This window comes from Actinoplanes sp. NPDC026619, assembly GCF_040638295.1.
Taxonomy (GTDB): domain Bacteria; phylum Actinomycetota; class Actinomycetes; order Mycobacteriales; family Micromonosporaceae; genus Actinoplanes.
The window spans coordinates 71,275-128,600 of the sequence record NZ_JBEZYA010000021.1; the positions used below are offsets into that span (position 1 = coordinate 71,275).

Below are 57,326 nucleotides of genomic sequence, written 5' to 3' on the forward strand. Positions count from 1 at the left end.
TTTGCGGCCTGGGGTTTGCGGCCTGGGGTTTGCGGCCTGGGGTTTGCGGCCTGGGGTTTGCGGCCTGGGGTTTGCGGCCTGGGGTTTGCGGCCTGGGGTTTGCGGCCTGGCGTCCGCAGCCGGCGACGGTTTCCCCGACGTTTGGCCGCCACTAGCAGTCGTGCAGGGTGGCGTTGGTCTGCGCCGGTGGGCTGGACTGACCGGCGATGGCGCCCGCGCCTATGCAGGTTGGCCGGCCTGGAAGGGCATGGTGGCGCCGGCGGTTGTGGTGGTCGCGGCAGTGCTTGCCGGTCGTTGATCGTCGCGCGGTTCTGAATGTCCGAGCAGGTCATGGCCGGCCGGGACTGGGTTGATCGTCGAGCGGAGCGTGGGTGTTCGGCGCGGTAGCCGGGTGTCAGCTAGGCGCTTGGCGACCGGGCGGTCAGGCCGGTGGTTTGTAGTTCGAAGAGGAACGGGGCGTCGGCCTTCAAGGTCTGGCCCTGCTTTGCGGCCGCGTGCTTCACGTAGTGGTCGCCTGCCAGGCGGTGCAGGCGGAGTGTCGTGGAGAGGTCGCGGAAGTTGGGTTCGATCAGCAGGTACCACTCGATGCCGGCGGCGGCGTACAGGTGGGGCTTGAAAGAACGGTCTGCCAGGACCGAGTCGGGTGTGGTGACCTCGCCGATCAGGTGGACGTCGGCGGCGGGCGTCACCTCGGCGAACCGGTTGGTTCGGGTGGCGATGACGAAGTCCGGGTTGGTGATGGTGTCGTGGGCCAGGCGCACGTTGATCTGGCCGGCGGCGTCGAGGCCGGCGTCGTTGGCGCCGGGCTCCAGGGCCTTGACGACCCGGTGGAGCACCGTCTGGTGGATGACGCTGCTGGGGGACGGGCTCACCCATAGGGCGCCGCGGACCAACTCGACCAGGCTGGTGGTTTCGCCGAGGGCGAGGTATTCCTCTTCGGTCCAAGGGGCGATGTGGTGGAAAGTCACCCTTCCATTGTCGGGTGACCAGTTGTCGTCTGTCAACGTGGCACGGACAAAGCGGGAGAACGCGCGGCCGCGGCCAGCCGGGCGGCCACCGCGGCGTGGTCGGTGGTGATCAGGCCGACCGTCAGGCGCAGGTGGGGTGGGCCGCCCGACGGGAGGAAGGCCGAACCCGCCGCCGCGGCTATGCCGGAGCTGGCCAGGGTGATCAGGGCGGACTGCTCGTCAGCCACCGGGAGCCAGATGTTCAGGCCGTCGCCGGGTGGGAGGTCGATGCCGGCTTCGTGCAATCCCGCCACGATCAGGGCGCGCCGGCGGGCGTACTCCGTGCGGGCGCGGCCGACTGCGGCGATCGAGGCCGGGTCGGTCAGCAGGGTCAGCAGGAGATGTTGCAGCAGGCGGCTGGTCCAGCCCTGGCCGAGGAGGCGGCGTTCGAGGATCGGATCCAGCACCGCGGACGGGCCGCCGACGGCGGCCAGGCGCAGGTCGGGGCCGTGGGACTTGCTGAAGCTCCGCACGTGGACCGTTTGTCTCGGCAGGTGCGATCCGAGGGACTCGAGTGGGCGGGACGACACGTCTGCGGCTGAGTCGTCTTCCACCGCGTACATCTGCGGATGAAGCGCAAGCACCGCGGCCAGATCGCGGACCCGCTTGCCGGACCACGACGCACCGGTCGGGTTCAGGGCTCTGGGCTGCAGAAAGATGGCGGCGGGGCGCTTGGCAAGCGCCTCGCCGAGCAAGCCCGGGAGCATGCCTTCGTCGTCGGTGTCGACGCCGATCGGCTCCACGCCCAGGGTTTCGAGGAGGTCGAGCAGCGGTGGGAAGCACGGATTTTCCACGATCGCGCGATCACCCAGCCGTAACAAACCCGAGGCAATCTGATCTATCGCGTCCATCGCGCCGTCGAAGATTGCCAGCCGTTCCGGAGGGAACGGCCAGCTGTCCCGCAGGATCTCGGCCAAGGATGGGAGGACGGGCTCGTCCAGGTAACTGGTCGGGGCGGGCGAGAGGCCGGCCAACGCCGGCAAAGGCGGCAGAAGAAGCGGATCCGGTACGCCGGTGGAGAGGTCGAGCGTGAAACCGGAGCGCCGGCTCAACGCTGCCCGATAACGCCCGGGGCCGGCGGTGCGTGACGCGGCGACGATCGTGCCCCGGCGGCCGTCGGTCTGGATGGTGCCGGAGCGGCGCAGCAGTTGCCAGGCGGCGCTGACCGTGGTGGGGGAGAGGTGCAGCTCGGCCGCGACCGCACGCACCGGGGGGAGCTTGGCGCCCGGGGCCAGCGCGCCGTCGCCGACGGCCCGGCCCACCGCCTCGGCCAGCCCTCGGGCGGTCAGATCGGTGAGGTGGGATCGGACGGCCTCGATGCCGGTAGGGGAAGGCATTTTGTGACAGTACGTATTTAGCATTGTTCGGTCTAGAGCTGGTACGTAATCTCGGCCTCATGATTCGTATCGCGCACTGGATCGGCGGCGCAGAGCACGCCGGCACCTCGGGCCGGGTCGGCCCCGTCTTCAACCCCGCCACCGGCGAGCAGACCGGCGAGGTCGACCTGGCCTCGGCGGCCGAGGTCAGCGCCGCCGTCGCGGTCGCGAAGGAGGCCGGCGTCGCCTGGCGCTCCGCCTCGCTGTCGAAGCGGTCCGCGGTGCTGTTCGCCTTTCGTGAATTGCTGGCCGCGAAGTCCGGCGAGCTGGCCGCCGTCATCACCAGCGAGCACGGCAAGGTGCTGTCCGACGCGGCCGGCGAGGTCGCCCGCGGCCTGGAGAACGCCGAGTTCGCCACCGGCATCCCGCACCTGATGAAGGGCTCCTACTCGGAGCAGGCCTCGACCGGCGTGGACGTGTACTCGATCCGCCAGCCGCTCGGCGTCGTCGCCGGCATCACGCCGTTCAACTTCCCGGCCATGGTGCCGCTGTGGATGTGCACGACGGCGATCGCGGCCGGCAACGCCTTCGTGCTCAAGCCCAGCGAGAAGGACCCGTCGTCGGCGCTGTTCCTGGCCCAGCTGTGGAAAGAGGCCGGCCTGCCCGAGGGCGTCTTCACCGTCATCAACGGCGACGTCGAGGCGGTCAACGCGATCCTCACCCACCCGGACATCGCGGCGGTCAGCTTCGTCGGGTCGACCCCGGTCGCGAAGTACATCTACGAGACCGGCACCGCGCACGGCAAGCGGGTGCAGGCCCTCGGCGGCGCCAAGAACCACATGGTCGTGCTGCCGGACGCCGAGCTGGACGCGGCCGCCGACGCCGCGGTGAGCGCCGCCTACGGCTCGGCCGGCGAGCGGTGCATGGCGGTCTCGGTCGTGGTCGCGGTGGGCGAGATCGCCGACCCTCTCGTCGAGGCGATCGCCGCCCGGCTGCCGAAGCTGAAGATCGGCGCGGGCACCGACCCGAACTCGGAGATGGGCCCGCTGATCAGCGCGGCGCACAAGGAGAAGGTGGCGAGCTACATCTCCGCAGGCGAGGGTGCCGGGGCGACCGTGGTGGCCGACGGCCGCTCCTCGGACTTGCCGGCTGAGGGCTACTTCCTCGGCGTCACGCTGCTCGACAACGTCAAGCCGGATATGTCCGTATATACAGACGAAATCTTCGGGCCGGTGCTGGGCGTGGTGCGCGTCGGCACCTATGCCGAGGCGCTGGCCCTGGTCAACGACAACGAGTACGGCAACGGCACCGCCATCTTCACTCGCGACGGCGGCGCGGCCCGGCAGTTCCAGTTCGACGTGAACGCGGGCATGGTCGGCGTGAACGTGCCGATCCCGGTGCCGGTGGCCTACTACTCGTTCGGCGGCTGGAAGGCGTCGCTCTTCGGCGACACCCATATGTACGGCCCGGACGGCATCCACTTCTTCACCCGTACGAAGGTCGTTACGTCGCGCTGGCCCGACCCGGGCACGTCGTCTGTCGACCTTGGCTTTCCGCAGACTCGATAAAGGCAAAGCAATGACCTCCACCGAAGCGAACGTACGGGCTGACGACCGCGCCCATGTCTTCCACTCCTGGTCGGCTCAGAGCCTGATCAATCCGCTGCCGATCGCCGGGGCCTCCGGCTCCTACTTCTGGGACTACGACGGCAAGCGCTACCTCGACTTCTCGTCCCAGCTCGTGAACATCAACATCGGGCACCAGCACCCCCGGCTCGTCGCGGCCATCCAGGAGCAGGCGGCCAAGCTGTGCACGATCCAGCCGGCCTTCGCCAACGACAAGCGCGGCGAGGCGGCCCGGCTGATCGCCGAGCTGGCGCCCGGGTCGCTGAACAAGGTGTTCTTCACCAACGGCGGCGCCGAGGCCACCGAGAACGCGATCCGGCTCGCCCGCGGCCACACCGGCCGGCACAAGGTGCTGTCCACCTACCGCAGCTACCACGGGTCGACCGCGGCCGCGATCACCGCGACCGGCGACCCGCGCCGTTGGGCGAACGAGCCGGCCGCGGTCGGTGTCGTGCACTTCTGGGGCCCGTACCCGTACCGGTCGCCATTTTTCAGCGAAAGCCCGGAGCAGGAGTCGCAGCGTGCGCTGCAGCACCTGCGGGACACCATCGCGTTCGAGGGGCCCGGCACCATCGCGGCCCTGCTGATCGAGACGGTGGTCGGCACCAACGGCATCCTGGTGCCGCCGCCCGGCTACCTGGCCGGCGTGCGCGCGATCTGCGACGAGTTCGGCATCGTGTTCATCGCCGACGAGGTGATGGCCGGCTTCGGGCGCTGCGGCGAGTGGTTCGCGGTCGACCGCTGGGGCGTCACGCCCGACCTGATCACCTTCGCCAAGGGCGTCAACTCCGGCTACCTGCCGCTGGGCGGCGTGATCATCTCCGACGAGATCGCCGCCACCTTCGCCGAGCGGCCGTTCCCGGGTGGCCTCACCTACTCCGGCCACCCGCTCGCCACCGCCTCGGCAGTCGCCTCCATCGAGATCTTCAAGGAGGAGGGGATCATCGAGCACGCCCGCGCGCTGGGCGACGACGTGATCGCCCCCGGCCTGGCTGCGCTCGCGGAGAAGCACCCGAGCATCGGCGAGGTGCGCGGGCTCGGCGTGTTCTGGGCCATCGAGCTGGTGCGCGACCGCGCGACCAAGGAGCCGTTGGTTCCGTTCAATGCCTCGGGCGCGGCCGCCGGGCCGATGAACGAGCTTGCCGCGGCCTGCAAGGAACGCAATCTCTGGCCGTTCACGCACTTCAACCGGGTGCACGTGGTTCCGCCCTGCACGGCGACCGCCGAAGAGGTACGTGAAGGCCTGTCTATCCTCGACGAGGCACTCGAGGTCGCGGACCGCTATTACGTGGGCTGACACCGGATTGCGTAGCTGCGAGGGGCGCTCTACGCCTGATTCCGTTTCAGTTTTGGAAATTACTTCGGATTCCCTTGTCTAGAGCCGTTCGCATGTGACAAGGTCCCTCACGTCGATCTGTGGGGGCTGTCACAAGCCCTCAACCAGGAGGTCTACTACGTGAGCAACGCCCTGCCCGAGCTGCGGAACTTCGTCGGTGGCGGTTACACCGGCACCGTGGACGGGGCGACGTCCGAGGTCGTCGACCCGAGCACCGGGGAGGCCTACGCTCTGGCGCCGATCTCCTCGGCTCACGACGTCGACGCGGCGATGACCTCGGCCGAGGCGGGCTTCGAGGCCTGGCGCGACTCCACCCCGGCCGAACGCCAGCGGGCGCTCCTGCGGATCGCCGACGCGGTCGAGGCGCGCACCGGCGAGATCGTCGACGCCGAGTGCCGCAACACCGGCAAGCCGGTCGAGGCCACCCGGCGCGAGGAGATCGGGCCGATGCTCGACGAGCTGCGTTTCTTCGCGGGCGCGGCGCGGATCCTCGAGGGCAAGAGCGCGGGCGAATATCTGCGCGACCACACGTCGTACGTCCGGCGCGAGCCGATCGGCGTGTGCGCGCAGATCACCCCGTGGAACTACCCGATGGTGATGGCCGTCTGGAAGTTCGCGCCGGCCATCGCGGCCGGCAACTCGGTGGTGCTCAAGCCTTCCGACACCACCCCGGTGAGCACGCTGCTGCTCGCCGAGATCGCCGCCGAGTTCCTGCCGGCCGGCGTTCTCAACGTGGTCTGCGGCGACCGCGACACCGGCCGTGCCGTTGTCGCTCACCCGGCGCCGCAGCTCGTCTCGATCACCGGCTCCACGCGGGCCGGGATGGAGGTCGCCGTGGCGGCGGCGGCCGACCTGAAAAAGGCCCACCTCGAGCTGGGCGGCAAGGCGCCGGTGATCGTCTTCGACGACGTCGACATTGCGGCGACCGCGGAGGCGATCGCCGGCGCCGGCTACTTCAACGCCGGGCAGGACTGCACGGCCGCGACCCGGGTGCTGGTGCACGCGAACATCGCGGCCGAGTTCACCGCGGCACTGGCGGCAGCGGCCCGCAACACCCGGGTCGGGGCGCCGGCCGACACCGAGGCCTTCTTCGGCCCGGTCAACAACGCCGGCCAGCTGTCCCGGGTGCAGGGCTTCCTGTCCCGGGCGCCGGAACACGCCGAGATCGTGGCCGGCGGCAAGCGGATCGGCGACCGGGGTTATTTCCTTGAACCTACGGTCGTAGCAGGGCTGAAACAGAACGACGAGATGATCCAGGACGAGGTTTTCGGCCCGGTCATCACCGTGCAGGAATTCGACACCGAGGAAAAGGCGGTGCGCTGGGCCAACGACGTTCGCTTCGGCCTGTCCGCCAGTGTCTGGACGCAGAACCACGGCGTCGCGATGCGGGTCTCCCGGCGCCTCGACTTCGGCGCTGTGTGGATCAATACGCACCTGCCGTTCGTGTCGGAAATGCCGCACGGCGGTTACGGTCACTCCGGGTACGGCAAGGACCTATCGATGTACGGGTTCGAGGAGTACACCCGGATCAAGCACGTGATGAGTTACCTGGGCTGAAGCCCCTTCGTTCGTCCCCCCGCGCAAAGAGGTAGACATGACCACCCCCCAGCACGCCGCCGTCACTGGCCAGCCACCGGGCGTGGCGGCCACCGGACAACCGGCCATCAGGTTCGCCGGAGTCCACAAGAACTACCTGTCGCACGGCGAGTCGGTCCCCGCGGTCAAGCGGATGGACCTGGCGATCGCGCAGGGTGAGTTCTTCTCGCTGCTCGGGCCCTCCGGCTGCGGCAAGACCACCACCATGCGCATGATCGCCGGGTTCGAGGAGCCGTCCGGCGGCAAGGTCTACCTCGACGGCCAGGACGTCACCGGGGTCGTGCCGAACAAGCGCGACGTCAACATGGTGTTCCAGTCGTACGCCCTGTTCCCGCACCTCAACACGTACCAGAACGTGGCGTTCGGGCTCGAGCGCAAGAAGGTGTCGAAGTCCGAGATCAAGCGGCGCGTCGGCGAGATGCTCGAGATCGTGTCGCTGACCGGCATGGAGAAGCGCCAGCCCAAGGAGATGTCCGGCGGCCAGCAGCAGCGCGTCGCGCTGGCCCGGGCCCTGGTCAACCACCCGCGGGCGCTGCTGCTCGACGAACCGCTCGGCGCGCTCGACCTCAAGCTGCGCCAGCAGATGCAGATCGAGCTCAAGCGGATCCAGCGCGAGGTCGGCATCACCTTCGTCTACGTCACCCACGACCAGGGCGAGGCGCTCACCATGAGCGACCGGATCGCGGTCATGAACGCCGGCGTGATCGAGCAGCTCGGCTCGCCGCGGGACATCTACGAGCGGCCGGCGACCCGTTTCGTGGCCGGCTTCATCGGCACCTCGAACCTCGTCGAAGGGCACGTGGACCGCTGCGAGAACGGCCTGGCGGTGGTCAGCTACACCGCGCAGGACCGGGTCGTGGTGCCGGTCGGCAGCGCGGTGCGCCCGGGCGACAAGATCGAGGTCTCGGTCCGCCCGGAGAAGATCGACATGCACCGCGGGGTGCCGCCGGTGAGCGCAACCGGGGGAAGCGTGCTCTCCGGCCTCGTCAACGAGGTCGTCTACCACGGCACCTCGACGAACTACACCGTGGCGACGGCGGCCGGCGCCGAGTTCACCGTCTTCGATCAAAATGCTTCGAACGCCGAGGACCTTGCGGACCGCGGCGATCGAGTCTTCCTGACCTGGGCCCCCCAGCATTCGTACATGATCGGAGTCTGAAAATGGCTGCCTCAAATATTGACCCGTCCGTTCTTCGCGGCATGACGCAGAGCCGCTTCGGCCGCCGCGACGCGCTTCGCCTCTCCGGTCTCGCGGGCATGGGCGCGTTCCTGGCCGCCTGCGGTGTGCAGGGCCAGGGCACCAAGGCAGGCCCGTCGGCGGCGCCGGACGCGGTGGCGAAGTTCTGGGCCGGCAAGGCCAAGACCGGCAAGGTCGACTTCGCCAACTGGCCGCTGTACATGGACCCGAAGAAGCCGGAGCTCAAGAAGTTCACGGCCGACACCGGCATCACGGTGAACTACCAGGAAGTCATCCAGGAGATGGGCCCCTGGTTCGCCAAGGTGCAGCCGCAGCTGGCCGCCGGGCAGTCGATCGGGTACGACCTGATGGTCATCACCAACTCGTACCAGTTCACCCAGTTCCGCGACTCCGGCTTCCTCGCCCCGCTGGACCACTCGAAGCTGCCGAACTTCGCGAAGAACGCCGGCCCGGCGTACGCCAAGGAAGCCTTCGACCCGGGCAACGTCTACAGCATTCCGTGGGCGTCCGGCATGACCGGCATCGCGTACGACCCGTCGAAGCTCGGCGGTCGCAAGATCACCAAGCTGGCGGATCTGTGGGACCCGGCGTTCAAGGGCAAGGTCGGCATGTTCTCCGACACCCAGGAGCTGGGCAACTTCGGCCTCCTGGCGCTGGGCATCGACCCGGCCAAGTCGACCGCCGACGACTGGAAGAAGGCGGCCGACCACCTCAAGGAGCAGCAGAAGGCGGGCATCGTCCGCAAGTACTACGACCAGAGCTACGTCGACGCGCTCGGCAAGGGCGAGGTCTGGATCACCCAGGCCTGGTCCGGTGACATCTTCCAGAAGAACGTCTCCGAGGGCAGCAAATTCGAGTTCATCATCCCCGCCGAGGGCGGCACGATCTGGACCGACAACATGGCGATCCCGATCACCGCGAAGGCCCCGATCGACGCGATCACCCTGATGGACTTCTTCTACCAGGTGGACGTGGCGGCGACGCTGGCCGAGTACATCAACTACGTCAGCCCGGTGCCGACCGCGCAGGCCCAGATCAAGACCGACGCGGCCAAGCTGACCGGCGACGACAAGGCCTCGATGCTCGACATCGCGAGTTCCGAGCTGGTCTTCCCGTCCCAGGCGACGTACGACAAGCTGCACTACTACGTCGACTTCGCGACGGCGGCGGAGCAGCAGGAGTACCAGAAGGCCTTCGAACCGATCGTGCTGGGCTGATACATGCAACGAGTCAAACGTCAGCTCGCGCCGTACCTCCTCGTCCTGCCGGGCGGGTTGTGGCTGCTGCTGTTCTTCGCCATCCCGATGATCGCGATGCTGTCGCTGTCGCTGCAACAGGGTGACGTCGTCAACGGCTACCGCTTCACGTTCCACTGGCAGAACTACACCGACGCGATCGAGGGTTACCACACCCAGCTCGTGCGGTCGCTGATCTACGGCGCGATCGCCACCATCGCCATGATCATCCTGGCGTTCCCGGTCGCCTACTGGATCGCGTTCTACGGCGGCAAGCGCAAACCCACGTACCTCTTCCTTCTTCTTCTGCCGTTCTTCGTGTCGTTCGTGCTGCGGACGATCTCGTGGCGGCAGATCCTGACGGACGAGGGGCCGGTGCTGAGACCGCTGAAAGACCTCGGTCTGTTAGCCGACTCGTACCACATTCTCGGCACCCCGACCGCGGTCATCGGCGGGCTGGTCTACAACTTCCTGCCGTTCATGGTGCTGCCGATCTACGTGGCCCTCGAGCGGATCGACCCGCGGGTGGTGGAGGCGTCGCGTGACCTGTACGCGAACCCGACCCTCACCTTCCGCAAGGTGGTGCTCCCGCTCGCCCTGCCCGGCGTGTTCGCCGGCGTGCTGATGTCGTTCGTGCCGGCCAGCTCGGACTACGTCAACTCGGAAGTGCTGGGCAGCTCGTCGACCACCATGATCGGCCAGGTGATCCAGGCGAAGTACCTGGTCAACACCGATTATCCGGCGGCTGCGGCGCTCTCGTTCATCCTGATGGCGGTGCTGCTGATCGGCATCTTCATCTACGCGCGGGCACTGGGCACGGAGGACGTGATGAAGGTGGCGGCCCGATGAGCGCTCCGACCCTTTCCCCACCCGCCTCGTCTTCGCCGGAGGCCGCGCACGTGGCGAAGCCGCCCCGCCGCCGCCTCGGTGGCCAGTCGGTGCTCTTCATCTACACCTGGCTGGTGATCATCTGGCTGATCATCCCGATCGTGGTGATGATCGCGTTCGGCTTCAACGACACCAAGGGCCGTTACAACCAGTCGTGGGAGGGCTTCACCTTCAAGTGGTACCACCCGGCGAAGCTCTTCGAGATCGGCGAGCTGACCAACGCCCTGTGGACCTCACTGGTCATCGCGGTCATCTCCAGCGTGCTCGCCGCGGCGCTGGGCACCGGCATCGGGTACGCCCTCGGCCGCTACCGCTTCCACGGCTCCGGCACGCTGAACCTGATCATGTTCAGCACCATCTCGTCGCCCGAGCTGATCATGGGCGCGTCCCTGCTCAGCTTCTTCGTGTCGGCCGGCCTCGGCCTGGGCGCCGTGACGATCACGATCGCGCACGTGATGTTCTCGCTGTCCTTCGTCGCGATCATCGTTCGGGCCCGCGTCATCACCCTGGACCGCTCCATCGAGGAGGCCGCCGCCGACCTGGGCGCCTCCGCCTGGGTCACGTTCTGGAAGGTGACGTTCCCGATCATCCTGCCGGCCGTCTTCTCCGGCCTGCTGCTGGCGTTCGCGCTGTCGATCGACGACTTCGTGGTCACCAACTTCACCGCCGGCAGCGAGGTCACGTTCCCGCTCTGGATCTGGGGCTCCACCCGCGTCGGCCTGCCCCCGCAGGTCAACGTGATGGGCACCCTGATCTTCGGCGTCGGCGTACTGATCGCGATCGCCTCCAACATCCGCTCCCGCAAGGCCAACAAGAGCTGATCGACCAGCTGAATGAGGCGAGGGCCGCGCGGGCCCTCGCCTCATTTGCTTGCCCGTTACAGGGCCAGGCCGGTCAGGACCAGGACGCGGGGCTCGGTGTAGTCGTCCATGGCGCTGGCTATGCCCTCGCGGCCGGAGCCGCTGCCCTTCACGCCGCCGTACGGCATCTGGTCGGCGCGGAAGGTCGGGACGTCGCCGATGATGACGCCGCCGACGTGCAGGCGGCGGTGGGACTCGAAGGCCAGGTCCAGGTGGCGGGTGAAGATGCCGGCCTGCAGGCCGTAGGCCGAGTCGTCGATGGCGGTCAGGCCGGCCTCGTCGTCGTCGACCACGGTCAGGACCAGGACCGGGCCGAAGATCTCCTCGGCGCAGACCTTCGCGTCCGGTGGGACGTCGGTCAGGACGGTGGGGGAGATCGTGGTTCCGGAGCGGGTGCCGCCGGTCAGGACGCGGCCGCCCTTGGTCACGGCCTCGGCGATCCACTCCTCGATGCGGTCGGCGGCGCGCGAGTCGACCACCGGGCCGACGTCGGTCGCCTCGTCGCGTGGGTCGCCGGAGCGCAGCGCCTCGACCGCGGCGACCAGTTTCGGGGTGAAGGCTTCGGCGTGGTCGCGGTGGACGAAGACCCGCTGGACGGCGATGCAGCTCTGGCCGGCCTGGTAGTTCGAGAACGTGGCGATCCGCTGGGCGGCGTGGTCGAGGTCGGTCCAGTCCTGGGCGATCAGGGCCGCGGCGTTGCCGCCCAGCTCCAGCGTGACGTGCTTGTGCGGGACCGCGGCGCGGATCTGCGCGCCCACCGGGCCGGAGCCGGTGAACGAGACGACCGGCAGGCGCGGGTCGGCGACGAGGGCCGCCGCGCGGTCGTTCGGCACCGGCAGGACCGAGAACAGGCCGGCCGGCAGATCCAGCTGGGACATGATCTCGCCCAGCAGCAACGCGGTCAGCGGGGTTGCCGGGGCCGGCTTCAGGACGATCGGGGCGCCCACCGCCAGGGCCGGCGCGACCTTGTGGGCGACCAGGTTCAGCGGGAAGTTGAACGGCGCGATGCCCAGCACCGGGCCGCGCGGGAAGCGGCGGACCAGCGCGATCCGGCCGGCCGCGGCCGGGTCGGTGTCCAGGCGCTGCAGCTCGCCGGAGAAGCGCCGCGCCTCCTCGGCCGCCCACCGGAACGTGCTCACCGCCCGGGCGACCTCGGCGCGCGCCCACTTCAGCGGCTTGCCGTTCTCGGCGGTGATCAGCTGGGCGAATTCCTCGGCACGGCGCTTGATGCGGGCGCTGATCTCGTCGAGCGCGCCGGCCCGGTCGGCGGCGGACAGGGCGGCGGCCGGTCCGGCTGCGGCAAAAGCGGCGGCAACCGCCTCTTCGACCTGTTCCGCCGTGGCGTACGAGGTCTCACCGACCACGGACGTGTCGTAGGGGTGACGGACCGTGAGCGGCTCGGAACCGGTGGCCGGTCGGCCGGCTACGTAGAAGGGGATCACGGCCGCAGCGTAACTGACGTGTTGGCGCGGAAATAGTTGTCCTGGGTCTTGCAAACGACGGAATCGGTGAAATGATCGGGGCTCAAAGCTTGAAGGAGTTGAGCACCCGCCGTGAATACAACACAGCCGTCGTCCGACGAACTGCAGCGGCGCCGGAGCGCGGTCGTGGCGCGCGGGGTGAGCAGCATGATCCCGGCCTACGTGAGCAGCGCGGGCGGCGGCACGATGACCGATGTGGACGGCCGCGAGTGGATCGACTTCGCGGCCGGCATCGCGGTGACGAGCGTCGGCAACAGCTCGCCCAAGGTCGTCGCGGCGGTCAAGGAACAGGTCGAGCGGTTCACCCACACCTGCTTCATGATCGCGCCCTACGAGCAGTACGTGGCGGTCTGCGAGGAGCTGGGTGCGCTCACGCCCGGTGACTTCGAGAAGCGGTCGGCGCTGTTCAACTCCGGCGCCGAAGCGGTGGAAAATGCCGTGAAGATCGCGCGGCACGCCACCGGCCGGCAGGCGATCGTGGTGTTCGACCACGCTTACCACGGCCGCACCAACCTGACAATGGCGCTGACCGCGAAGGTCATGCCGTACAAACAAGGCTTCGGACCTTTTGCCCCGGAGATCTACCGGGTGCCGATGTCCTACCCGTTCCGCGACGGCGGTCGCAGCGGTGCGGAGGCCGCGGCGTACGCCATCGGGCAGATCGAGAAGCACGTCGGCGCGAGCAACGTCGCGGCCGTGCTGATCGAGCCGATCCAGGGCGAGGGCGGTTTCATCGTGCCCGCCGCCGGGTTCCTGCCGGCGATCGCGGCCTGGACCAAGCAGGCCGGCGCGGTGTTCATCGCCGACGAGATCCAAACCGGCTTCTGCCGGACCGGATCATGGTTCGCCAGCGAGGACGAGGGCATCGAGCCCGACCTGATCACCACGGCCAAGGGCATCGCCGGCGGGCTGCCGCTCGCCGCCGTGACCGGCCGCGCCGAGATCATGGACGCGGTGCACCCGGGTGGGCTCGGCGGCACCTACGGCGGCAACCCGATCGCCTGCGCGGCCGCCCTCGCCACCATCGAGACGATGCGCGAGCTCGACCTGGCCGGCGCGGCCCGGCACATCGAGTCGGTGGCCCGGCCCCGCCTCGAGGCCCTGGCCGCCAAGCACCCGTTGATCGGCGAGATCCGGGGTCGCGGCGCGATGCTGGCCGTCGAGCTGGTCGTCCCCGGCACCACCGACCCCGACGCGGCTGCCACCGCCGCCGTCGCGAAGGCCGCCCACGAGTCCGGGTTGCTGCTGCTGACCTGCGGCACCTACGGCAACGTGATCCGGCTGCTGCCCCCGCTGGTGATCGACGACGACGAGCTCGACCGCGGGCTCACCCTGCTCGAACAAGCTTTCAGCACCCTCTGAGGAGTTACACCTTGAGCGACCTTCAGTCCCCGGACTACGAGAAGCTGTCCGGCGCCGCCCGCGACCACCTCTGGATGCACTTCACCCGGCTGTCGTCGTACCAGAAGAACGACATCCCGATGATCGTGCGTGGCGACGGCTGCTACATCTGGGACAGCACTGGCCGCAAATACCTCGACGGCCTGTCCGCCCTGTTCGTCGTGCAGACCGGCCACGGCCGGCAGGAGCTGGCCGAGGCGGCCGCCAAGCAGGCCGGCGAGCTGGCCTATTTCCCGATCTGGTCGTACGCGCACCCGAAGGCGGTCGAGCTCGCCGACCGGCTGGCCGACCTCACCCCGGGCGACCTGAACCGGGTCTTCTTCACCACCGGCGGTTCGGAGGCGGTCGAGTCGGCGTGGAAGCTGGCCCGCTCCTACTTCAAGCACACCGGCAAGCCGCTGAAGACCAAGGTGCTGTCCCGCTCGATCGCCTACCACGGCACCTCGATGGGCGCCCTGTCGATCACCGGCATCCCGGCGCTCAAGCAGGACTTCGAGCCGCTCGTGCCGTCCACCTTCCGGGTGCCGAACACCAACTTCTACCGGCGGCCCGACCAGAGCCAGTCGCTCGAGGAGTTCGGCATCTGGGCCGCCGACCGCATCGCCGAGGCCATCGAGTTCGAGGGCCCCGACACGGTCGCCGCGGTCTTCCTCGAGCCGGTGCAGAACGCCGGCGGCTGCTTCCCGCCGCCGCCCGGCTACTTCCAGCGGGTCCGCGAGATCTGCGACAAGTACGACGTGCTCATGGTCTCCGACGACGTGATCAGCGGCTTCGGCCGGCTCGGCGAATACTTCGGCGGCCAGCGCTACGGCTACACCCCCGACATCATCACCGTGGCCAAGGGCCTGACCAGCGGTTACGTTCCGCTCGGCGCGATGATCGCCTCGGAGCGCCTGGCCGAGCCGTTCCTGCACGGCACCAACTGGTTCGCGCACGGCATCACCTACGGCGGCCACCCGGTCGGCTCGGCGGTGGCCCTGGCCAACCTCGACATCATGGAACGCGAAAACCTCAACGGCCACGTACGCGACAACAGCGACCTGTTCCGTTCCTACCTCGACCGGCTGAGCGACCTGCCGATCGTCGGCGACGTGCGCGGCGACGGCTACTTCTTCGGCATCGAGCTGGTGAAGGACAAGGCCACCAAGGAAACCTTCAACGAGGAGGAGTCGGAGCGCCTGCTGCGCGGCTTCCTCTCGTCGGCCCTGTTCGAGGCCGGCCTGTACTGCCGCGCCGACGACCGCGGCGACCCGGTGATCCAGCTGGCGCCGCCGCTGATCGCGGGCGAGGAGCAGTTCATCGAGATCGAGCAGATCCTCCGCACGGTCCTGACCGAGGCTTCAAACCGGCTTTAGTACGCGGTGAAAACGGCCCCGGCGGATGATCGCCGGGGCCGTTCGCCTGTTCGGGTGGTGTTGCGCTCCCGTCCGCCGTCGACAATGGTTCGGCCAGGTCGACGCCGACGGAGGTCACGATGGCACGCACCATGAAGGACCTGCTGTCGTATGCGGACGTGGCACGAAGAACACGCGAAGTTGTCAACGATTTCACCCGGCACGGGCTCAGCGCCGGGGACAACGAGGAGATCGTTGCAGCGTTGTCGATCGAGCACGACAAGATCCGCGAGGCCCTGGCTCAGAACACCGAGCAGTACCGGAAGGCGCTGGCATCGCATCGATCGCTGCGCGATCAGATCTGGCTCGCGTTTCTCTCGGCCATCATTGGTGGCGGTGTCGTGTTCCTCCTGTTCCGCGGCGGATTCCTTCCTGGTTCGCAGGACCTTTCCTGGCTGGCCGTGCCCAGTGCGGTGGCCTATTTCGTGGCCCTACTGGTGGCGGGCCAACTGCGTCAGCGCAAGGCGGCCACACTTCCTCGCGAAGTCTTCGAGAACGCCGTCACCCGTGAGATCCGCCTGCGCGTCAATCTGGCAGCCACTCGACTCGAAGCCCCTGAGAAGCGCTGGTCGAACACCTTCGCCCTGATCAAAGCGCCGTCTCTGGTCGAGCTGAACGTCACCGACGCCGCCCCGTCCTCGACCCTCGAGACGATCAAGTCGTTCGTGGAGGAACACGACGCCACCGCGATCGGTATTGCCGGGCCGCGCGGCGCCGGCAAGTCGACGCTGGTCCGCCAGGTGCGCGACGCCGCCGAAGTCGGCGTGGAAGTCTCGGTTCCGATCGGGTACGAGGTCAACGAATTGACCAGGATGATCCATCGGCAACTGGCGCGGCGGATCGGCGGCCGGAGCCTGGCCCAGGTCAGTACGCGTCGGCGCCACGCCTTCGCGCGTTTTTTGCCGGTCATCGCCGGGATCATGGTGGCCGCCGGCGCGCTTGCGGCATTCGTGGCCGATCGCGCGACCGTCACCGGTAAGAACAGCAAGATCCTGGATCGGGTCAATCCCTACGACGACGAGTTCGATCCCACGGGGCTGTTCGGTGTCCGGCTAGGGTGGATGGGCATCGCTGCCCTCGTCCTCTTCGGTATCGCGGCCGGCTACCTCCTGCTACGCACTTTCCAAGCCGCGCAGAATTTTCAGGCGGGCGCTCGCCTCACCGATGACGCCGTCGACCTTCCGAGCCTCGGCACCAATGCGCTGACCTTCCTCGACTGGACCACGACCGTGGAGCGCACGGCGAAGGGGACGGCCGCGGCCGGCAAGAACCTGACCGTGGAAGGCACCGACAAACTGGCCCGGGCGCAGCGGGAGTTGACGCACGCTGAATCCGTACAGGAGCTGCGCCTCTTTCTTGAAAAGCTCGTCACGCTGCTCAAGCGCCAGCCCGCGAAAGCCGAACTCCCAGGCCGGGTCGTGGTGTGCATCGATGAGCTGGACAAGGTCGACAAGCCCGAGACGGCGATCAACATGATCAACGGGCTCAAGGACCTGTTTCATGTGGACGGGGTGCATTTCCTGGTCTCGGTGTCGACTGACGCGCTGGCCCGGTTCGCTGCTCGGGGCGTACCGGTGCGGGATGCCTTTGACTCGTCCTTCGACACCATCGTGCGGATGACGCCGCTGACGGCGGAGGAGTCCCGGACGCTGATCTTCCGGCGGGCGTTGCGGTTCCGGTCGTCGGCTGCGCTGTTCTGCCTGGCCTGGTCGGGTGGCAACGCCCGGGATCTCATTCGGACCGCTCGTGCCTGCGTCGTGGGGCGTGGCAACGGCGAGACCGATCGGGCCCTCGGTGATCTCGCGTCCGGGGTGATCCGCGATCAGCTCACGGAGATCATCGACGCGATGACCAGCGACGCGCTGAAGGATGTCGACGAAGCGGCGCTCACCGCGCTGCTGGATCTTCGAGACCGGCTAGGCGATCGCGGCACCACCATTGAGGAGGCGCGGCTGGCGCACGATCCCGGTGGCGGACTCACCTTCCGGGAGACTGACTGGTCGTCGGAGATCGTGCCGGCCGCCGCGTTCACGTTCCTGCTCGAGGTGGCTGCGCTGACCGAGGCGCTGTTCGCGGTGGAGCGCACGCCGGAGCAGTGGAGCGGCCGGCCGATGGAGAACGCCGCGACCGCTCTGGCGCGGGCGCGGGCCTCGCTCGGGCGGCATCCGGTGGAGGTTCGACGGTTGATCGGCGCGGCGCGGGCGGCCTGTGACGCCGCACCGCGGACGGTGCTGGCCGCGACTCCGTAACTGGGCTATTTAGTCCAAACGTGGCACGGTGGTCGGCGTGGATGCGGGGAGATGCGGCATCATGCGCGGGTCAGTGACATGCGCTGGGCAGGGCAGCGGATCGACGCGCTCGCGCCCGGCACGCTGCCGGGGCTCGGGCGGCTCAACAACCTGGTTCGCAGTGTGCGCACGCCGGAGTTCGAGGGCGTCACGTTCCACGAGGTGCTGACCCGCAGCGCGCTCAACCACGTGCCGGCCACCAGCGCGATGCTTCCCGGCGAGTGGACGATCAACCCCTGTCGGGGATGCACGCACGCCTGCGCCTACTGTGTCGCCCGGCCGACCCACGAGCACCTCGGGCTGGACATGGGCGCCGACTTCGACAATCAGGTGATCGTCCAGGTCAACGTCGGTGACGTGCTGCGGCGGGAGCTGGCCGCTCGCCGACGCGGGCGCGGCCGCCGTCCTGCTCACCTCGCTGTATCTGATGCGCGGCGTCAAGGAGCTCTTCTTCGCCTGGCTGCGCCGCGAACACCCCGAACTGCTTCCGGTGTACGCCGACGGTTCGCGCGCGCCACGCCCCTACCGTGAGGAGGTGCGGGCCCGGGTGCGCGGCGCTCTTCGCCGGCACGGCCTGCCGGTTCCGGACTACACGACGTCCGACAAGTTCGCGCTGTTCGGCAAGCGCCGCCCGCCCACGCAGCCCACGCTTTTCTGGTCGGCCTTTTGCTGGTCGGCGAGGTACGACCGGATGTGGTCCAGCGCCATGTCCAGCGCGACCTCCATCGGGCCGACCTCATGCGCGGCGTTCGCCAGCAGGTAGCCGCCCTGCAACGCGGCCATCAGGCCGATCGCCAATCGGCCGGGGTCGGCGTCGGCGCGCATCTCGCCGCTCGCCTGCATCCGGCGCAGGCCGTCGGCGAGCAGCCGCTCCCAGGCCGCGAAGGTCTCGGACAGCGTGGTACCAGCTCCTGCTTGTCGGCGAAGTGCTGGTAGAGCTGCGATTTGCTGGTCCGGCTGGCCGCGCGCACGTCGTCGAGGGTCGTCGCGTTGACGCCGCACTCATACATGAGGTCGTTCGCCGCGGCGAGGATGCGCGTGCGGGTCGACTGGCCGCGGGCGCTGATCCGCTTGGCCGCCACCTCGTCGCTCATCGGCCCAGAATAGGCGGGCCGAAAACCCGTCGATCGGGGTCGTGCCCACAACGTGAAACGGCCCGTGCCACCTTCGAGTGGGGCTACGCCGTACCCTATTTCCTGTGCTAGGTTTGCGCCGTTGCAGTTTTGATTTCCTAAGACGTTCTTGACGCCTGACGGGCATCTCGGCCCGCGGGCGTTTTTTGTTTCGTCAGCAACGTTCAGGCAATCAAAGGCGGCAGCGCGAGGATCCCGCACGGTGTGGGGTCCTGATAGCCAGCAAGGAGCGGTAATGGCTACCGGCACTGTCAAGTGGTTCAACTCGGACAAGGGCTTCGGCTTCATCACGCAGGACGGCGGGGGCGGCGACGTCTTCGCGCACTTCTCAGCTATCGCCACGTCGGGCTTCCGCAGCCTCGAGGAGAACCAGCGAGTCGAGTTCGACGTCGCGCAGGGCGCCAAGGGCCTGCAGGCAGAGAACATTCGTCCGCTCTGACAGCTGCCCGGTGACCCCGATTCGGGGCCACCGGGTGTAGTGACGGCCGGTCATCCATGGTCGAGATCCGCCACATCGGCGTGATCTCCCGGGGTAACCGGCCGTCTCTTTATTCATTTACCGCTGATATTCCTGCTCAATGTGCAATTACCGGAGCGGCATCCGGATCCACTTCCAGTGGGCCGCTGCGGAAAGTGACCGCCGAGACGATCGCGCAGAGGACGAAGAACGCAACCGACCACCAGAAGACCGTGTGGTAGCTGTGAATCTGGGCCAATGCCGCGGTCTGCGCGTCCGGCGTCCGGCCGGTCAGATAATTGGTTGCGGCCGACGCGGCGAACGAGCTGAGCAGGGCGGTGCCGATCGAGCCGCCGATCTGCTGGGCGGTGTTGAGCATCGCCGAGGCCACGCCGGCGTCATGGTGCTGCACGCCGGAGGTGGCGGCGTTCTGGGTGGGCGCGAAGATCAGGCCCATGCCGAAGCCGATCACGATCAGGGCGGGCAGCACACCGGTGACGTAGGACGAGTCCAGGTCGAGCCGGGTCATATAGGCCAGGCCGCCCGCCGCCACCAGGGAACCGATCGTCGCGAGCGGGCGCGGGCCGACGCGCGGGGTCAGCAGTGAGCCGAGCGTGGTCGCGGAGATCATCACGCCGCCGAGCATGGGCAGGAACGCCAGGCCGGACTGGATCGGGCTGAACCCGAGAATGCCGGTCAGGTAGTAGGTGAGGAACAGGAACACCCCGAACAGGCCCGCGCCGGCGATCGCGATCGACAGGTAGGAACCGCCGCGGTTACGGTTCAGCACGACGCGCAGCGGCAGCAGCGGGTGCTTCGCACGCCGCTCGACGGCGACGAAGACGGCCAGGATGATCAGGCCGGCGACGATGAAGCCGTACGTCTTCGGATCGCTCCAGCCGTCCGTCTCGGCGTTGCCGAGCCCGTAGACCAGGGCCACCAGTCCGGTGATCGAGGTGACGACGCCCGGCCAGTCCATCCGGTCGCGGTTCGCGGCCGGTTCGTCGTGCAGCTTGGTCAGGGCGCCGACCACGCCGGCCACGGCGAACACCAGGTTGACGTAGAGGCACCAGCGCCACGACGCGTACTCGGTCAGGACGCCGCCGAGCAGCAGGCCGACCGCGCCGCCGGCGCCGGAGATGGCGCCGTAGATGCCGAACGCCTTGCCCCGCTCGGCCGGATCGGAGAACGTGATCGACAGCAGCGACAGGGCGGCCGGGGCGAGCGCGGCGCCGAACATGCCCTGCAGGACGCGGGCGATGATCAGCATCTCGATGCCGTTGGCCGCGCCACCGAGCGCGGAGGCGGCGGCGAAGCCGATCAGGCCGATGAGGAACATCTTCTTGCGGCCGATCAGGTCGGACAGCCGCCCGCCGAGCAGCAACAGGCTGCCGAAGGCGAGGGCATAACCGGTGATCACCCACTGCCGGCCGGAGTCGGAGAAGCCGAGGTCGGCCTGGGCGGTGGGCAGCGCGATGTTCACGACCGTGCCGTCGAGCACCACCATGAGCTGGGCCATCGCCAGCACCACGAGTGCCCACCACCGCCCGGCCCGGTGATCGGTGGCCTTCTCCGCAAGTGTCGTCATGATCGTCTCTCCCAAGTTGAGGCACACCCTCCGCTTCGAAACGGTAACGGCTAAGTTGAGGGCATTGCTCCGCTTTGTTGGCCTGGTCACAGAAGTTGAGGTCTAAGCTCCGCTTGTTAACCTTGGGGTGTGACGGACAAGCCTCTTCGCCGGGATGCCGAGCTCAACCGGCAGCGCATCATCGAGGCCGCCCGCGAGGTCTATGCCGCGCGCGGCCTGGCCGCCACCTTCGACGACATCGCCCAGCACGCCGGCGTCGGCATCGGCACCGTCTACCGGCGTTTCCCCACCAAGGAGGCGCTGCTCGAGGTCGCCCTGGAGGAGCGCCTCGAGGACCACGTGCGGGTCGCCGAGGAGGCCCTCGGCGCAGCCGACGGGTGGGCAGGCCTCACCACGTTCCTGCGCCGGGCCGCCGAGATGCATGCCGCCGACCGCGGGCTTCGCGACGTCGCACTCGGCGCCGACTTCGACGTCCGCCACGTCGAGAAGATGCGCGAGCGGGTCGAGCCGCTGATCCGCCGGCTCGTCGAGCGCGCCCGGGCCGACGGCTCGGTGCGCGCCGACCTGGTGGTGGAAGACCTGCCGCTGCTGCTGATGATGGTCAGCGAACTGGCCTACCACAGCCACGCCGTCCGCCCCGACCTCTACACCCGCTACCTGCAACTGCTCATCGACGGCCTGCGCCCGGCCCCGGAGGCAGGCGACCTGGGCCGACCGCCCTCAGCCGACGACCTCGAGACCCTGGCCCGGCACTGGCTGCCGAGCGCCCGCCGATGAGCAAGCGACAGGATCCGATCAAAATCATGCCGTACGACCCGGGTTGGCCCGACGCGTTCGAAGCGCAGCGTGCCGCCGTGGCGGAAGCGCTCGGGCCGTGGATCGCCGGCCCGGTCGAGCACATCGGCAGCACGTCCGTGCCGGGCCTCGCCGCCAAGCCGATCATCGACATGATGGTGTGCATCGGCGCCTACGACGACGGCCACAGCGCCACCGCCGCGCTGAGCCGGATCGGCTGGCTGCACGCCCCGGAACCGGGCGACGAGGCCGGCCGGAAGTGGTCGTTCTGCTTCCCGAGCATCGAACTGCGCACCCACCACCTGCACGTCTACGAGTCGGGGAACCCGCTGGCGCGACAGTTGCTCGCCTTCCGCGACCATCTGCGCAGCCACCCCGTCGACGCGGCCGAATACGCCCGGCTCAAATCCGAGCTGGCCGCCGCCGACCGCCACGACCGCCCGCGCTACCGCTCCGGCAAGGCCCCGTTCATCCAGGACGTGCTGCGGCGCGCCGGCCGACCGTAGGCGCTCCGCGGCTCGCGGCTCGCGAGCTGATCGCGCGCTGCACTTCCGCCTGGGCAACCAGATACCTTTCGCGGTCAAGGTGACGCCGGTTTCCTGGAATCCTGGAAGTTGGGGTCTCGGAGCGTCGCCGAGGCCCCGGTTTCAAGGATCTGGGTGGGCAGCTCCGCAGCCGCCGGACCCGGACGGCGACCTCGGAACAGGCCTCAGGCGGCGGCCGGGTGGGTGCCGGCCAGGCCGTGCCAGATGCGGTCGCGCAGGGCGTTGGCGCGGGCGCCCGGGAGGGTGGCGTGGGGGTCGCGGAGGATTACGCGGAGTAGGACGTTCACCTCGTCGTCGCGGATGGCCAGCCGTTGGCGGGACGCGGTGGGCAGGTCGGCTGCCGGTGTGGTGGAGCGGATCGTGACCTCCTCGACCAGGTCGGCATCCGGGCCGAGTAGCTCGCGGATGCGGTCGCCGAGATCCTCGGCGGTCACGCCGGCCGGCATGGCGAGCGACAGATCGCGGCGGGCCGCAGGTTGCGACGGCACCGGGCGGTACGGGTCCAGCGATGTCATCTGGCCGGCCACCCGCGGGTCGGCCGAGCGCAGCAGCCGGATGTCGCCGATGCCCTTGCGCAGCATCAGCAACCGGTCGAGGCCGAGACCGAGCGCGAGGCCGTGCAACCCTCCTTCGACCGCATCCGGCGCGGCGGCCCGCAGCACATGTGCCGCCGCAACGCCGCATTCGCCGACCTCCACCCACGCCTCGCCCGACCAGGCCTCGATCTCCAGGCCATCGGTGGTGTAGGGGTGAGTGGCCGGCCGGGTCCGCCACGGTCTGCCCGGCAACGCCGCGCCCAGCGCGACAGCGACGAGCTCGATCAGGCCCGCACGCCCGGCCGACCGCGAGACCGGTCCGCGGGTGGAGTCGTCAGCGACGGCCGGGTGGCGGGTGGAGGTGACGGCCGGGCGGTGGGTGGAGGTGACGGCCGGGTCGTGGGTCGAGTTCTCCCGGGTGGGCGGGCTGGTATCAAGGCGGTCGACGGGCCGGTCGGTGGCTATGCGCCAGAGGTCGAGTTGGTGGGGGGTTCCGGTGTGGAGGCGGTCGATGGAGTCGCGGCGGTAGACGATGCCGGGGCAGGCGATCAGGGCTTCGGGTGTGGTCAGGGTTCGAAGTGCGCCTGGGATCAGGGCGGACGTCTGGGAGCGCAGCATTCGGGTGGCGGAGACGTAGCGGGTGTAGCGGGCGTCGCGGGCTGCGGCGTCGGGGGAGTAGCCGAGGTGGTCGTAGTTGTCGGCTACGTCGACTATTCGTTCGCCGCGGTGGACGATCAGTGGGACGGCGGGCCGGTGGGCGGTGGTGGCAGCCAGGATCGCGTCGACGAGGAGCTGGATGGCGTGCGGGCCCTGCGCCGGGTCGGTCAGGTCGCGGATCGCCAGGTCGGCGGTGCGGGTCGGGTAGGACATCGGAACCTCCGTGGTGTGCGTGCCACGCGGGAGGCCGGGAACGAGAAAGGCCGCCCGTGGGGCGGCCAATGAGTCAAACGCGCAGAAGTCAGCCGGCCACCGAAAGGGGGCGGGCAAAAGAGGCGGCGCGGGACGTCATGTCACCAGGATGGCACCGCGGCGCCGAACCGTCACTCGGTTTTCCGGCCGACCGCGGCCCAGCCGCTGACCTCGCGGGCCAGTTCGGCGCCGGGGGCCGGCCGCCAGCGGTGGATCTGCTCGACGCCTGGCTCGACCAACGCCAGGCCGTCGAAGAAGCGGGTGGTCTCGGCGCGGGTGCGCCGGGTCTGCTTGGTGGCGACCTTGCTGTTGTAGCGCTGCTGGCCGGCGGCGGCCTGTTCGGCGTTGATGTCGCTGGCCGGCTGGGTGACGGCCAGGTAGCTGCCGGGCGGGACGGCGGCCATCAGCTGCGCGATGATCGCGGCCGGGTTCTCCTCGTCGGAGATCAGGTGCAGCACGCCGATCAGCAGGACCGCGATCGGTTTGCCGAAGTCGAGCGTTTCGCGTGCGGTGGCCAGGATCGGCTGCGGCTCGCGCAGGTCGCCGTCGACATAGGCGGTCGCGCCGTTGAGCAGGGCGCGGGCGTGCACCAGGACGATCGGGTCGTTGTCCACGTAGACGATGCGGGCCGCCGGGTCGACCTCCTGCGCCACCTGGTGGGTGTTGCCGGCGGCGGGGATGCCGGTGCCGATGTCGAGGAACTGGCGGACGCCGGCCTCGGCCGCCAGCCAGCGCACGGCCCGGCCGAGGAACTGCCGGTTGGCGCGGATGTCGTACAGGATGCTGGGGCGGACGGCGATGACCTCCTCGGCGGCCTTGCGGTCGGCCTCGAAGTTGTCCTTGCCGCCCAGCCAGTAGTCGTACACCCGGGCGGGGTGGGCCACGCTGGTGTCGAAATCGTACTGACGGTCACCCATGCCCGGCGACTTTAGTCCACTGACGACACTCGCGCGGGCCGCTCCAGCGCATCGCGCAGATTGGTGGCGTGCAGCGCGGCGTTGATGCCGATCCAGCGGATCGGTTCCGGCTCCCACTGCCGGGAGCGATGACCCACCCACGGCAGGGCGGTCCGGTCACTCTCGGTGCCGGAGATCAAATCCGCGAGTGTACGGCCGGCCAGGTTCGCAGCCGCGACACCGTCGCCCACGTATCCGCCCGCCCAGGCCATCCCGTCGGCCAGGCCGACCGAGGGCATCCAGTCGCGGGGGATGCCGAGCGGTCCACCCCAGCGGTAGGCGATCTCCGGCGTGATCCCGAACATCTCGGTGAGCGTGGCCGCCAGGCTGTCGAAGACGGCCGGGACCCGGTCGTACGACGGGTCGACGCGCGACCCGAAATGGTACGGCGCGCCCCGCCCGCCGAACGCGAGCCGGTCGTCGGCGGTCCGCTGGCCGTAGATGATCATGTGGCGCTCGTCGGCGAAGGTCTCCCGGCGCTTCAGGCCGATCCGCTCCCAGTCCGATTCCGGCAGCGGCTCCGTGGCGATCATCAGCGAGTAGACCGGCGCGAGCGCGCGGCGGTGCCCGGCGAGCCGGGCCGTGTAGCCCTCGAGCGCCCGCACGACCGTGCCGGCCCTGATCGACCCGCGATCGGTGGCGACGAGGCCGCGCGCGATCCGCTGCACCCGGGTGCCCTCGTAGATCCGGGCGCCGCGCGCCTCGACGGCGGCGGCGAGGCCGCGCACCAGCTTGGCCGGGTGCAGGGCGGCGCAGTGGGGGCTGTAGACGCCGCCGAGCACCCCGGTCGCGCCGCAGATCTCGGAAGCGGCGGCGGCGTCGAGAAATCCGGTCGTCCCACGCTGGCGGCGCAGCTGCGCCGGCGTACGCGCAAGGGTTATGGTTCCGCCCTTTGCGTAGTCGCAGTCGATGCCCTCGGCCGCCGCGGCTCGCCCGACCTCGTCGACCGCGTCCGCCAATGCCTCATGCATCGACGCGGCGCGCGAAGCGCTGAAGCGGCGGGTGAGCTTGGCCTCGGACACCGGGAAGAGGCCGGACGCCCAGCCGCCGTTGCGCCCGGAGGCGCCGAACCCGCAATATTCCGCCTCGACGATCGCGACCGACAGCTCGGGCGCGACCTGCGACAGGTAGTACGCCGTCCACAGCCCGGTGTACCCACCGCCGGCGATCGCCACGTCCACCGTCAGGTCGCCGTCGAGCGGCGGACGCGGCGTGATCTCGCCGAGGGTGTGCAACCAGTAGGACGGAGCGGTCATCGGGTTCCCCACGCGTAGGTCTGTTTCGCCAGCTTCAGGTACATGAACGTCTCGCAGGAGGTGACGCCCTTGATCGGGCGGACCTTCTCGTTGAGCAGGTCGAGCAGGTGCTCGTCGTCGGTGCAGACCAGCTCGACCAGCAGGTCGAAACCGCCGGCGCAGATCACCACGTAGTCGACCTCGGGGATGGCGGCGATCTCGTCGGCGATGGCGCGCAGATCGCCGTTGACCTTGAGGCCGACCATGGCCTGCCGGGCGAAACCGAGGGTGAGCGGGTCGGTGACCGCCACGATCTGCATGAGCCCGCCGTCGAGCAGCCGCTGCACGCGCTGGCGCACGGCCGCCTCGGAGAGGCCGATCTCCTTGGCGAGCGTCGCGTACGACATGCGGCCGTCGCGCTGCAGGTGCTCGATGATCTGCTTGTTGATCTGATCCAAAGCCAGGTCCGCGGTCACGCCGCGATTCTTCCCCGGGTGCGGGTGTACGGCAATGGAATCGCTCGTCCGGTTTGCCGTGATCAATGGAATCCGTACCGATCAAGCACTGGACATCCCTCCGCGGCGGACTTGGCAACTGCGTTTATCGCAGAGTTGATCGCTCTTGACAAGGGTTTCAGTGGTGTAGAGGCTCTTGGGGCACGGTTTCAGTGATCAGAAAGCCGTGATAACCCGAAAGGTGCGTTTCTCATGCGCGTCCTCGTTGTCGGCGCGGGCGGTGTCGGGTCCGCTGCGGCCGGCATCGCCCGCCGCCGCGAGTTCTTCTCCCGGTACGTCGTCGCCGACTACGACCTCGCCCGCGCGGTGCGGGTGGTCGATTCGGTGGCCGACGACCGCTTCGTGGCCGCGCAGATCGACGCGTCCGACGCTTCCGCGGTGGCCGAGCTCTGCCGCGCGCACGAGATCACCCACGTGCTCAACGCCGTCGACCCGCGGTTCGTCATGCCGGTCTTCGAGGGCGCGCACGCCGCCGGCGCCGACTACCTCGACATGGCCATGTCGCTGTCGCACCCGCACCCCGACGACCCCTACCACCGGACCGGGGTGAAGCTGGGCGACGAGCAGTTCGCCGCCGCGACGGCCTGGGCGGCGGCCGGGCGGCTCGCCCTGGTCGGCATCGGCGTCGAGCCGGGACTCTCCGACATCTTCGCCAAGTACGCCGCGGAGCACCTGTTCGCCCGGATCGACGAGGTCGGCGTACGCGATGGTGGGAATTTGGTGGTTGAAGGTTATGAGTTCGCGCCGTCGTTCTCGGTGTGGACGACGATCGAGGAGTGCCTGAACCCGCCGGTGATCTACGAGAAGGGCCGCGGCTGGTTCACGACCGAGCCGCTCAGCGAGCCGGAGATGTTCGACTTCCCGGGCGGGATCGGCCCGGTCGAGTGCGTGCACGTGGAGCACGAGGAGGTGCTGCTCATCCCGCGCTGGGTGGACGCCGGCAAGGTCACCTTCAAGTACGGCCTGGGCCGCGAGTTCATCGACGTGCTGCGCACCCTGCACAAGCTGGGCCTGGACCGCACCGAGCCGGTGCGCGTCGGCGCGGCCTCGGTGTCGCCGCGCGACGTGGTGGCGGCGGTGCTGCCCGACCCGGCCACGCTGGGCGACAAGATGAGCGGCAAGACGTGCGCCGGCACGCTCGTGAAGGGGCTGGGCAAGGACTTCGCGCCGCGCGAGGTCTACCTCTACCACCTGGTCGACAACGAGTGGTCGATGCGCGAGTACGGCAGCCAGGCCGTCGTCTGGCAGACCGCGATCAACCCGATCGTCGCGCTGGAGCTGCTCGCCGCAGGCGTGTGGAAGGGCACCGGCGTACTCGGTCCGGAAGCCTTTGATCCGATGCCGTTCCTGGACAAGCTGGTCGAGTACGGCTCCCCGTGGGAGATGCGCGAGCAGTAGCGCGGTGAGCGCCTGGACTTGATCGAATCCTGGGCGGCCTGCAAGATTCGTTCGTTCGCGCGACGGATCGACGAGAGGCCCCCCGGGTGCTGGAGCACGTACTGCCACTGATCTCGTCACCGTGGTTGTACGTGATCATCTTCCTGCTGGTGGCCGTCGACGGGTTCGTCCCGGTCGCCATGTCCGAAGCCGTGATCATCGGGCTCGGCGCGCTCTCGACGACCGGGCCGCCCCACCTCGTCCCGCTCGCGGTGGCCGCCGTCGCGGGCGGAACGGCCGGTGACCGGATCTCGTATTACGTCGGGGGCAAGGCGGGCGCGCGGATCACCGGCGGCAAGCTGGCCGCGGCGAAGTTGGTGGCCGAGCGGGCGCTGCTGCGGCAGGGCAGCGTCGCCCTCGTGATCGGCCGGTTCATCCCGTACGGGCGCACCGCCACCACGCTGACGGCCGGGTCGGTCGCCCTGCCGATGGGCCCGTTCCTGGCGGCCAGCGTGGTGTCGAGCCTGCTGTGGGCCGGTTACGCGATCGGCCTCGGCCGGGTGGGCGGCCTCGCCTTCGCGGACTCGCCGCTGCTGGCGGCCGCCTTCGGCATCGCCCTCGGTTTCCTGCTCGCCGGCGTCCACGCCACGGTCAAGCGCGTGGCCCGCGCGTTCCGCCGCCGCCCCGCCGAGGAGACCGGCCCGGTGCTCGTCAACTCCACTGGAGGCTAGCCGAGGGCGTGCATCACGTGCTTGAGGCGGGTGTAGTCCTCCAGCCCGTACACACTCAGGTCCTTGCCGTGTCCGGAGTGTTTGAAGCCGCCGTGCGGCATCTCGGCGACCAGCGGGATGTGGCAGTTGACCCAGACGCAGCCGAAGTCGAGGCGCTGCGTCATCCGCATGGCGCGGGCGTGGTCCTTGGTCCAGACGCTGGAGGCCAGGCCGTATTCGACGCCGTTGGCCCAGCGGACCGCCTCGTCCTCGTCGGTGAACTGCTGGACCGTGATGACCGGGCCGAAGATCTCGTCCTGCACCACCTCGTCGGTCTGGCGCAGGCCGGAGACGACGGTGGGGGAGTAGAAGAAGCCGCGGTCGCCGACGCGTGCGCCGCCGGCCGAGAGCACCGCGTGGTCGGGGAGGCGGTCGACGAAGCCGGCCACCCGGTCGAGCTGGCGGGAGTTGTTCAGCGGGCCGTAGAGCACGTCCTCGTCGTCGGCGGCGCCGGTCTTGGTGCCCTTGGCCTGCTCGGCGAGGGCAGCCACGAAGTCGGAGTAGACCCGCGGGGAGGCGAGCACCCGGGTGGCGGCGGTGCAGTCCTGGCCGGCGTTGAAATAGCCGCCGACCGCGATCGCCTCGGCCGCGGCCTCGATGTCGGCATCGTCGAACACCACGACCGGGGCCTTTCCGCCCAGCTCGAGGTGGGTGCGCTTGAGGTCGGCCGAGGCGGCCTGAGCGACCTCCATGCCGGCCCGGACGCTGCCGGTGATCGACACCATCTGCGGGGTGGGGTGGCTGACCAGCTGGCGGCCGGTGTCGCGGTCGCCGACGACCACGTTGAACACGCCGGCCGGGAGGAACTCGGCGGCGATCTCGGCGAGCATGACCGACGTGACCGGGGTGGTGTCGGACGGCTTGAGGACGACCGTGTTGCCGGCCGCGAGCGCCGGCGCGATCTTCCAGACGGCCATCATGAGCGGGTAGTTCCACGGCGTGACCTGCGCGCACACGCCGACCGGCTCGCGGCGTACGTAGGATTCGAAGCCGTTCATGTACTGCCCCGCGGACCGGCCCTCGAGCAACCGGGCGGCGCCGGCGAAGAAGCGGATCTGGTCGATCGCGGGCGGCAGTTCTTCGCTGCGGGTCAGGCCGAGCGGCTTGCCGGTGTTCTGCGACTCGGCGGCGACCAGCTCCTCGGTGCGGGCCTCGATCGCGTCGGCGAACTTCAGCAGCGCCTGCTGCCGCTCGCTCGGGGTCGTGTTGCGCCACTTCTCGAAGGCGTCCGAGGCGGCCGAGAACGCCCGGTCGACATCCGGCTTGCCGGAGATCGGGGCGGACGCGAACACCTCGCCGGTGGCCGGGTCGATCAGGTCCTCGTAGCGGCCCTCGGCCGGCGCGGCCGGAGCGCCGCCGATGAAGTTGTGCAGCACGGTCTTGGCGGTCACGAGATCTCCAGACGCAGGATCGGACACTTTCCGGCCCATCTTTCCACTGATTCCGTAGGTGACAAGAGGTTGAAGCGTCGACTTCCGTTAACACGCTCAGCGCTTGTCCTCGTCGGCCGAACTTGGAGGGAGTGGGGTCGACAGCGAGCGCGACGGGTGCCGACGGCCGGCTGAGCGATGCCGCCCGGCTGCGCCGCCTGGGTGACACCGGGTTGCTCGACAGCGGCCCCAGCGCGTCGCTGGACCGGCTCGCCCGGGCCGCCGCGCACCAGCTTCGCACCTCCCGCGCCCAGGTGTCGCTGGTCGCCGACGATCGCCGGGTGGTGGCCGGATCGGCCGGGCCGCCCGCGCCGCACACCTTCTGCCGGCTCGTCGTCGACAGCGACGCCCCGCTGATCTTCACCGACGCCCGGGTCGACGACCGGGTGGCCGGGCATCCGGCGATCGACGACGGCGTGATCGCGTACGCCGGATTCCCGATCCGCAGCCTCGACGGTTACCCGCTGGGCGCGTTCTGCGTGCTGCACGACGAGCCGCGCGACTGGGAGCCGCGCGACCTGCTGCTGGTCGAGGACCTCGCGGCCGTGGTGGAGGCCGAGATCGCGATGCGGGCCGAGGTGCGGGCGCACGCGAGCACCGCCCGGCGGCTGCAGACCGTCCTGGACGCCTGCCAGGACGCGTACGTCTCGATCGACACCACCGGGGTTGTGACCTCGTGGAACGCCGCGGCCGAGGGGCTGTTCGGCTTCACCGCCGCGGAGGCGCTCGGCACCCCGGTCGCCAACCTGATCATCCCGCCGCGGTTCCGGGCCGCGCACACCGCGGGACTGGCCCGGATCAACGCCGGCGGCCAGACCCGGCTCTCCGGGCACCGAATCGAGCTGACCGCCCGCAACCGCGCCGGCCACGAGTTCCCGATCGAGATGACGCTGCAGGTCGACGCGTTCACGTTCCACGCGTTCCTGCACGACATCAGCGGCCGGGTCGCCGACCGCCGCCAGCTCGAGCACGAGCGCACCTTCCTGCAGGCGCTGCTGGACAGCCTGGACGTGGGGGTCGCGGCCTGCGACGCCGACGGCCGGCCCACGCTGTTCAACCACGCGATGCGGGAGATCAAGTCCGGCGAGCACGGCCTCTGCTCCCCGGACGGCGCCCCGCTGGACCCGGGCGAAGCGCCCCTGGCCCGGGCGTTCCGTGGCGAGATCGTCGACCGGCAGCACGTCGTGGTCGTCCCGCCCGGCGGCGCACCGCAGCATTTCCACGCGAACGCCCGCCGCATCGAGACCCCCGACGGCCAGCGGATCGGCGCGGTCGTCGCCCTGCACGACATCACCGACCAGCGGGTCGCCGAGCGCTCCCGCGACGTCCGGTACGCGGTGGCCCGCGCCCTCGCCGACGCGGAGAGCGCCGAGGAGGCGGCCGGCCGCACCGTGGCCGCGGTGGCCCGCGCGCTGGGCTGGGTCTACGGCGAGTTCTGGCAGACCGACGAGGAGGCCGGCGTCATCAACCGGGTCGGCCACTGGTCCGAACCCGGGCACGACCTGGGCGCGGTCACCGACGGCCGGCCGTTCTCGGTCGACCGCGGCGTCGGCCTGGCCGGGCACATCTGGCTGACCGAGGCCGAACTGTTCGCCGCCGAGGCCGCCGACGACGCCCGGCTGCTCACCCGGGCCGACCAGATCCGCGCGGCCGGCCTGCACAGCGCGCTCGGCGTGCCGGTCCGCTCCGGCGACCGGATCCTCGGCGTGCTCCTGCTGTTCAGCGCGGACGTCCAGGAGTACGACGCCGACGTCAGCGACCTGCTCGAGCTGATCGGCGCCCAACTGGGCCGCTACCTCGAACGGCGCCGCTCGGAGGACCTGGCCCTCGCGCTGGCCGCCGCCCGGCGCGACTTCGACCGGGTGATCGAACAGGTCAACGACTACGTGTGGACGGTCGAGGTGCGGCCGGACCGGACCATCGGCTCGATCTACGCGAGCCCCGACGGCAGCGGCGTGTTCGGCGAGGAACTCACCATCGAATGGGACATGGCGGCCGCCATGCACGGCCGCGTCCACCCCGACGACCAGGAGGCGTACGACGAGTTCGTGGCGAAGGTGATGGACGGGCAGCCGGCCGAGAACGAGATCCGGCTGATCGGCACGGACGGCGTCACCCGCTGGGTCTGGACCCGGGCGATGCCGCGGCGCGAGGGCCGGAAGCTGCTCCTCGACGGCATCAGCACCAACGTCACCGAACGGCACCTGCTCGCCGACCAGCGCGAGAAGCTGCTCACCGACCAGCGGGCCCAGAACGAGAAGCTGCGCCGGGTCGACCGGCTCAAGGACGAGCTGGTCGCCCTGGTCAGCCACGAGCTGCGTAACCCGCTCGGGGCGATCCGCAGCTACACCGAAACGCTGCTCGACGAGCCCGACCTGACCGCCGACCAGCGGCACCTCGCCGAGGTGATCGACCGGCGCAGCGCCGACATGCAGGCCATGGTCGACGATCTCCTCGACCTGGCCCGGATCGAGGCCGGGCAGCTGCACCTGGAGGCGCGGCCGCTGTCGATGACCCGGCTGATCCGCGACGTGCTGCAGGGCCTGCAGCCGGCCGCCGACGCGAAAGACCTGGTCGTCGAGGTGGCCGGGCCACGGGAGCTGCTCGCCCAGGCCGACCCGATGCGCCTGCGGCAGGTCCTCGACAACCTGGTCTCCAACGCCATCAAATACACGCCGGCGGGCGGCCGGGTGACCGTGACCGCCCGGCACGACCCGCCGCCACCCGGCAACATGGGCGACGGCGACGTGACGATCGAGGTCACCGACACCGGCATCGGCATCCCGGCCGACCAGTACCCGCACCTGTTCGACCGCTTCTTCCGGGCGAGCAACGCGGTGCAGCAGGGCATCAAGGGCACCGGCCTGGGCCTGGCCATCACGAAGGCCATCGTGGACGCCCACGGCGGCACCCTGACCGCCGGCCCGGCCCCGGACTCCGGCTGCACCTTCACGGTGCGGCTGCCCGCCCTTTAGAACTGGGTCAGCACCTCTTCGGCGAAGCGCTGCAGTGGCTCGTGGTCGTAGGCGACCCGGGGAATGTAGAAGATCACATAGTCGGCGCCGGCCTCGACCACCTGCTCGACCTTGGCAATCGCCTGCGACGTCGACCAGGTCAGGTCCACCTCGACCGTGGTCGACTTGGCGATCGTGGAATAGTCGCGGCCCTGGCGGTCGCAGTGCTCCCGGAGCACGGCCAGCTTCTGGCGGATGATCTCCGGGTTGCCGTTGCCGACGTTGCTGCCGTCGGCGTACTGCGCGACCAGCTTCAGCGTCACCTTCTCGCCGCCACCGCCCAGCCACAGTTGGGGGCGCCGCATCGGCTGGTTGATCGGCCCGTCGATGCGGTAGTGCTTGCCGGTGAAGACCGGGCGTTCCTCGGTCCACATCTGGTGGACGATCTCGACGGCCTCACGGAACGCGGCCATCCGCTGCGGCACGTCGGCCCACTCGTAGCCGTACGCCTTCCATTCGTGCTCGTACCAGCCGGCGCCGAGCCCCGCGTAGAGCCGGCCGTGACTCGCCACGTCCACGGTCGACGCGATCTTGGCGTACAGCGAAGGCTGCCGGTAGCCGTTGCAGCCGACCATCTGCCCGATGTTGACCCGCGACGTGTCCCGGGCCAGCGTCGCGGTGGCCGTCCAGACCTCGAAGACCGAGTTGATCGTCGGCTCGGGCACGGTGTGGAAATGGTCGTAGAGCCAGATCGAATCCCACGGCCCGGCATCGGCGAGCTTGGCCACCGCCGTCATCGCCTCATACTGCTCGACCGGGTCGGCGATCTCGACCAGATCCATCTTCCAACCCTGCGGCACGAAAACCCCGAAGCGCACACTCATACCGCGAACTTAATCCACGCGATCATGCCGGGCCGGGCGGATCAGGTTCGTCTCCGCGAAGATCCAGCAGAGGTACGGCGTGACGACCGCCTTCGGCTCAGTCTGCCGTCGGATCGTCGCGCACCGGAAGCTCTCCACCGCCGCAGTGTGACATTCATGTCGAGCGGGGTGGCTCGGCCTCGTCCCTGGGGTAGAGGATCCGATCAAGGAGGTTTTGACATGCCGCGCTACCTGCTCATCGTCGACTACCGGCCGGGCGACGACGCTACGCCGATGGACCGGTGGAAGCCGGACGAGGTCTCGGCGCACATGAACTACTACAACGTGCTGAACGACGCGCTTCGCGACAGCGGAGAGCTGGTCGGGGGAGAAGCGCTGACCGAGCCGCGGTTCGGCCGGGAGGTGGTCTCCGACGGGAAGTCCGACCCGGTCGTCACCGACGGGCCGTTCGCCGAGGCCAAGGAGATTCTGGCCGGCTACCAGATCGTCGAGGTGGAGTCGGAGGCGCGGGCGATCGAGATCGCCGCTCTGGTCTCCGCGGTGCCGGGGCCGGGCGGGGTGCCGCTGCGGCAGCCGGTCACGATTCGGCGGGTCATGGACGACTCCGACTTCAAGGAGATGACCGGGCTGTGATCTCCCCGCTGTTGCGCGAGCACGCCCCGGTGGTGCTGGGTGTGCTCGCGCGGCGGTGCGGGTCGTTCCCCGACGCCGAGGATGCGGTGCAGGAAGCCCTGCTCGCCGCGCATCTGCACTGGGAGAGAACCGGCATCCCTGACAACCCGCGCGCCTGGCTGCTGCAGACCGCGACTCGGAAGCTGATCGACCAGATCCGCGGTGAGCAGGCCCGGCGGCGCCGGGAAGAGACTGCCGCCCGCCTGACCACGGAGTCCGACGCCTACCCGGCCGACGACACGCTCACCGTGCTGGCGATGTGCTGCCACCCGGATCTCACGCCGTCGTCGCAAATAGCGCTCACCCTGCGGGCCGCCGGTGGGCTCACCACCGCGGAGATCGCGGCGGCCTTCCTGGTGCCGGAGGCGACGATGGCGCAGCGGATCAGCCGGGCCAAGCAGAAACTCAAAGGCCGGCCCTTCGGCCGCCCCGAGGACCTGACGGCGTTGCGCCGGGTGCTTTACCTGATCTTCAACGAGGGGTACGTCTCGAGCACCGGTCCCGCCCTTCAACGGGCGGAGCTGTCCGCCGAGGCGATCCGGCTGGCTCGCAAGATCTGTCACGTCGACTCGGAAAGCGCGGCCCTGCTCGCGCTGATGCTGCTCACCGACGCCCGGCGGCCGGCCCGCACCTCGGCCGGTGGTGACCTGATTCCGCTGGCGGAGCAGGACCGTACAACTTGGGACCGGTCGTTGATCTTCGAGGGGACCGCGATCCTGGACGCCGCCGCGGGCCGGGGAATGGTCGGCGAATATCAGCTGCAGGCGGCCATCGCGGCCCTGCACTGCCGGGCGCCGACCTTCGAGACGACCGACTGGCCGCAGATCAACGCTCTGTACGGCCTTCTCGAGCGGGTCACCGGCAATCCGGTCGTCTCGCTCAACCGGGCGGTGGCGGTGGCGATGGTCGATGGGCCGGCGGCCGGGCTCGCCCTGCTGGACGAACTCGCCGACCGGCTGGAGCAGAGTCATCGCGTCGATGCGGTCCGCGCGCACCTGCACGAACAGGCGGGTGATCCACAACAGGCCGCGCGGTTGTACGCTGCCGCCGCGGCCCGAACCACCAGTCTGCCCGAGCGGCGGTACCTGACCACCCGGGCCGCGCGATTGCGGTGACACCTCGGGGGAGCGGGCCGGATGTACTTCGTGAGCTGGGGCGCGGTACGCCGCCGTACGACTCAGGCCGCCCTTCTCACCCTCCTGGCCGCGCTCGCCGCGGCCGCCGCCACCGCCGGGGTCTGGTACGGCCTGACCGTCGCCTCCCGGGCCGCCGGCGCCGAGGTCGCCGCCCGGCCCGCCGCCCAGCGGGTCGTCACCGTCCATCAGCAGATCAACTCCGCCGGTGACCCGCGCGCGTCGCTCGACGCGCTCGCCGCCACCACCCGCGGCCTGCTCCCACTGCCCGGCGTGACGCCGATCCTCGGCGTCGCCCACGAGACGCTCTACACCGACCGGCTGCACGGCTACGCGCCGTCGGGCATGCCGGTCGCCTACCGCGACGGCCTCTGCGAGCACGCCCGGATCACCGGGGCCTGCCCGTCCACCCCGGACACCGTCGTGATCAGCGCCGACGCGTCGCGACGGATCGGCGTCAAGACCGGCGACACCATCGAGGTGCGGCCGGAGGGCGCGGGCGGGGTGCTCCGGCTGCGGGTCTCCGGGGTGTACGCCATCACCGGCGCCGACGAGCAGTACTGGACCGACCCGCTGTTCCGCGCCCAGGGCGACCTCGACCCGCTGTTCACCACCCTGGACACGTTCCGGGAGCCGTCGCTCGGCCGGCCGACCCTCGCCGTCGCCGTGCCGGTGCCTCTTCCGTTGCTGCGCGGCGACCACAACTACGACCTCAACGGGGTGCTCAACGAGGCCGGGCCGCGGTTCGCCGCCGCCCAGCTGGAGCTGGACAACCCGACCGGTGAGCTGTTCGACGCCGTCCTGGCCGACCGGCGCACCGTCATCATCGGCGTGCTCGCCGCCCTCGCGCAGGTGCTGGTGCTGGCCTGGTTCGCGCTCGGCCTGGCCGGCCGGCTGACCGGGCGGGACAGGCGGGCCGACGCCGGGCTGCTCAAGCTGCGCGGCGCCACCGGCGGTGGGCTGCTGCGGCTCGCGGCCGGCCAGCATCTCGTGCCGCTCGTCGTGGGTGCGGTCGCCGGGCTGCCGATCGGGATCGTCGCGTCCCGGCTGGTCGCGGGGGAGCTGCCGGTGCGCTCCGAGTGGTGGCTCGCGCTGCTGCTCGCGGCCGGCGCGATCCTGGTCGTCGAGCTGATCGGGCTGCTGGTGCTGGTCGGCGTGGACGGGTTCGCCCAGCGGGCGCCGGTCGTCGCGCTGCTGCAACGGGTCTCCGGTGCGCGGCGGGACTGGCGGTCCCGCTTCGTCGACGTCTTCTTCGTCGCGCTCGCCGCCGGCGCCGTCTACCAGGCCCGCACCGGCGGACCGGACAGCGGCCTCGGGGTGGCGGCGCCCGGCCTGGTCGCGCTCGCCGTCGGCCTGCTGCTCGCCCGCTTCCTGCGCTGGGTCGCGGACCGGATCGGCGGGGCGGCGGTGCGGGCCGGTCGGTTGCGGCTCGGGCTCACCGCCGTACAGGTGTCCCGGCAACCCGGCACCGACCGCGTCTTCGCCCTGCTCGTCGTCGCGGTCGCGCTGCTCGCGCTGACCACCGGCGGCCTCGCTGCCGGGCGCACCGAGCGCGCCGCCCGCTCCGACGTCGAACTCGGCGCCGCCCGGGTCCTCACGGTCAAAGCACAGAGCCGGACCGCACTGGAGTACGCCGTGCGCCGCGCCGATCCGGGCGGGAAGCAGGCGATGGCCGTCGTGGTGGACACCACCGCGGCGCCGCCGGTCCTCGCCGTGGACAGCGCCCGGCTCGCGGCGGTGGCGCGGTGGCGGCCCGAATACGGTCCGGTCGGCGCCCTGGCGGCCGCGGTCGCCGCCGTACACCTGCCGCCGTCCGCTCCGCTGATCACCGGCCGGACCCTGGCCGTCACGCTCGACCGCGGCGCCGGCGGACCGGAGCTGCTCGGCGCGATCCTGCAGCACGAGGGAACCGGCGACGGGTTCCGGGTCGAGTTCCACGGGCTGCGCACCGGCACGCAGACGGTCACCGCCGACGTGACCCGCTGCGCCGTCGCGCCCGGCTGCCGGCTGGTCGGCTGGCAGCTCTTCCCGGCCGCCGGGGGCCTGACGATCCGCTCGGTCGGCCAGCAGTCGCCGGCCGCCGTGCTGCTCGACGCCACCGCCCTCGCCGACGTCGGCCGGTGGCGGGCCGGCTTCACCGGCGTCGTCGCCCGCATCGCTTCCACCGGCGGCCTGGCGCTGGGCGCCGACGGGACGTCCGGCACCGAGGTGTACGCCGTCGACGCGCCCCTGCCGGTGCCGATCGTGCTGGCCGGCACCCGTCCCGACCAGTGGCGCTTCGACGACGCCATGTCCGGGCGCTTCGGCGGCACCACCACGCCGGTGCGGCTGGCCGCCACCGCGTCGGTGCTGCCGGTCCTCGGCCGCGACGGCATCCTCACCGACCTCGACACCGCCCGCCGGGTCGCCGGGGACGCCGACCTGGGCGGCACCTTCCAGGTGTGGCTGGCCGACGGCGTCCCGGCGTCGCTGATCGACGCCCTGCGCGACAACGGTCTGGCCGTGCTCGCCGACCGCACCGCCGCGGCCCGCACCACCGCCCTGGCCACCGAGGGCCGGGTGATCACCTCGTCGTTCGGCCTGTTCGCCGCCGGCCTGGCCCTGCTCGTCGCGGCCGCCATGATCGGCATCGTGGCCGCCGCCGAACGCGCGCCGCAGCTGGCGATGCTGCGCGCCCTGCGCGTCCAGGGCCTGGACACCGGCCGCGCGCTGATCGCCGGTTACGCCGGCGCCGCCGCCCTGGTCCTCGCGGGAGTCGCCGGTGGAGTGCTGGCCGCCCTCGTCGCGCGGCCGGCGGCCGCGGTAACCGCCCCCGCATTCCCGGACGGCTGGCGGGTCATCCCACCACCGGGCGTGGTCGACGGCCCGGTCCTCGCGGCCGCCGCCGGCATCGGCCTCGCCGTCTTCGGGATCGCCGGCTGGCTGTCCGTGCGTGGCCTGCGGGGAGGCGCCCGATGATCGCCCTTGTGCTCGCCATGGTGTGGACCCGCCGTGGCCAGGCCGTCACGCTGGCCCTGCTCACCATGTTCGGGGTGGCCGCTTCCGTGGCCGCCCCCGCCTACCTGCGCGCCGCCGACCGGGCCGTCGCCGCCGGGCAGGTCAGCGCGGCCGACGCCGCCTCCTCCCGCAGCCTCACCATCACCGCCCACCAGCACGACGCGCGACCGGGCCGGGCCAAGCCGGACGCGGTGAAGGCCGACGTCAAACTGGCCGAGACCGGATCGTCGCTGGCCGCCGTCCCCGGCTTCGACTACGTCTACGCCGCCGAATACCCCACCCTCGGCATCGAGAGCACCGACAAGATCCGCACCCGGTTCGCCTACCGGCAGGACGTCTGCGCCCACCTGACGATGACCGCCGGGCGCTGCCTCATCGGCGAGTCCGACATCGTCATCGGCGAGCAGACCGCGCAACGCCTCGAGCTCGCCCCCGGCGACCAGATCAACCTGACGTTCGCGGTCTGGAACGCCAGCCCCTTCGTCATGGCCTTCGAGCCGGCCGGCACCGGCAAACGCTTCCTGATCAGCGGCGTCTACCGAGCCACCGACCCCGGGCAGGCCTACTGGGGCACGCACAACTACTTCGGCGCCGACACCGGCGGCCGGGCCGGCGAACCCGTCTTCGTCACCAACGCGTCCCTGACCGCGATGGACCACGGCGCCGCCGACCTCAGCCTCGACGGGGGCGCCTCACCCGGTGCCCTGACCGTCGACAACCTGCCCGCCGTTCGCGACGGGCTCGCCCGGCTGCAGTCGCGGGCCGGCGCGCTGGGCGCCGGCGTCCAGATCGAGACCGGCATCCCGGCCCTGCTCGCCCGGATCGACGACGGCCGCTCCGCCGCCCACCGCATCGTCCCGGTCCTCGCCGTCTGCCTGGTGCTGCTGGCCTGCCTCACCATCTTCCTGGCCGTCGGCTACGGCACCGAGGGCCGCCGCCCCGAGCTCGCCGTGGTCGCGCTGCGCGGCGCCCGCTGGGGCCAGCGCTGGTGGCTGGCCACCGGCGAGAACCTGGTCGCGATCCTGGCCGGCACCGTCCTCGGCTGCCTGGCCGGGCAGTTGCTGGTCGATGCCTTCGCGGCCTGGCGGTTCCGTGGCATCGGCGCCGACCCCGGCCTAGAAGCGCTGCGCTGGGCGCCGTTCGCCGCCCTGGCCGCCGTCGTCACCGCGCTGCTCGCCGAACGCCGCCAGATAGGCCGCCCGGTCGCCGAACTGCTGCGCCGCGTCCCGCCCAACCCGCGCCTGGCCTCCGCCATCGCGACCGAGGCCATCGTCGTCCTGCTCGCCGTCGTCGCCGTCCTGCAGCTTGCCATCGGTGACGGCGGCCTCGACGGCGTCGGGGTGTTCGCCACCGGCCTCGTCCTGGTCGCCGCCGCACTGGTCGCCGCCCGGCTGCTGCTGCCGTGGGCCACCGTCTTCGCCCGCCGGCAGCTGCGCGACGGCCGGCTCGCCGCCGCCATCGCCGCCTTCCAGCTCTCCCGGCGCCCCGGCGGGGCACGGCTGTTCGCGCTGCTCACGGCGGCCGTCGCGATCATCGGGTACGCCGCGGCCGCCGTCGACGTGGGCGCCCGCGGCCGCGAGGTCCAGGCCGGCATCGGCACCGGCGCCGCCCAGGTGGTCTCGGTCGGCCCGATCAGCCGGCAGGGCCTGCTCGCCGCCGTGCGGGCCGTCGACCCGGGCGGCCGGTTCGCGATGGCCGCCGTACGCCTGCCGGCCTCGAAGGGCCAGCCACCGGTGCTCGCGGTCGACACCGCCGGCCTCGCCTCGGTCGCCGAATGGGGCGGCCACCGGCCCGACCTGCGCGACCTCCAGCCGGCCGCCGCCGTGCCGGTCGTCCTGCGCGGCCCGCGACTGTCGCTGGACATGACCACCACCGGCCTGACCGTCGGCAAACCGGTGCTGGCCACGATCGTCCTCGCGCCGGCCGCCGGCCCCGCCGACGAGGCGGTCGAGCTGGGCGAACTGCGGACCGGGCGGCACACGTACGCGTTCGACACCCCCGCCTGCGCCGGCGGCTGCCGACTCAAGGCGCTGCAGCTCGCCGGCCGGGCAGGCTCGCTGGACCTCACCGGCCGGCTCACCGTGCACGCGATGACCGGGGTGGACCCGTCGGCGCTGACCGCCGCGACCGGCTGGCGGATCAGCGAGGGCGGCAAGCTCACCGTTGCTCCCACTGGCTTGCAGGCCGAGATCACCTCCCTCAACGGCCTCCCCAGCGGTACGTTCCTGCAGCCCGCCGATTTCCCCGACCCGCTGCCGGTAGCAATCGCGGGCGACGCGGCCCGCCCCACCGTGATCGGCTTCGACGGCCGCGCCCTGCCGATCGCCCGCGCGGCCCGGATCCCCGCCGTGCCCGGCCTCGGCGCCCCCGCCGTGCTGGCCGACCTCGACTACGCCGACCGCGCCGCCACCGACGACGCCCCCGCCACCAGCGCCCAGGTGTGGCTCTCCCCGGCCGCCCCCGCCGACGCCCTCGACCGCCTGCGCGACCACGGCCTGGTCGTGACGTCCGACCTGCGGGCCGGCCAGGTGCGCGCCCAGCTCGACGAACAGGGCCCGGCCCTGGCCCTGTGGTTCTACGTCATCGTCGCCGGCCTGGCCGTCGCGCTGGCCGCCGGCGCCCTGATCCTGGCCGCCGCCGTCGACCGTGCCCGGCGCGTCGAGGACCTCACCGCCCTGCGCGGCCAGGGCCTGACCCGATCGGCCGTGCGCCGCGCAACACTGTGGACCTACCCCGTCCTGGTCGGCGCCGCGGTGCTGGCCGGCACCGCGATAGCCCTGCTCGGCTGGCGCCTGACCGGCTGGGCCCTGCCCTTGGCCGGCCTGAACCCACCGTCCCTCCCGCTACCCGCCCTCCCACGCTTCACCACGCTGTTGATCACCGCTTTGGCGGCGTTCGTGATCTTGGCGGGCGTAGCAGTCCTGGCCGGCCGCCGAACCTTGCGCGCGATCCGCTGACGATCCGCACGGTGAGATCAGGCCGTCTTCCATGTTGTCGGGGTCGCGGGGTGCGTTTGAGGCACCGACATCAAGGAAGCCGGGCCCGGCGGCAGCCGTGTTCCGATCTTGGAGACTTGCTGTTCGGTCGGCGCACCAAGTCGCCAAGATCGACGGATGGGCGGGGGTGAGGCGCGGGGTGCGTGTCTGCCCCAAGTTCCCGTGCTGCGCCGCCGCTCCGATCTTGGCGATTTGGTGTCCGGTCCGTGCGCCAAGTCGCCTAGATCGGCGGATGGGTGGGGTCGGGGGCGGGGTGCGTGTCCGCCCCGAGCTTCCGTGCTGCGCCGCCGCTCCGATCTTGGCGATTTGGTGTTCGGTCGGCGCGTCAAGTCGCCTAGATCGGCGGATGGGCGGGGTCGGGCGCGGGTGCACACCCGCCTCGCGCTTCCCGCCCCAGCTCCGGTCGTGAGGCCGTTCCTGGATAACGGGGTCTGCGGCGGAGGTTGAGGGCCCGGCATCAAGGAAATCGTGCGCTTCGGGCCGGTTTTGAGGTGGTGGCGGGCCGATGTCTTGTCGGCGTTATGGCACGAATTCTCGTTCCACGGCTGGGTCGTCGGCCGGGCGGCGGGCCAGGAGGGCGGCCACCAGCGCGACCGCGAGCAGCAGGAAGCCCAGGAGGCCGCAGCCGAAAGCGTAGGTCACGGAGTAGGCCCAGAAAGGCTCTCCCGGTGGGCCGTCCGCGGCGAACTGGACGGCGAGGATCAGGTACGCCGCCAGCGCCTGGGGGAGCAGCAGCACCAGGGCGCAGGATGACGGCAGCCAGGTCAGGGTGCGGATTGCGGCGCCGGCTTGTTCCGTGCGGCGGCTTGCCCAGCCGGTCAGCAGCCAGCCGAACAGGGCGCCGGTCAGCAGGCCGAGCACCGTGGCGGCCTGCACATATCCCGGGGTCAGCCGGTCCAGGGTGGCGGTCGCGTCGAAGCCGCCGGGTGGGGTGCCGACCACGTCGGTGCTGGTCTCGATCTCCAGGGCCAGGCCGTCGCGGGTGGCCGTGAAGCTGCGGCCGGTGTCGTCGACCTGGCCGGTGGCGATCGTCGTCGGGCCGGTCACCCGGGCCTCGCTGACCTGCCAGCCGGCCGCGACCAGGCGGCCCTGGGTGGCGGCGGTCCAGGTCGGATAGTCGCCTAGCAGGAAGCGGGGCTCCGGGTAGATGCCGAGCGTGGCGAACGCGAAGTCCTCGTCGTGGCCCTGGAGGAAGACGTCGAGGGTGGAGCGTTCGGAGACGTCGAAGAACAGCTCGTCGGTGTCGAGCTCATGCGTCACGGGCACGGCGGGATAGATCGTGCCGGAGATCTCGGCCAGGGTCGCGCCGGTCGGATAGCCGGGCACCAGCTCCCAGGCCAGCCGGGTCGCCACGGATGCCCCGACGAAGCCGGTGACCAGGGCGATCAGGGTGGCCAGGACCACCACGCCGCGGCCGGCCGGGCGGCCCAGCCGGGCGCGCAGCCCGTGCCGCAGCAGGTTGGCCGCCTCCCGCGCGGTGGGTCGGCGGCGGCCGGCGGGCGCCGCCTCCAGCAGGGTGTCGAGCATCTCGTCGCGGCGGCGGCCGGGTGGATAGACCCGCAGCAGCAGCCGATAACCGGCGGCGAGGCGGCTCATGCCGGGGCCTGGCCGGGGTGGAGGCGGGGCTGGGGGCGGGTCGCGAGCTGGTGGCCGGCGGTGCGGGCGTTGCGGGCCAGGCGGCCGATCTCCTCATTGAGGGCAAGGACGCCGCCGTCGGTGAGGCGGTAGTAGCGGCGGTCGCGGCCGTCGACCTTTTCGTCGCGGTCGACCTCGATGACGCCCTCGGCGGCCAGCCGGTCGAGCGCCGCGTAGAGCGTGCCGGCCTGGAGCGTCACCTGGCCCTCGGAGAGGCCGCTGACCTCCTGGATGATCCCGTAGCCGTGCCGCGGTTGCTGGGCGAGGGCGGTCAGGATCCAGAAGGTGGGTTCCCGCATCGGCTTGGCCATGCCAGGCAATATAAAGATGATCTGAGTATCGGTCAATCGCTCGATGCGCAAGGATGGACGCGTACGCGATGCATCGAGGGGAGTGGCTGTGGCTGAGGTTCGCGCCAACGGAGTCGACATCTGGTACGAGACGGTCGGCAATCCCGAGAATCCGGCTCTGTTGCTCGTCATGGGCCTCGGTGCGCAGCTGATCGACTGGCCGGCCGGGTTCGTCGAGCAACTGGCCGGGCGCGGGTTCCACGTCATCCTGTTCGACAACCGCGACGCGGGGCTGTCGTCGGGGCTGGACGAGGCGGGGCTGCCCGACCTCCCGGCGATCATCGCGGGTGACCGGTCGACGGCGGCCTACTCGATCGCCGACCTCGCCGCCGACGCCGCCGGGCTGCTCAAGGAGCTGGGCGTCGAGCGGGCGCACGTGGTGGGGGTGTCGATGGGCGGGATGATCGCCCAGCAGCTGACGCTCGATCACCCTGAGCTGGTGGCCAGCCTCGCGTCGATCATGTCGACCACCGGGGCGCGTGGGGTGGGCCGGCCCACGCCCGAGGCGCAGGCGATGCTGATCCGGCCGCCGGCGGCCGACCGGGCCGCGGCCGTCGCCGGCGCGGTGGCGTCGGCGCGGGTCGTCGGGTCGCCGGGCTATCCGGCGCCGCAGGCCGAGGTGGAGCGGCGGGCGGCGGCCAAGTACGACCGGGGTTACCGGCCGCAGGGCACGCTGCGGCAGTACGCGGCGATCATCGCCTCGCCGGACCGCACGCGGGGCCTGGGCGAGGTCACCGCGCCGACCGTGGTGATCCACGGGGCGGACGACCCGCTGATCACGCCGAGCGGGGGCGAGGCCACGGCGGCCGCGGTCCCCGGGGCCGAGCTGCTGGTCATTCCGGGCATGGGCCACGACCTGCCGGCCCAGCTGTGGCCGCAGATCGTGGACGCCGTCGTCACCAACGCGCGCCGGGCCTGAAATCGGGGCGCGCTCGGCATGAGCAGGTGGGGGCGGCCGCCGTGCGGTTGCCGGCGGCCGGCCGCGTATATCTGAAAGGGGGTCAGCCGCGCAGCGGTTTGAGGGCGGCGGCCACCTTGGCCAGCTCGTCGAGCATGAGCGTGGCGGCCTGCTCGGTGGTCTCGGCCGGGTCGAACTTGCCGTCGACGATCTGGTTCATGACGAACGGGATGTTCACCGCCTGGGCGATCATGAAGATGTTCAGGGCGTAGGTGACGCCGTGCACGGCCACCGCGGAGCGCGTGCCGGCCGAGACGCCGCCGTAGCTGACCACGCTGGCGGCCTTGTAGCGCCACTCCCGGCTCAGGTAATCGAGGGCGTTCTTCAGCGACGCGCTCAGGCCGAAGTTGTACTCCGGGATCACGAAGATGAACGCGTCGGCGGCCGCGACCTTCTCGGACCACCGCTTGGTGTGGTCGTGCTGGTAGTTCGCCAGGCGCGGGTGGTGCGGCTCGTCGAGCAGCGGCAGGTTCTCCTCGGCCAGGTCGGCCACCGACACTCCGAAGCCGCCATGGGCCTTCGCCGCGTCGACGAACCACTGCGAGACCGGCAGGCCGTTACGGCCGGGGCGGGTGCTCGCGACTACTACATAGGGTTATTTCGTGTTCCGGCGGCGGAGGGAACGAGGATGAGTGGCGGGCGCGGTTTTGCCAACCTCAGTGTCCAGTTCAAGATCGCGATCATCTCGGTGATCGGCGTGGTGATGGCGCTGGTGATCGGGTTCCAGGGGCTGCACGCGCTGGCCGGCGCGTCGGGCGCGGCCAACAAGATCTTCTCCGGCAACCTCGCCACCGCCCTCGCGCTGGAGGATGTCGGCACCGCGATGACGCAGACCCGGCTGATCCTGGCCAACCAGCTGATCTCGCTGGACAAGACCAACACCGACGCGGAAACCGCCAAGTACAAGCAGAGCATCGTGGATGCGGCCACGGCGCTGACCGCCTACCGGGCCAGCGAGCCCGCGGCCGAGGACGCGCAGGTCGCGGAGCTCGAGCAGACCTGGTCGCAGTACGTCACGATCGCGACCGGCAAGCAGCTGGTCAACGGCGCGCAGAAGAACATCGTGGCGTGGCAGAAGGTCCGGGACACCGAGATCAACCCGCTGATCACCACGCTCAAGGCCGAGCTGCTGGCACTGCGCGACGCCGAGAACGCGCAGGCGTCGGCGTCGGCGAAGGGGGCCCGGCACGACTACAGCCGCAGCCGGCTGATCACCATCCTGCTCCAGGTGTTCGGCTCGCTGGCGGCCCTCGCGCTCGGCTTCTGGATCGCCCGCGGTATCGTCCGTTCGCTGCTGCGGGTCAAGGACGTCTGCGACAGCCTCGCCGCCGGCGACCTCACCCACTCGGTCGGACTGAGCAGCACCGACGAGCCGGGTCAGATGGGTCGCGCCCTCGATGAGGCGATGCACCGGCTGCGCGCCACCGTGTCCACCATCGACAGCTCGGCCGGGTCGCTGGCCGGCGCGTCCGAACGGATGAGCGGCGTGTCCAGCAAGATCGCGTCGTCGGCCGAGCAGACGTCGGTGCAGGCGCAGGCGGTGTCCGCGGCGGCCGAGCAGATCTCGCGCAGCGTCGACACGGTGTCGGCCGGCAGCGAGCAGATGGGCGCGTCGATCCGGGAGATCTCGCTGAACGCCACCGAGGCCGCGCAGGTCGCCTCGGAGGCGGTCGGCCTGGCCGGGCGCACCTCGGAGACGATGAACCAGCTCGGCGAGTCGTCGTCGGAGATCGGCAACGTGATCAAGACGATCACCGCGATCGCCGAGCAGACCAACCTGCTCGCGCTGAACGCGACGATCGAGGCGGCCCGGGCCGGCGAGTCGGGCAAGGGGTTCGCGGTGGTGGCGTCCGAGGTGAAGGACCTGGCCCAGGAGACGGCGCGGGCCACCGAGGACATCTCGCAGCGGGTGTCGGCGATCCAGTCCGACACGCGTGGCGCGGTCACCGCGATCGAGGAGATCAGTCACGTGATCGCGCGGATCAGCGACTTCCAGACCACGAGCGCGTCGGCGGTGGAGGAGCAGACCGCGACGACGGCCGAGATGAACCGCAGTGTCGGCGAGGCGGCGGCCGGCTCGAACGAGATCGCGCAGAACATCACCGGCGTCGCCGAGGCGGCCCGGATGACGACCGCGGGCGTGCGGGAGTCGCAGCAGGCCACGTCCGAGCTGAACCGGATGTCGGCCGAGCTGACCTCACTGGTCTCCACATTTAGGTACTGACTTATATAAGAGTGATCTGATAGCGTGCACCCGTGCACGCGTTCGATGTCCTCGGCGACCCGGTTCGCCGCCGCATCCTGGAGCTGCTCGCCGACGGCGAGCTCTCCTCCGGTGGGGTCACCGAGGTCATCCGGGCCGAGTTCGGCATCTCCCAGCCCGCCGTCTCTCAGCACCTGAAAGTGTTGCGGGACAACGGTTTCGCCACCGTGCGGCCGGACGGCGCCCGCCGCCTCTATGCGGTCGACGACACCGCGCTGCGCGAGGCCGATGCCTGGCTGGGTCGGTTCCGCCGGTTCTGGACGCCGCACCTCGCCGCGATGGCCACCGAGGTGGCCCGCGGCAAACGACAACGACGCCTCGCCGACGAGGGGAACTGACTCATGGCCATGCCCGACGTCCGACAGCAGATCAGCAGCGTGCGGCGCAGTCTCGGCCGCCGCAACCTGGAGGCGGGGGAGGCCCGCGTCTCCACCATCAGCCAGGTCTACGACACCGGCATCGACGACCTGTGGCAGGTCGTGACGAGCGCCGAGCGGATCGACCGGTGGTTCCTGCCGATCAGCGGCGAGCTCAAGGAGGGCGGCCACTACCAGTTCGAGGGCAACGCCGGCGGCACCATCACCTCCTGCGACCGGCCCCGGGGTTACGACGCCACCTGGGAGATGGGCGACCAGGTCAGCTGGATCACCGTGCGGCTGTCCGAGGTCGAGGGCGGCACCCGCTTCGAGCTCGAGCACGTCGCACACGTGAAGGACGAGTGGTGGGAGCAATTCGGGCCGGGCGCGACCGGCATCGGCTGGGACTCCGGGCTGCTCGGCCTCGCCGGTCACCTGACCGACCCGGAGAGCACGCGGCCGACGCCCGAGCAACTGGTCGACTGGGTCCTGGAGGGCGACGGCAAGCTGTTCATGCGGCTGAGCGCGGACGCCTGGGCCGAGGCGTCGGTCGCCGACGGCGCCGACCCGGCGGAGGCCAAGGCGCAGGCCGACCGGTCCTTCGACGCGTTCACCGCTTACTGATCGCTCATCGGTCCAGATAATCCGCGACCGGGCCGAGTGAGATCAGGCCGCTGCCGGCGGCGATCTCCGCGGCGGCCGGTCGCAGGGCCTCCCGAGCGCGGCGCAACGTGGCCTGATCGTCCAGCTGTCTCGCGGCGTGGGCGGTCAGGCACCACAGCGCCTCGGTGAGAAGATCCGGCGGAGGCGCGGGGAGATCTCGCAGCGCCTGTCGCGCTTGATCGACTTTGCCTTCGGCCAGGTGTACGTGTGGGAGCGCCCAGATCTCGTAGGGCCCGAAGTCGTCGCGCACAGCCGGCAGCCCGAGCCGTTTCCGGCGGGCGAGCCCGGCCAGCGCCGTCAGCCCCGCCAGTCCCGGCATCCCCGATTCGTCGAGATCGGCGGGGATCCCGCCCGCCCGCATCGCGCGGTACCCGGCCGTGAAGACCGCCACCAGCGGAAGCTCGTGCTGCCCGGCCAGCGCGTCGGCGCTCGCGGCGTGCTGGTCGGCGGCCGGGAAGTCGCCGAGGGCGCTGCAAGCCTGGATGCGGATCAGATGCCCGAGCACGGCGGAGGGCGCCAGGCCGTGCCGGGCCGACAGGTCGACCAGCTCGGCGCCGATCCGGTCCCGCTCGTTCGCCAGCCCGGCCCGGTGCACCGTCTGCATGAACAGGCCGTTGAGCGCGAACGCGAGCAGCGCGGGATCGTCGAAGTTGCGGGCGAGACCGACCGCCACCTCGGCCGCGGCGCGACTGTCCCAGGTTGCCGCCTCGCCCCGGCATTCCACCGCGATCGTGGCCATGAGCCGGGCGCGAGTAGGAGTGCCGGCGTTCCGGTCCTGGCGCAGGGCGCGGCGGGCGGCGGCCACCACGGCGGCGGCCTGCGCGGGGTCGTCGGAGCGGGTCCAGATCGCCGGCACGTCGTAGGCGCCGATCACCCGGGCGGTCAGGTCCGGGTCGTTCAGCTCCTCGGCGGCGGCGATCGCGGCGGTCCGGTGCCGGCGGGCCGCGGCCAGACCCCCGCCGCCGCCGGTGACCGCAAGGGTGCGCAGCAGGCCCACCGTGGAGTCCAGCCGCGCGCCGGCGCCGGCCGCCATGATCCGGTGGTAGTCGGCCGACGCCTCCGCCCATACCTGATTCGCCGCCTCGGCCGGGCTCTGCTTCGGAGCGCCGCCGGTCTCGCGCCGCGGCTCCGGGCTCAGGTGCGCGGACTGGCGCAGGATGTCGGTCTCGAGCCGGCGCAGCTCCGGGCCCGGGTCCAGGCCCAGCCGGCCGGCGAGCAGGTCACGGGCGCGGCGCAGCACGTCAAGGGCGTCGGCCTGCCGCCCGGTGCGGTAGAGCGCCAGCGCGAGCAGCCGCCACCCCTGTTCGCGCCACGGATGCTCGGTGACGTGGGCGTCCAGGTCGGGGATCGCCCCGGCCGCGTCGCCCGCGGCCATGCGCGCCTCGGCCAGCCGCTCCACGACCGCCAGGCGCAGCTCGGCGAGGCGGGAGCGCTCGGCGCCGGTCCACGGGTCGCCGGCGAAATCGGCGTAGGCGGGGCCGCGCCACCAGGAGAGCGCCGCGGCCAGCACCGCCGAGTCATCTGATGGGGCCGTGTCCTCGAAACGCCAGGCGTCGACCGTGGCCGGATCGGCGCGCAGGGCATAGCCCGGGCCCTCGGTAACCAGCAGGCGGGCCGGGGCTCGGGGCGGCCGGTCCGGTTCGATCGCCCGGCGCAGGGCCGCGACGAACGTGCGTACCGCCGATGTCGCTCCGTCCGGAGGCGCCACCCACAGGTCGGTGACCAGGTCGCCGACCGGGACCACCCGGCCGCGCGCGGCGATCAGCCGCGCCAGGACCGCGCGATGGCGCGGGCCCTTCAGCGCGATCGGCTCGCCCCGGTCGTCCCAGGCCATGACCGGGCCCAGCACCCCGAACGACACCCGCACCCGGCAACCGTACTCATCCGCTGCTCATCGAGGCCCAGCAAGGTGGGGACATGACCGAAACACATCGCATTCCGGTGGCCGACGGCGTCTCGCTGCACACCACGGTGGCCGGCGCGGGCAGCCCGATCGTGCTGCTGCACGGCTTCCCGCAGACCCACCTGATGTGGCGGCACGTGGCCGCCGAGCTCGCCGCCGACCACACCGTCATCTGCCCTGACCTGCGCGGTTACGGTGCCAGCGACAAGCCGGCGGAGACCTCGCCGGACACCTACGCCAAGCGCACCATGGCCGCCGACATCGTCGCGCTGGCCCGTGCGCTCGGGCACGACCGGTTCGCCCTGGTGGGGCACGACCGGGGAGCGCTGGTCGCGATCCGGGCGGCGATGGACCACCCGGAGGTCGTCACGCATCTGGCGTCGCTGGACGTGCTGCCCACCCTCGACATGTGGGACGTCCTGCACGGCACGAGCGCGGCGGTCGCCTTCCACCTCTACCTGATGGCCCAGCCGCCCGGCCTGCCGGAACGCATGATCGCGGCCAGCGCCGACGAATTCTTCGGCTACTTCCTCGACCTGTGGACCCGCGATGCCGCCGCCATCCCGCCGGATGTCCGGGCCGCCTACCTGGCCGCGTGCCGGGGCGCGGTGCCGTCGATCGTGGCCGATTACCGGGCCTCGGCCGGCATCGACGTCGAGCACGACCGGGCGGACCGCGAGGCCGGTCGTCGCCTCGTCATGCCGGTGACGGTCATGCAGCAGGACTGGGGCTCGGCGCTCGGGTTCGACGCGGCCGGGTTGTGGCGGGCGTGGGCGCCGGATCTGGTGCACCTCCCGGTGACCAGCGGCCACTTCATGGCCGAGGAGGCCCCCGCGGAGGTCACCAAGGCGATTCGAGACCTGCTGACGCGCCTTAAAGTATGAAAAAACGGGTAAATACCCTCGGAGCCGCTAGCTTTGCGGTGCCGATCTTCGCGGTACGGGGGTGTTTACGATGAACTTTGTTGCGGCAGTGGCGGCGCTGTCCGTCGCGGTGCCCGGGACAGCCGGGGCCGGTCTGCTCGACCTGGGCTACCAGCTCGTGAACGGCAACAGCGGCCGGTGCCTCACGGTGACCGCCGGCGGGTTGGCCGACAACGCGATCCTCATCCAGAAGGCGTGCGACCGGGACTCGTCGTTCCGCTGGCGGTTCGAGCGGACCGGCGCCGGCTACCGGATCGTCAACGTCAACAGCGGCAAGTGCCTGACCATCGCCGGGGACAGCCGGGAGGACAACGGCTTCGCCGTCCAGAACGGTTGCGGCGCCGGCCCGGCCGACCTCTGGCAGGTCCGCGACCGCAGCGGCCTGACGCTGTCCGACGTGCGGCTGGAGAACGCCCACAGCCACAAGTGCCTGACCATCGCGGGCGGCGGCGTCACCGAGAACGGCATCGCCGTGCAGTACAACTGCGACCAGGAGAGCTCGCGCCGCTGGACGGCCCGCCTGACCGCCCTATAAATGGGCTCCGCAGGGGTGCCGATCCAGTGTGGTTAGTCGCTAAAGTGCGCTCCCATGACCGATCGGATGCTCGTCGTCGGCGCGAGCGGGCACCTGGGCCGCAAGACCGCGGCGCGGGCCATGGCGGCCGGGTGGATGGTCGTCGGCACCTGCTTCAGCTCGGCCGGTGAGCTCGGCGAGGTGCGCCTCGACATCCGCGACGCGGCCGCCGTCCGTGAGCTGGTCCGCCGGGTCTTCCCGAGCGTGGTCGTGCACACGGCGGCCGGCCGCGACGACTGGCGGGTGATCGCGGACGGCGCCGCGCACGTCGCCGCGGCCGCCTATTCGGTGGGCGCCCGCCTGCTGCACGTGTCGAGCGAGGCGGTGTTCTCCGGCCGCGAGGTGGAGTACGACGAGACCGCCCAGCCCGACCCGGTCTACTTCTACGGCGCCGCGAAGGCCGCCGCCGAGACCGCGGTGCGTGCCATCGACCCGGCCGCGGCCGTGGTGCGCACGTCGCTGATCGTAGGCGACGGCCGCGGCGCCCACGAGACCCTCACCCACGACCTGATCGCGGGCCGGCGCAGCGGAGCGCTGTTCACCGACCAGATCCGCAAGCCGGTGCACGTCGACGACCTGGCCGACGCGCTGCTCGAGCTGTCCGGCAACGACTATCGGGGCGTGCTCAACGTCGCCGGCACCGACCCGATCAGCCGTTACGACCTCGGCGTCCTGGTCGCCCGGCGGGACGGCCTCGACCCCGCGCTGATCCCCGCCGCCCGCGCCGCCGACCAGGGCCTGAGCGTCCCGGCCGACCTGCGCCTGCGCACCGGCCGGGCCGAGGCGCTGCTGTGCACCCGGCTGCGCGGCGCCCAGGAGTTCCTGGCCGGCGAGTCAGTCGGCGTCTGACCGCAGGGCGAGCAGGCAGAACTCGTTGCCCTCCGGGTCGGCCATGCAGATCCACGGCACGTCGCCCTGGCCGACGTCGGCGTCGGTGGCGCCCAGGGCCCGCAGCCGCGCCGCCTCGGCCGCCTGGTCGTCACCGGGGTAGGGCAGCATGTCGAGGTGGACCCGGTTCCACACGATCTCGGTTCCCCGGACGAACTCGAGGTACGGCCCGACGCCCTTGGCCGATCGCAGCAGCGCCCGCTCGTCGCTGATCTCGTGCACGGTCCAGTCGACCGCCTCGCCCCAGAACCGGGCCATCGCCCGCGGATCGGCGCAGTCGACCACGACCGCGGCGATCGGCCCGGTGTCCCGGTAGATCTCCCGGGGCTCCAGCACCCGGAACATGTTGCCCTCCGGGTCGGTGAGGACCGTCCACGGCGCATCACCCTGGCTGGTAACGGTGGCGCCGAGCTCCTGCAGCCGGGCGACCAGCTCCGCGTGGTGGGCCGCCGAGGTGGTGGCAAGCTCGAGGTGCGCGCGGTACCGCACCGTCTCCGGGTCCGGGACGATCACGACATCGATGCAGAGCGCGGACGGGTCCGGCCACGCGAAGCCGACCGGCTCGACGTTGGCGACACCCGGCCCCTCGCTGGAGACACCCCAGCCGAGCGCGTCCGCCCAGAACCGGCCGAGCGCCACATCGTCGCGTGCCTTGAAGTTCACCTGAACAAGTCGCAGCGCCATGCGGCCGATCATAAAGAATCTGCCGCATGCTGTCGGATCGGGAGCGATCCGTTCGTGGATCGGTGGAGCGTCTTCAACCGATCATGGACGCCCTCGCTTCTGCTCGCCGTCCCGCATCCCTTGGAATCGATCATCTAGAGCGTGGCGCGCAGCTCCCGGTAGGCCTTCCACGGGATCGACGGGCGCTCCAGGCCGCGCTTGGCCAGGTACTTCTTGGTGGTCGCCCGGGTGTTGCGGACGATCCGGATCGGCTCGGCGAGGCCGGCCTTGCTGCGCTGGGCCGGCTCGATCAGCCGCTCCGGCGTGAGCAGGCCGTCCTCGAGGGTGCCGGTGACGACCGCGCTGTGCAGATTCGTCAGCTGGTCGTCGTGCCGGTGCACCAGCAGGCTCGCGCGCCCACCGGCCACCTGCGCATCTTCCGGCAGGGCGACGCGATAACGGCCACCTTCGGCGGCCACGGTGGTGCGCAGGAGAGTCGGCGCGCCGTCGGCATCGAGAGAGGCCAGAACCACCGAGGAGTACGCGGCGAGCACTTCCCCGCCGAGCAGGGCAGCACCGGCCTCCCGCGCGGAAAGCACGGGCCCCGGCGGAGGCAACGGCCGCGTGGTGATCTCCTCCGGACTGACCGTGACCAGCAGCCGCATGAAATAGAAGTCGGTCAGCGCGGTGGCCGGCCAGTCGAGATACTTCTGGCAGCTCGGCTGCCGCTCGAACAGCCGCAGCCAGAAGTCGGCCAGGTCGCCGTCCGGCGCGGTGTGCACCTCATCCGGGCAGACCGCCTTGCCCTTGATCAGGATTTGCGCGGGCGCGTCGAGGCCGCTCGCGTGCGGCTCGGAGAAGAGCACCGCCACCCGGGGGTCGCGCCGGATGTTGAACGCCTTCTGCGGGAACCCGAGCGACGTGGTCAGCAGAAACGTGCCGTCCGGCCGGGAGATCCCCGAGGTGGGCCAGGCCATCGGCGTCCCGTCCTTACCTATGGTGGCCAGCTCACACGTGCGGTAGGCGTTGATCGTCGCGTCCAGCGCGGACCCGGGCTCGAGGGCCCCGAGGGATTCAGGCATGCCGGGCATCCTATTGATCAACATGCCACCCGTGTCACGCGCGTCAATCGAAGGTTGATTAGATCCATCCACCCCGACCGAGGAGACGCCATGCCCGACGAACCCGACGTCTCCGCGCTCCCCACCCAGCGCACCCCCGACCACGACGCCCTCCCACCCGTGGTGGAGGCGCAGCCCGAGCCGGTCGTTGTTGTCGAGCGCGCCCGGTCCCGCGGGCGGGTGCGGATCGTGCTGGGGGTGGTGGCTGCTCTCGCCGTACTCCTGGTGGGGGTGATGGTCTTCAAGCCCGGCGCGGCGCCGAAAGGCGCGGCAGTCGCGGCGACCAGCGCGGCGCCCGCGTCGAGCGCACCGCCCGCGACGCCATATGACCGGGCGGTGGCGGTGTTGCAGGAGCAGGCGGCGGCGCTCCTGCGCGGGGACGAGGCGGCCTGGCTCGCGGCGGTCGACCCGGCGAAGGTCGCGCTGGTCGCCAAGTACCGGACGACGTTCCGCAACCTGCGCGGGCTCGGGATCACCCGGTTCGAATATCAGGCGGGACTCGGGAAGCCGGTGAAGGGCGACGCCACCGCGGTCGCGATCGCGGTCGACGACGCCTACTGCTTCGGGGACGACATGTGCCCGGCCGATGCGGTCACCGCCTGGGCCAAGCCGCCGCACATCGCGCAGACGATCACCCTGCACGCGGCCGGCGGCAAGTATGTGATCAGCGCGCTGGGCGCCTCGACCGAACCGGACTTCCACCAGCCCACGCCGTGGGAGGACACGGAGCTCGTGTTCGCCCGGGGCAAGCGCGTCGTCCTCGCCGCCGCCAAGGGCCAGGAGAAGTATCTGCGGGCCGTGCTCCCGGTGGCGGAGCAGTCCGCGGCCGTCGCCGACCGCTACGCGGCGCTCAACGGGACCCCGCAGCGTGCCTACCGGATCTTCCTGGCCGGCGAGAAGCAGTGGAAATCGTGGTACGGCGGCGAGGCCGACGAGTGGGCGATCGGGCTGGCCATGCCGCTCAACCGGCGCGGCATCGACGTCATCGCGCGGATGTCCGAGATGGACGACGCGATCATCCTGCGCACCACCGTGCAGCACGAGCTGGGCCACGTGGTGACGCTGACCGGCGCCTTCCGGGCGGACGCGGCCGACGACACCTGGCTCAGCGAGGGCATCGCCGAGTACGTCGGCTGGCAGCCGAGGGGAGCGGCACAGAGCTTCCGCCGGTCGAGCGTGCGGTGGCAGCTCGACCGGAAGGCCCCGAAGTCGATGGTGCCGGCGCAACCGGGACCCAAGGCCCCGGCGCGGGCGGGCGACGCGTTCTACGGACTGAGCCACTGGGCGGCCGACTGCATGGCGAAGAAGTACGGCGAGCCGAAGCTGTTCACCTTCGTACGCCTGGTGCTGACCGAGGACAACAGCTACGACCAGGCATCCCGGGACGCCTACGGCGTGCCGTTCGCGACCGTCGACAAGGCCTGCGTCAGCTGGATCCGCCAGCAGGCGTCCTGAGCACGGCGCTCAGCCGGCGCATGCCCTCGGCGATCTCGGCCGGGGTGTGCGTGGTGAAGGACAGCCGCATGGTGGCGGTGTCCGGCCGGCCGGCGAAGAACGGCGCGCCGGGCACGAACGCCACGTCCCGGGCGAGGGCACCTGGCAGCAGCGTGGCCGTGTCGGCCGCACCGGGCAGCCGCACCCAGGTGAACATGCCGCCGTCCGGGTCGGTCCAGGCGCTGCCGGCCGGCACGGTCGCGGGCATCGCCGCCATCATCGCGTCCCGCCGGGCGCGGTAGGCGTCCTGCAACCCACGGACGTGCGCGTCCACATCGGCGACGCCGAGCCACGCCGCCGCGGCCGCCTGGTCGATCGTGGAGGTGTGCAGGTCGGCGGCCTGCTTGGCGACGGTCAGGGCGGGCCGCAGCGCGGCCGGCGTGCGCACCCAGCCGAGTCGCAGACCGGGCGCGGCAATCTTGGAGAAGCTGCCCAGGTGCAGCACGTGCTCCTCGGCGCCGGCCTGCGCGGCGAGAGCGGCCACCGGCTCGCCGCGGTAACGCAACTCGCCGTACGGGTCGTCCTCGACCACCCACATGCCGTGCGCGGCGGCGAGCGAGGCAACCTCGGCCCGCCGGTCGAGCGGCAGGGTGCGCCCGGTCGGGTTGGCGAACGTCGGCACCAGGTAGAGCAGCTTCGGCCGCGCCGTGGCGATGACCTCCCGCAGGGCGACCGGGTCGATGCCGTCCGCGTCGGAGGGGACGGTCACGATCCGGCAGCCGGCCAGCTGAAAGCACTGCAGCGCGGCGAGATAGGTCGGCTCCTCGACCGCGACCACGTCACCCGGGTCGAGCAGGGCGGCCGCGATCAGCGTGAGGGCCTGCTGCGAGCCGGTGGTGACAAGCAGATCGGCGGCGGAGGTGGGCAGCCCGCGCGCGGTCATCCGGGCGGCCACGTGCGTGCGCAGGTCGAGGTTGCCCTCGGTCGGCGCGTACTGCAGGTGGCGGCGCCCGTCCGGCGCGGAAAGCACCCGGTCGAACGCGGCCCGCACCCCGTCGAGGTCGAACAGCTCGGGCGCGGGCAGTCCACCGGCAAACGAGATCACCGACGGCTTGTCGACAAGAGCAAGCAGGTCACGAACGGGCGAGCTGGCAACGCCGGCGAGCCGCTGAGCGGGCAGCGCGGGGCGGACGGCAGGGTGCGTCATGGCAGAGACTCCAGGTCAGGCAGGGCAACTTAGGCGTCCGGGGGCCTGGCGGTTGAGCCGGCCGCACGCGGAGGCGGAAAAACAGGCTGCCTGATCGAGGAGCCGACCATCACCTTAGCGCTTGTTCAGCACTGAACGATAGTTCAGGTCCGGAAGTTGACCTTCTTGTGCGTGCCATCACAGAACGGCTTGCTGGCGGACCGCCCACACCGGCACAGCGCAATCGTCCCGCGACCGGGATCGATCGCCTCCCCGTCAGGCGTACGCAGCTCAAAATCCCCCCGCACGATCAACGGCCCGTCCTCATACGGCGTGATCGTGGCGGGCCTGCGCCGAAGCCTGCGAAACATGCCCTACCCTAGCGTTTTTGCAGGTCTTGCTGCGAAGGCGGCTCGGCATGGAACTTCCGGCTCCGCGCGGCCCGGTCTCGGCTGCGGTGATCGGCGTCCTGAGCGGGCGCGACCCCGCGATTCTCGCCGGGCTCGTGGTGGCGGCGGGCGACCCGGTCCGGGACGACGATCTCCAGCTGGCGTTGTTCGTCTGCTACGAGTTGCACTATCGGGGCTGGGACGGCGTCGACGACCGGTGGGAGTGGAATCCCGGGCTGCTGGCGGCGCGCGGCCGGATCGAAGCGGTGTTCGAGGCGGCCCTGCGATCGACGGTGGGCGAGATCAAGACGCCGGATCCGCGGGACGTGCCGAAACTGCTGACCGAAATTGTCCAGGACGAGGGGCCGCCGCTCTCGGCGTACCTCAGCAGTCGGGCCGATCTTGGGCAGTTCCGGGAGTTCGTCGCTCAGCGTTCCGTCTATCACCTGCGTGAGGCCGACCCGCACACCTTTGCCATCCCGCGTCTGGCCGGTCGGCCGAAGGCCGCGCTGG

47 protein-coding genes and 2 pseudogenes (1 of these 49 running past the window's edge) are annotated in these 57,326 nt (G+C 70.9%); 30 read left to right on the forward strand and 19 right to left on the reverse strand.

The window, feature by feature from the left end:
* Nucleotides 1-398 precede the first annotated feature (398 nt).
* Nucleotides 399-968 carry a Uma2 family endonuclease gene (locus AB0E90_RS36195; protein ID WP_360416013.1) on the reverse strand — a complete coding sequence of 190 codons (570 nt, stop codon included), beginning with the start codon at nt 966-968 and terminating at the stop codon, nt 399-401.
* Between the two features lie 32 nt (nt 969-1,000).
* Nucleotides 1,001-2,344: an aminotransferase class I/II-fold pyridoxal phosphate-dependent enzyme gene (locus AB0E90_RS36200; protein ID WP_360416015.1), complete on the reverse strand. Its 1,344-nt coding sequence runs from the start codon at nt 2,342-2,344 to the stop codon at nt 1,001-1,003.
* A 59-nt stretch (nt 2,345-2,403) separates the two neighbouring features.
* Here AB0E90_RS36200 and AB0E90_RS36205 point away from each other — a divergent pair, with 59 nt between their 5' ends.
* The 7 genes from AB0E90_RS36205 (at nt 2,404) to AB0E90_RS36235 (ending at nt 11,022) form a co-directional block, all read left to right on the forward strand.
* Nucleotides 2,404-3,891, forward strand: a complete 1,488-nt coding sequence (locus tag AB0E90_RS36205; RefSeq protein ID WP_360416017.1) for a CoA-acylating methylmalonate-semialdehyde dehydrogenase — start codon at nt 2,404-2,406, stop codon at nt 3,889-3,891.
* Between the two features lie 10 nt (nt 3,892-3,901).
* Nucleotides 3,902-5,245: an aspartate aminotransferase family protein gene (locus tag AB0E90_RS36210; protein WP_360416019.1), complete on the forward strand. Its 1,344-nt coding sequence runs from the start codon at nt 3,902-3,904 to the stop codon at nt 5,243-5,245.
* 159 nt (nt 5,246-5,404) lie between these two features.
* Nucleotides 5,405-6,841, forward strand: coding sequence for a gamma-aminobutyraldehyde dehydrogenase (locus AB0E90_RS36215; protein WP_360416021.1), 1,437 nt, complete (start codon nt 5,405-5,407; stop codon nt 6,839-6,841).
* A gap of 37 nt (nt 6,842-6,878) precedes the next feature.
* A complete protein-coding gene (locus AB0E90_RS36220) occupies nt 6,879-8,039 on the forward strand; it encodes an ABC transporter ATP-binding protein (protein WP_360416023.1) in 1,161 nt (386 codons plus the stop codon).
* A 41-nt stretch (nt 8,040-8,080) separates the two neighbouring features.
* A complete protein-coding gene (locus tag AB0E90_RS36225) occupies nt 8,081-9,295 on the forward strand; it encodes a spermidine/putrescine ABC transporter substrate-binding protein (RefSeq protein WP_360416025.1) in 1,215 nt (404 codons plus the stop codon).
* A 3-nt stretch (nt 9,296-9,298) separates the two neighbouring features.
* Nucleotides 9,299-10,162: an ABC transporter permease gene (locus tag AB0E90_RS36230; RefSeq protein ID WP_360416027.1), complete on the forward strand. Its 864-nt coding sequence runs from the start codon at nt 9,299-9,301 to the stop codon at nt 10,160-10,162.
* Nucleotides 10,159-11,022, forward strand: coding sequence for an ABC transporter permease (locus AB0E90_RS36235; RefSeq protein WP_360416029.1), 864 nt, complete (start codon nt 10,159-10,161; stop codon nt 11,020-11,022). Before AB0E90_RS36230 ends, AB0E90_RS36235 begins: the two co-directional genes overlap by 4 nt.
* Nucleotides 11,023-11,078: 56 nt before the next feature.
* Here the strand turns inward: AB0E90_RS36235 and AB0E90_RS36240 are convergent, their stop codons facing one another.
* Entirely contained in the window at nt 11,079-12,503 is a 1,425-nt protein-coding gene (locus AB0E90_RS36240; protein WP_360416031.1) for an aldehyde dehydrogenase family protein, read from the reverse strand.
* Between the two features lie 111 nt (nt 12,504-12,614).
* Here AB0E90_RS36240 and gabT point away from each other — a divergent pair, with 111 nt between their 5' ends.
* From gabT to AB0E90_RS36260, 4 genes are all read left to right on the forward strand, one after another.
* The gene (gene gabT, locus AB0E90_RS36245; protein ID WP_360416033.1) at nt 12,615-13,904 is read left to right on the forward strand and encodes a 4-aminobutyrate--2-oxoglutarate transaminase; all 1,290 of its coding nucleotides are present in this window, start codon (nt 12,615-12,617) and stop codon (nt 13,902-13,904) included.
* Between the two features lie 11 nt (nt 13,905-13,915).
* Nucleotides 13,916-15,298 carry an aspartate aminotransferase family protein gene (locus AB0E90_RS36250; protein WP_360416035.1) on the forward strand — a complete coding sequence of 461 codons (1,383 nt, stop codon included), beginning with the start codon at nt 13,916-13,918 and terminating at the stop codon, nt 15,296-15,298.
* 119 nt (nt 15,299-15,417) lie between these two features.
* Complete coding sequence (locus tag AB0E90_RS36255; protein ID WP_360416037.1) at nt 15,418-17,586, forward strand: P-loop NTPase fold protein; 2,169 nt, start codon at nt 15,418-15,420, stop codon at nt 17,584-17,586.
* A 51-nt stretch (nt 17,587-17,637) separates the two neighbouring features.
* On the forward strand, nt 17,638-18,156 hold the full coding sequence (locus tag AB0E90_RS36260) for a hypothetical protein (RefSeq protein ID WP_360416039.1): 519 nt from the start codon (nt 17,638-17,640) through the stop codon (nt 18,154-18,156).
* Between the two features lie 57 nt (nt 18,157-18,213).
* On the opposite strand, the pseudogene AB0E90_RS36265 reads toward AB0E90_RS36260, so the two are convergent.
* Nucleotides 18,214-18,719: pseudogene (locus AB0E90_RS36265) on the reverse strand (TetR/AcrR family transcriptional regulator).
* Nucleotides 18,720-18,993: 274 nt separating this feature from the next.
* Between AB0E90_RS36265 and AB0E90_RS36270 the strand changes: the two are divergent.
* Complete coding sequence (locus AB0E90_RS36270) at nt 18,994-19,197, forward strand: cold-shock protein (protein WP_360416041.1); 204 nt, start codon at nt 18,994-18,996, stop codon at nt 19,195-19,197.
* Between the two features lie 136 nt (nt 19,198-19,333).
* On the opposite strand, the gene AB0E90_RS36275 is transcribed toward AB0E90_RS36270, so the two are convergent.
* A complete protein-coding gene (locus AB0E90_RS36275) occupies nt 19,334-20,803 on the reverse strand; it encodes a DHA2 family efflux MFS transporter permease subunit (RefSeq protein WP_360416043.1) in 1,470 nt (489 codons plus the stop codon).
* Nucleotides 20,804-20,932: 129 nt separating this feature from the next.
* Here AB0E90_RS36275 and AB0E90_RS36280 point away from each other — a divergent pair, with 129 nt between their 5' ends.
* Both AB0E90_RS36280 and AB0E90_RS36285 read left to right on the forward strand, forming a co-directional pair.
* Entirely contained in the window at nt 20,933-21,580 is a 648-nt protein-coding gene (locus tag AB0E90_RS36280; protein WP_360416045.1) for a helix-turn-helix domain-containing protein, read from the forward strand.
* Nucleotides 21,577-22,104, forward strand: a complete 528-nt coding sequence (locus tag AB0E90_RS36285) for a GrpB family protein (protein WP_360416047.1) — start codon at nt 21,577-21,579, stop codon at nt 22,102-22,104. Before AB0E90_RS36280 ends, AB0E90_RS36285 begins: the two co-directional genes overlap by 4 nt.
* A 203-nt stretch (nt 22,105-22,307) precedes the next feature.
* On the opposite strand, the gene AB0E90_RS36290 is transcribed toward AB0E90_RS36285, so the two are convergent.
* The 4 genes from AB0E90_RS36290 to AB0E90_RS36305 form a co-directional block, all read right to left on the reverse strand.
* Nucleotides 22,308-23,549, reverse strand: a complete 1,242-nt coding sequence (locus AB0E90_RS36290; RefSeq protein ID WP_360416049.1) for a hypothetical protein — start codon at nt 23,547-23,549, stop codon at nt 22,308-22,310.
* 170 nt (nt 23,550-23,719) lie between these two features.
* A complete protein-coding gene (locus AB0E90_RS36295) occupies nt 23,720-24,505 on the reverse strand; it encodes an SAM-dependent methyltransferase (RefSeq protein WP_360416051.1) in 786 nt (261 codons plus the stop codon).
* Between the two features lie 11 nt (nt 24,506-24,516).
* Complete coding sequence (locus AB0E90_RS36300) at nt 24,517-25,800, reverse strand: FAD-binding oxidoreductase (RefSeq protein ID WP_360416053.1); 1,284 nt, start codon at nt 25,798-25,800, stop codon at nt 24,517-24,519.
* Nucleotides 25,797-26,255 carry an Lrp/AsnC family transcriptional regulator gene (locus tag AB0E90_RS36305; protein WP_360416055.1) on the reverse strand — a complete coding sequence of 153 codons (459 nt, stop codon included), beginning with the start codon at nt 26,253-26,255 and terminating at the stop codon, nt 25,797-25,799. The genes AB0E90_RS36300 and AB0E90_RS36305 overlap by 4 nt, the downstream gene beginning before the upstream one ends.
* Before the next feature lie 231 nt (nt 26,256-26,486).
* Here AB0E90_RS36305 and AB0E90_RS36310 point away from each other — a divergent pair, with 231 nt between their 5' ends.
* Nucleotides 26,487-27,692 (forward strand): saccharopine dehydrogenase C-terminal domain-containing protein, encoded by a 1,206-nt coding sequence (locus tag AB0E90_RS36310; protein WP_360416057.1) that lies wholly within the window; start codon nt 26,487-26,489, stop codon nt 27,690-27,692.
* A gap of 86 nt (nt 27,693-27,778) precedes the next feature.
* Nucleotides 27,779-28,402 carry a VTT domain-containing protein gene (locus tag AB0E90_RS36315; protein WP_360416059.1) on the forward strand — a complete coding sequence of 208 codons (624 nt, stop codon included), beginning with the start codon at nt 27,779-27,781 and terminating at the stop codon, nt 28,400-28,402.
* Here the strand turns inward: AB0E90_RS36315 and AB0E90_RS36320 are convergent.
* Complete coding sequence (locus tag AB0E90_RS36320; protein ID WP_360416061.1) at nt 28,399-29,832, reverse strand: gamma-aminobutyraldehyde dehydrogenase; 1,434 nt, start codon at nt 29,830-29,832, stop codon at nt 28,399-28,401. The two genes, AB0E90_RS36315 and AB0E90_RS36320, sit on opposite strands and share 4 nt — an antisense overlap.
* Nucleotides 29,833-29,963: 131 nt before the next feature.
* Here AB0E90_RS36320 and AB0E90_RS36325 point away from each other — a divergent pair, with 131 nt between their 5' ends.
* On the forward strand, nt 29,964-32,846 hold the full coding sequence (locus AB0E90_RS36325) for an ATP-binding protein (RefSeq protein ID WP_360416063.1): 2,883 nt from the start codon (nt 29,964-29,966) through the stop codon (nt 32,844-32,846).
* Here the strand turns inward: AB0E90_RS36325 and AB0E90_RS36330 are convergent.
* Nucleotides 32,843-33,709: a TIGR03560 family F420-dependent LLM class oxidoreductase gene (locus tag AB0E90_RS36330; RefSeq protein ID WP_360416065.1), complete on the reverse strand. Its 867-nt coding sequence runs from the start codon at nt 33,707-33,709 to the stop codon at nt 32,843-32,845. The genes AB0E90_RS36325 and AB0E90_RS36330 overlap by 4 nt on opposite strands.
* 219 nt (nt 33,710-33,928) lie before the next feature.
* Here AB0E90_RS36330 and AB0E90_RS36335 point away from each other — a divergent pair, with 219 nt between their 5' ends.
* The 4 genes from AB0E90_RS36335 to AB0E90_RS36350 are packed head-to-tail and all read left to right on the forward strand — an operon-like array spanning nt 33,929 to nt 41,468.
* Nucleotides 33,929-34,342, forward strand: a complete 414-nt coding sequence (locus AB0E90_RS36335; protein WP_360416067.1) for a YciI family protein — start codon at nt 33,929-33,931, stop codon at nt 34,340-34,342.
* Nucleotides 34,339-35,496: a sigma-70 family RNA polymerase sigma factor gene (locus tag AB0E90_RS36340; RefSeq protein ID WP_360416069.1), complete on the forward strand. Its 1,158-nt coding sequence runs from the start codon at nt 34,339-34,341 to the stop codon at nt 35,494-35,496. Before AB0E90_RS36335 ends, AB0E90_RS36340 begins: the two co-directional genes overlap by 4 nt.
* Before the next feature lie 21 nt (nt 35,497-35,517).
* Nucleotides 35,518-38,472 (forward strand): FtsX-like permease family protein, encoded by a 2,955-nt coding sequence (locus AB0E90_RS36345; RefSeq protein WP_360416071.1) that lies wholly within the window; start codon nt 35,518-35,520, stop codon nt 38,470-38,472.
* A complete protein-coding gene (locus tag AB0E90_RS36350; RefSeq protein WP_360416073.1) occupies nt 38,469-41,468 on the forward strand; it encodes an FtsX-like permease family protein in 3,000 nt (999 codons plus the stop codon). The genes AB0E90_RS36345 and AB0E90_RS36350 overlap by 4 nt, the downstream gene beginning before the upstream one ends.
* Before the next feature lie 558 nt (nt 41,469-42,026).
* On the opposite strand, the gene AB0E90_RS36355 is transcribed toward AB0E90_RS36350, so the two are convergent.
* Together AB0E90_RS36355 and AB0E90_RS36360 are read right to left on the reverse strand one after the other, a co-directional pair.
* Nucleotides 42,027-43,103 (reverse strand): hypothetical protein, encoded by a 1,077-nt coding sequence (locus tag AB0E90_RS36355; RefSeq protein WP_360416075.1) that lies wholly within the window; start codon nt 43,101-43,103, stop codon nt 42,027-42,029.
* Nucleotides 43,100-43,453, reverse strand: a complete 354-nt coding sequence (locus tag AB0E90_RS36360) for a PadR family transcriptional regulator (protein ID WP_360416077.1) — start codon at nt 43,451-43,453, stop codon at nt 43,100-43,102. Before AB0E90_RS36360 ends, AB0E90_RS36355 begins: the two co-directional genes overlap by 4 nt.
* Before the next feature lie 88 nt (nt 43,454-43,541).
* Between AB0E90_RS36360 and AB0E90_RS36365 the strand changes: the two genes are divergently transcribed.
* Nucleotides 43,542-44,411 carry an alpha/beta hydrolase gene (locus AB0E90_RS36365; protein ID WP_360416079.1) on the forward strand — a complete coding sequence of 290 codons (870 nt, stop codon included), beginning with the start codon at nt 43,542-43,544 and terminating at the stop codon, nt 44,409-44,411.
* Nucleotides 44,412-44,493: 82 nt separating this feature from the next.
* Here AB0E90_RS36365 and AB0E90_RS36370 read toward each other — a convergent pair.
* A pseudogene (locus AB0E90_RS36370) lies at nt 44,494-45,027 on the reverse strand (NAD(P)H-dependent oxidoreductase); the annotation flags it as partial.
* A gap of 51 nt (nt 45,028-45,078) precedes the next feature.
* Between AB0E90_RS36370 and AB0E90_RS36375 the strand changes: the two are divergent.
* Genes AB0E90_RS36375 through AB0E90_RS36385 form a run of 3 tightly spaced genes read left to right on the forward strand, consistent with a single transcriptional unit; the run spans nt 45,079 to nt 47,693 of the window.
* The gene (locus tag AB0E90_RS36375) at nt 45,079-46,674 is read left to right on the forward strand and encodes a methyl-accepting chemotaxis protein (protein WP_360416081.1); all 1,596 of its coding nucleotides are present in this window, start codon (nt 45,079-45,081) and stop codon (nt 46,672-46,674) included.
* Between the two features lie 32 nt (nt 46,675-46,706).
* Complete coding sequence (locus tag AB0E90_RS36380; RefSeq protein WP_360416083.1) at nt 46,707-47,051, forward strand: metalloregulator ArsR/SmtB family transcription factor; 345 nt, start codon at nt 46,707-46,709, stop codon at nt 47,049-47,051.
* 9 nt (nt 47,052-47,060) lie between these two features.
* Nucleotides 47,061-47,693 (forward strand): SRPBCC family protein, encoded by a 633-nt coding sequence (locus AB0E90_RS36385; RefSeq protein WP_360416085.1) that lies wholly within the window; start codon nt 47,061-47,063, stop codon nt 47,691-47,693.
* A 4-nt stretch (nt 47,694-47,697) separates the two neighbouring features.
* On the opposite strand, the gene AB0E90_RS36390 is transcribed toward AB0E90_RS36385, so the two are convergent.
* On the reverse strand, nt 47,698-49,599 hold the full coding sequence (locus AB0E90_RS36390) for an AfsR/SARP family transcriptional regulator (RefSeq protein WP_360416087.1): 1,902 nt from the start codon (nt 49,597-49,599) through the stop codon (nt 47,698-47,700).
* A 50-nt stretch (nt 49,600-49,649) separates the two neighbouring features.
* On the opposite strand from AB0E90_RS36390, the gene AB0E90_RS36395 reads away from it, so the two are divergent.
* The 3 genes from AB0E90_RS36395 (at nt 49,650) to AB0E90_RS36405 (ending at nt 51,981) form a co-directional block, all read left to right on the forward strand.
* Nucleotides 49,650-50,519 (forward strand): alpha/beta hydrolase, encoded by an 870-nt coding sequence (locus AB0E90_RS36395; protein ID WP_360416089.1) that lies wholly within the window; start codon nt 49,650-49,652, stop codon nt 50,517-50,519.
* Nucleotides 50,520-50,589: 70 nt separating this feature from the next.
* Nucleotides 50,590-51,093, forward strand: coding sequence for an RICIN domain-containing protein (locus AB0E90_RS36400; RefSeq protein ID WP_360416091.1), 504 nt, complete (start codon nt 50,590-50,592; stop codon nt 51,091-51,093).
* A 54-nt stretch (nt 51,094-51,147) separates the two neighbouring features.
* Nucleotides 51,148-51,981 (forward strand): sugar nucleotide-binding protein, encoded by an 834-nt coding sequence (locus tag AB0E90_RS36405; RefSeq protein ID WP_360416093.1) that lies wholly within the window; start codon nt 51,148-51,150, stop codon nt 51,979-51,981.
* Here AB0E90_RS36405 and AB0E90_RS36410 read toward each other — a convergent pair.
* Entirely contained in the window at nt 51,967-52,704 is a 738-nt protein-coding gene (locus AB0E90_RS36410; protein WP_360416095.1) for a VOC family protein, read from the reverse strand. The genes AB0E90_RS36405 and AB0E90_RS36410 overlap by 15 nt on opposite strands.
* A gap of 134 nt (nt 52,705-52,838) precedes the next feature.
* On the reverse strand, nt 52,839-53,765 hold the full coding sequence (locus AB0E90_RS36415; protein ID WP_360416097.1) for a pyridoxamine 5'-phosphate oxidase family protein: 927 nt from the start codon (nt 53,763-53,765) through the stop codon (nt 52,839-52,841).
* 90 nt (nt 53,766-53,855) lie between these two features.
* Between AB0E90_RS36415 and AB0E90_RS36420 the strand changes: the two genes are divergently transcribed.
* Nucleotides 53,856-55,259, forward strand: a complete 1,404-nt coding sequence (locus AB0E90_RS36420; RefSeq protein ID WP_360416099.1) for a hypothetical protein — start codon at nt 53,856-53,858, stop codon at nt 55,257-55,259.
* Here AB0E90_RS36420 and AB0E90_RS36425 read toward each other — a convergent pair.
* Entirely contained in the window at nt 55,231-56,445 is a 1,215-nt protein-coding gene (locus AB0E90_RS36425; protein ID WP_360416101.1) for a PLP-dependent aminotransferase family protein, read from the reverse strand. The genes AB0E90_RS36420 and AB0E90_RS36425 overlap by 29 nt on opposite strands.
* Before the next feature lie 143 nt (nt 56,446-56,588).
* Nucleotides 56,589-56,795, reverse strand: a complete 207-nt coding sequence (locus AB0E90_RS36430; RefSeq protein WP_360416103.1) for a CDGSH iron-sulfur domain-containing protein — start codon at nt 56,793-56,795, stop codon at nt 56,589-56,591.
* A gap of 47 nt (nt 56,796-56,842) precedes the next feature.
* On the opposite strand from AB0E90_RS36430, the gene AB0E90_RS36435 reads away from it, so the two are divergent.
* Nucleotides 56,843-57,326: the 5' portion of an iron-containing redox enzyme family protein gene (locus tag AB0E90_RS36435; RefSeq protein ID WP_360416105.1), read on the forward strand. 473 nt of this gene lie beyond the right edge of the window; the window shows 484 of its 957 coding nt (coding positions 1-484); it begins with the start codon at nt 56,843-56,845; its stop codon lies off the right edge, out of view.

Excerpts from the sequence above, each read along its gene's own strand:
- AB0E90_RS36350 (WP_360416073.1), top strand. The coding sequence starts at position 38,469 with ATGATCGCCCTTGTGCTCGCCATGGTGTGGACCCGCCGTGGCCAGGCC.
- AB0E90_RS36355 (WP_360416075.1), bottom strand. The coding sequence starts at position 43,103 with ATGAGCCGCCTCGCCGCCGGTTATCGGCTGCTGCTGCGGGTCTATCCA.
- AB0E90_RS36270 (WP_360416041.1), top strand. The coding sequence starts at position 18,994 with ATGGCTACCGGCACTGTCAAGTGGTTCAACTCGGACAAGGGCTTCGGC.
- AB0E90_RS36400 (WP_360416091.1), top strand. The coding sequence starts at position 50,590 with ATGAACTTTGTTGCGGCAGTGGCGGCGCTGTCCGTCGCGGTGCCCGGG.
- AB0E90_RS36210 (WP_360416019.1), top strand. The coding sequence starts at position 3,902 with ATGACCTCCACCGAAGCGAACGTACGGGCTGACGACCGCGCCCATGTC.
- AB0E90_RS36290 (WP_360416049.1), bottom strand. The coding sequence starts at position 23,549 with ATGTCCTACCCGACCCGCACCGCCGACCTGGCGATCCGCGACCTGACC.
- AB0E90_RS36330 (WP_360416065.1), bottom strand. The coding sequence starts at position 33,709 with ATGAGTGTGCGCTTCGGGGTTTTCGTGCCGCAGGGTTGGAAGATGGAT.
- AB0E90_RS36285 (WP_360416047.1), top strand. The coding sequence starts at position 21,577 with ATGAGCAAGCGACAGGATCCGATCAAAATCATGCCGTACGACCCGGGT.
- AB0E90_RS36275 (WP_360416043.1), bottom strand. The coding sequence starts at position 20,803 with ATGACGACACTTGCGGAGAAGGCCACCGATCACCGGGCCGGGCGGTGG.
- AB0E90_RS36415 (WP_360416097.1), bottom strand. The coding sequence starts at position 53,765 with ATGCCTGAATCCCTCGGGGCCCTCGAGCCCGGGTCCGCGCTGGACGCG.
- AB0E90_RS36235 (WP_360416029.1), top strand. The coding sequence starts at position 10,159 with ATGAGCGCTCCGACCCTTTCCCCACCCGCCTCGTCTTCGCCGGAGGCC.
- AB0E90_RS36310 (WP_360416057.1), top strand. The coding sequence starts at position 26,487 with ATGCGCGTCCTCGTTGTCGGCGCGGGCGGTGTCGGGTCCGCTGCGGCC.
- AB0E90_RS36420 (WP_360416099.1), top strand. The coding sequence starts at position 53,856 with ATGCCCGACGAACCCGACGTCTCCGCGCTCCCCACCCAGCGCACCCCC.
- AB0E90_RS36255 (WP_360416037.1), top strand. The coding sequence starts at position 15,418 with ATGGCACGCACCATGAAGGACCTGCTGTCGTATGCGGACGTGGCACGA.
- AB0E90_RS36300 (WP_360416053.1), bottom strand. The coding sequence starts at position 25,800 with ATGACCGCTCCGTCCTACTGGTTGCACACCCTCGGCGAGATCACGCCG.
- AB0E90_RS36205 (WP_360416017.1), top strand. The coding sequence starts at position 2,404 with ATGATTCGTATCGCGCACTGGATCGGCGGCGCAGAGCACGCCGGCACC.
- AB0E90_RS36230 (WP_360416027.1), top strand. The coding sequence starts at position 9,299 with ATGCAACGAGTCAAACGTCAGCTCGCGCCGTACCTCCTCGTCCTGCCG.
- AB0E90_RS36430 (WP_360416103.1), bottom strand. The coding sequence starts at position 56,795 with ATGTTTCGCAGGCTTCGGCGCAGGCCCGCCACGATCACGCCGTATGAG.
- AB0E90_RS36335 (WP_360416067.1), top strand. The coding sequence starts at position 33,929 with ATGCCGCGCTACCTGCTCATCGTCGACTACCGGCCGGGCGACGACGCT.
- AB0E90_RS36395 (WP_360416089.1), top strand. The coding sequence starts at position 49,650 with ATGACCGAAACACATCGCATTCCGGTGGCCGACGGCGTCTCGCTGCAC.
- AB0E90_RS36410 (WP_360416095.1), bottom strand. The coding sequence starts at position 52,704 with ATGGCGCTGCGACTTGTTCAGGTGAACTTCAAGGCACGCGACGATGTG.
- AB0E90_RS36345 (WP_360416071.1), top strand. The coding sequence starts at position 35,518 with ATGTACTTCGTGAGCTGGGGCGCGGTACGCCGCCGTACGACTCAGGCC.
- AB0E90_RS36295 (WP_360416051.1), bottom strand. The coding sequence starts at position 24,505 with ATGGGTGACCGTCAGTACGATTTCGACACCAGCGTGGCCCACCCCGCC.
- AB0E90_RS36260 (WP_360416039.1), top strand. The coding sequence starts at position 17,638 with ATGCGGCATCATGCGCGGGTCAGTGACATGCGCTGGGCAGGGCAGCGG.
- AB0E90_RS36425 (WP_360416101.1), bottom strand. The coding sequence starts at position 56,445 with ATGACGCACCCTGCCGTCCGCCCCGCGCTGCCCGCTCAGCGGCTCGCC.
- AB0E90_RS36200 (WP_360416015.1), bottom strand. The coding sequence starts at position 2,344 with ATGCCTTCCCCTACCGGCATCGAGGCCGTCCGATCCCACCTCACCGAT.
- AB0E90_RS36220 (WP_360416023.1), top strand. The coding sequence starts at position 6,879 with ATGACCACCCCCCAGCACGCCGCCGTCACTGGCCAGCCACCGGGCGTG.
- AB0E90_RS36375 (WP_360416081.1), top strand. The coding sequence starts at position 45,079 with ATGAGTGGCGGGCGCGGTTTTGCCAACCTCAGTGTCCAGTTCAAGATC.
- AB0E90_RS36360 (WP_360416077.1), bottom strand. The coding sequence starts at position 43,453 with ATGGCCAAGCCGATGCGGGAACCCACCTTCTGGATCCTGACCGCCCTC.
- AB0E90_RS36225 (WP_360416025.1), top strand. The coding sequence starts at position 8,081 with ATGACGCAGAGCCGCTTCGGCCGCCGCGACGCGCTTCGCCTCTCCGGT.
- AB0E90_RS36405 (WP_360416093.1), top strand. The coding sequence starts at position 51,148 with ATGACCGATCGGATGCTCGTCGTCGGCGCGAGCGGGCACCTGGGCCGC.
- AB0E90_RS36385 (WP_360416085.1), top strand. The coding sequence starts at position 47,061 with ATGCCCGACGTCCGACAGCAGATCAGCAGCGTGCGGCGCAGTCTCGGC.